The sequence below is a fragment of the Arthrobacter glacialis genome, from assembly GCF_002909445.1.
In the GTDB taxonomy this organism is placed as follows: Bacteria; Actinomycetota; Actinomycetes; order Actinomycetales; family Micrococcaceae; genus Specibacter; species Specibacter glacialis.
In genome coordinates this window covers 1-56,266 of the sequence record NZ_PPXC01000003.1, presented here as the reverse complement: position 1 = coordinate 56,266, position 56,266 = coordinate 1, and the positions used below count along the sequence as shown (strand labels likewise).

52 protein-coding genes and 2 tRNA genes (1 of these 54 cut by a window edge) are annotated in these 56,266 nt (G+C 62.8%); 39 read left to right on the top strand and 15 right to left on the bottom strand.

Translation table 11 applies throughout. The features are described 5' to 3' along the window. Together CVS27_RS04125 and CVS27_RS04120 are read right to left on the bottom strand one after the other, a co-directional pair. On the bottom strand, positions 1-2,383 hold the 5' portion of the coding sequence (locus CVS27_RS04125) for an FtsX-like permease family protein (RefSeq protein ID WP_103464480.1). It extends 107 nt beyond the left edge of the window; 2,383 of the gene's 2,490 nt are visible here — the first part of the coding sequence; it begins with the start codon at positions 2,381-2,383; the stop codon falls past the left edge of the window. A 3-nt stretch (positions 2,384-2,386) separates the two neighbouring features. Continuing rightward, entirely contained in the window at positions 2,387-3,139 is a 753-nt protein-coding gene (locus tag CVS27_RS04120) for an ABC transporter ATP-binding protein (RefSeq protein WP_103464479.1), read from the bottom strand. Between the two features lie 174 nt (positions 3,140-3,313). Between CVS27_RS04120 and CVS27_RS04115 the strand changes: the two genes are divergently transcribed. Beyond that, entirely contained in the window at positions 3,314-4,426 is a 1,113-nt protein-coding gene (locus tag CVS27_RS04115; RefSeq protein WP_103464478.1) for a class I SAM-dependent methyltransferase, read from the top strand. Between the two features lie 12 nt (positions 4,427-4,438). Here CVS27_RS04115 and CVS27_RS20720 read toward each other — a convergent pair whose 3' ends face one another. Then, on the bottom strand, positions 4,439-4,615 hold the full coding sequence (locus tag CVS27_RS20720) for a DUF8730 family Cys-rich protein (RefSeq protein WP_165788249.1): 177 nt from the start codon (positions 4,613-4,615) through the stop codon (positions 4,439-4,441). A 107-nt stretch (positions 4,616-4,722) separates the two neighbouring features. On the opposite strand from CVS27_RS20720, the gene CVS27_RS04110 reads away from it, so the two are divergent. Next, complete coding sequence (locus CVS27_RS04110; RefSeq protein ID WP_103464477.1) at positions 4,723-4,983, top strand: metal-sensitive transcriptional regulator; 261 nt, start codon at positions 4,723-4,725, stop codon at positions 4,981-4,983. 10 nt (positions 4,984-4,993) lie between these two features. Here the strand turns inward: CVS27_RS04110 and CVS27_RS04105 are convergent, their stop codons facing one another. Both CVS27_RS04105 and CVS27_RS04100 read right to left on the bottom strand, forming a co-directional pair. Then, positions 4,994-6,115, bottom strand: coding sequence for a winged helix DNA-binding domain-containing protein (locus tag CVS27_RS04105; protein WP_103464476.1), 1,122 nt, complete (start codon positions 6,113-6,115; stop codon positions 4,994-4,996). A 58-nt stretch (positions 6,116-6,173) separates the two neighbouring features. Then, a complete protein-coding gene (locus tag CVS27_RS04100) occupies positions 6,174-6,866 on the bottom strand; it encodes a FadR/GntR family transcriptional regulator (RefSeq protein ID WP_103464475.1) in 693 nt (230 codons plus the stop codon). Positions 6,867-7,103: 237 nt separating this feature from the next. Here CVS27_RS04100 and CVS27_RS04095 point away from each other — a divergent pair, with 237 nt between their 5' ends. From CVS27_RS04095 to CVS27_RS04080, 4 genes are read left to right on the top strand one after another with little or no spacing between them, the layout of a single operon-like run. Further along, complete coding sequence (locus tag CVS27_RS04095; protein WP_243400051.1) at positions 7,104-8,318, top strand: aminotransferase class V-fold PLP-dependent enzyme; 1,215 nt, start codon at positions 7,104-7,106, stop codon at positions 8,316-8,318. Positions 8,319-8,364: 46 nt separating this feature from the next. Next, positions 8,365-9,666, top strand: coding sequence for an ABC transporter substrate-binding protein (locus tag CVS27_RS04090; protein ID WP_103464474.1), 1,302 nt, complete (start codon positions 8,365-8,367; stop codon positions 9,664-9,666). A 6-nt stretch (positions 9,667-9,672) separates the two neighbouring features. Continuing rightward, positions 9,673-10,644, top strand: a complete 972-nt coding sequence (locus CVS27_RS04085) for a carbohydrate ABC transporter permease (RefSeq protein ID WP_243400050.1) — start codon at positions 9,673-9,675, stop codon at positions 10,642-10,644. Beyond that, positions 10,641-11,477 carry a carbohydrate ABC transporter permease gene (locus CVS27_RS04080; protein ID WP_103464473.1) on the top strand — a complete coding sequence of 279 codons (837 nt, stop codon included), beginning with the start codon at positions 10,641-10,643 and terminating at the stop codon, positions 11,475-11,477. Before CVS27_RS04085 ends, CVS27_RS04080 begins: the two co-directional genes overlap by 4 nt. A gap of 200 nt (positions 11,478-11,677) precedes the next feature. On the opposite strand, the gene CVS27_RS04075 is transcribed toward CVS27_RS04080, so the two are convergent. The 3 genes from CVS27_RS04075 to CVS27_RS04065 form a co-directional block, all read right to left on the bottom strand. Beyond that, complete coding sequence (locus tag CVS27_RS04075) at positions 11,678-12,382, bottom strand: response regulator (protein ID WP_103464472.1); 705 nt, start codon at positions 12,380-12,382, stop codon at positions 11,678-11,680. A gap of 1 nt (position 12,383) precedes the next feature. After that, positions 12,384-13,637 carry a sensor histidine kinase gene (locus CVS27_RS04070; RefSeq protein WP_103464734.1) on the bottom strand — a complete coding sequence of 418 codons (1,254 nt, stop codon included), beginning with the start codon at positions 13,635-13,637 and terminating at the stop codon, positions 12,384-12,386. A gap of 92 nt (positions 13,638-13,729) precedes the next feature. Continuing rightward, positions 13,730-15,214: an SDR family oxidoreductase gene (locus tag CVS27_RS04065; RefSeq protein ID WP_103464471.1), complete on the bottom strand. Its 1,485-nt coding sequence runs from the start codon at positions 15,212-15,214 to the stop codon at positions 13,730-13,732. 96 nt (positions 15,215-15,310) lie between these two features. Between CVS27_RS04065 and CVS27_RS04060 the strand changes: the two genes are divergently transcribed. The 14 genes from CVS27_RS04060 (at position 15,311) to CVS27_RS03995 (ending at position 29,905) form a co-directional block, all read left to right on the top strand. Continuing rightward, a complete protein-coding gene (locus CVS27_RS04060; RefSeq protein WP_103464470.1) occupies positions 15,311-15,829 on the top strand; it encodes a MarR family winged helix-turn-helix transcriptional regulator in 519 nt (172 codons plus the stop codon). A 5-nt stretch (positions 15,830-15,834) separates the two neighbouring features. Then, entirely contained in the window at positions 15,835-16,995 is a 1,161-nt protein-coding gene (locus CVS27_RS04055) for a polyprenyl synthetase family protein (protein ID WP_103464469.1), read from the top strand. A gap of 2 nt (positions 16,996-16,997) precedes the next feature. Further along, positions 16,998-18,011 (top strand): phytoene/squalene synthase family protein, encoded by a 1,014-nt coding sequence (locus tag CVS27_RS04050; RefSeq protein ID WP_103464468.1) that lies wholly within the window; start codon positions 16,998-17,000, stop codon positions 18,009-18,011. Further along, entirely contained in the window at positions 18,008-19,825 is a 1,818-nt protein-coding gene (gene crtI, locus CVS27_RS04045; protein WP_243400049.1) for a phytoene desaturase family protein, read from the top strand. The genes CVS27_RS04050 and crtI overlap by 4 nt, the downstream gene beginning before the upstream one ends. Then, complete coding sequence (locus tag CVS27_RS04040) at positions 19,822-20,160, top strand: lycopene cyclase domain-containing protein (protein ID WP_103464467.1); 339 nt, start codon at positions 19,822-19,824, stop codon at positions 20,158-20,160. The genes crtI and CVS27_RS04040 overlap by 4 nt, the downstream gene beginning before the upstream one ends. Continuing rightward, a complete protein-coding gene (locus tag CVS27_RS04035) occupies positions 20,157-20,474 on the top strand; it encodes a lycopene cyclase domain-containing protein (protein ID WP_103464466.1) in 318 nt (105 codons plus the stop codon). Before CVS27_RS04040 ends, CVS27_RS04035 begins: the two co-directional genes overlap by 4 nt. Positions 20,475-20,485: 11 nt before the next feature. Next, positions 20,486-21,319, top strand: a complete 834-nt coding sequence (locus CVS27_RS04030; RefSeq protein WP_103464732.1) for a prenyltransferase — start codon at positions 20,486-20,488, stop codon at positions 21,317-21,319. A gap of 22 nt (positions 21,320-21,341) precedes the next feature. Further along, a complete protein-coding gene (locus tag CVS27_RS04025; RefSeq protein ID WP_103464465.1) occupies positions 21,342-22,742 on the top strand; it encodes a cryptochrome/photolyase family protein in 1,401 nt (466 codons plus the stop codon). Positions 22,743-22,800: 58 nt separating this feature from the next. After that, complete coding sequence (locus tag CVS27_RS04020) at positions 22,801-23,853, top strand: 3-isopropylmalate dehydrogenase (RefSeq protein ID WP_103464464.1); 1,053 nt, start codon at positions 22,801-22,803, stop codon at positions 23,851-23,853. 188 nt (positions 23,854-24,041) lie between these two features. Beyond that, the gene (locus CVS27_RS04015) at positions 24,042-25,154 is read left to right on the top strand and encodes a branched-chain amino acid aminotransferase (RefSeq protein WP_103464463.1); all 1,113 of its coding nucleotides are present in this window, start codon (positions 24,042-24,044) and stop codon (positions 25,152-25,154) included. Positions 25,155-25,328: 174 nt separating this feature from the next. After that, positions 25,329-26,105, top strand: coding sequence for a fumarylacetoacetate hydrolase family protein (locus CVS27_RS04010; RefSeq protein ID WP_103464462.1), 777 nt, complete (start codon positions 25,329-25,331; stop codon positions 26,103-26,105). Positions 26,106-26,309: 204 nt separating this feature from the next. Continuing rightward, positions 26,310-27,530: a histidine kinase gene (locus tag CVS27_RS04005; protein WP_103464461.1), complete on the top strand. Its 1,221-nt coding sequence runs from the start codon at positions 26,310-26,312 to the stop codon at positions 27,528-27,530. Beyond that, the gene (locus CVS27_RS04000) at positions 27,530-28,183 is read left to right on the top strand and encodes a response regulator (protein ID WP_103464460.1); all 654 of its coding nucleotides are present in this window, start codon (positions 27,530-27,532) and stop codon (positions 28,181-28,183) included. Before CVS27_RS04005 ends, CVS27_RS04000 begins: the two co-directional genes overlap by 1 nt. A 276-nt stretch (positions 28,184-28,459) precedes the next feature. Next, positions 28,460-29,905, top strand: a complete 1,446-nt coding sequence (locus tag CVS27_RS03995; RefSeq protein ID WP_243399720.1) for an amino acid permease — start codon at positions 28,460-28,462, stop codon at positions 29,903-29,905. Positions 29,906-30,002: 97 nt separating this feature from the next. Here CVS27_RS03995 and CVS27_RS03990 read toward each other — a convergent pair whose 3' ends face one another. Further along, positions 30,003-32,162, bottom strand: coding sequence for a YhgE/Pip domain-containing protein (locus CVS27_RS03990; protein ID WP_103464459.1), 2,160 nt, complete (start codon positions 32,160-32,162; stop codon positions 30,003-30,005). A gap of 272 nt (positions 32,163-32,434) precedes the next feature. Then, on the bottom strand, positions 32,435-33,805 hold the full coding sequence (locus CVS27_RS03985) for a GAF domain-containing protein (RefSeq protein ID WP_103464458.1): 1,371 nt from the start codon (positions 33,803-33,805) through the stop codon (positions 32,435-32,437). Between the two features lie 185 nt (positions 33,806-33,990). Between CVS27_RS03985 and CVS27_RS03980 the strand changes: the two genes are divergently transcribed. Further along, complete coding sequence (locus tag CVS27_RS03980) at positions 33,991-35,793, top strand: NAD(P)/FAD-dependent oxidoreductase (RefSeq protein ID WP_103464457.1); 1,803 nt, start codon at positions 33,991-33,993, stop codon at positions 35,791-35,793. 99 nt (positions 35,794-35,892) lie between these two features. On the opposite strand, the gene CVS27_RS03975 is transcribed toward CVS27_RS03980, so the two are convergent. Both CVS27_RS03975 and CVS27_RS03970 read right to left on the bottom strand, forming a co-directional pair. Next, complete coding sequence (locus CVS27_RS03975) at positions 35,893-36,390, bottom strand: SRPBCC family protein (RefSeq protein WP_103464456.1); 498 nt, start codon at positions 36,388-36,390, stop codon at positions 35,893-35,895. A gap of 14 nt (positions 36,391-36,404) precedes the next feature. Beyond that, entirely contained in the window at positions 36,405-36,737 is a 333-nt protein-coding gene (locus CVS27_RS03970; RefSeq protein ID WP_103464455.1) for an ArsR/SmtB family transcription factor, read from the bottom strand. 144 nt (positions 36,738-36,881) lie between these two features. On the opposite strand from CVS27_RS03970, the gene gltX reads away from it, so the two are divergent. The 10 genes from gltX (at position 36,882) to CVS27_RS03930 (ending at position 44,448) form a co-directional block, all read left to right on the top strand. After that, positions 36,882-38,381: a glutamate--tRNA ligase gene (gltX, locus tag CVS27_RS03965; RefSeq protein WP_103464454.1), complete on the top strand. Its 1,500-nt coding sequence runs from the start codon at positions 36,882-36,884 to the stop codon at positions 38,379-38,381. Positions 38,382-38,386: 5 nt separating this feature from the next. Next, on the top strand, positions 38,387-39,184 hold the full coding sequence (locus tag CVS27_RS03960) for an HAD family hydrolase (protein WP_103464453.1): 798 nt from the start codon (positions 38,387-38,389) through the stop codon (positions 39,182-39,184). A 131-nt stretch (positions 39,185-39,315) separates the two neighbouring features. Next, positions 39,316-39,387 (top strand) — tRNA-Gln (locus tag CVS27_RS03955). Between the two features lie 89 nt (positions 39,388-39,476). Beyond that, positions 39,477-39,549: transfer RNA gene (locus CVS27_RS03950), tRNA-Glu, on the top strand. 120 nt (positions 39,550-39,669) lie between these two features. Then, positions 39,670-39,828 (top strand): hypothetical protein, encoded by a 159-nt coding sequence (locus CVS27_RS20715; RefSeq protein WP_165788081.1) that lies wholly within the window; start codon positions 39,670-39,672, stop codon positions 39,826-39,828. Positions 39,829-39,939: 111 nt separating this feature from the next. After that, on the top strand, positions 39,940-40,098 hold the full coding sequence (locus CVS27_RS20710; RefSeq protein ID WP_165788080.1) for a hypothetical protein: 159 nt from the start codon (positions 39,940-39,942) through the stop codon (positions 40,096-40,098). A gap of 172 nt (positions 40,099-40,270) precedes the next feature. Then, complete coding sequence (locus tag CVS27_RS03945) at positions 40,271-40,531, top strand: GlsB/YeaQ/YmgE family stress response membrane protein (RefSeq protein WP_103464452.1); 261 nt, start codon at positions 40,271-40,273, stop codon at positions 40,529-40,531. Positions 40,532-40,708: 177 nt separating this feature from the next. Continuing rightward, entirely contained in the window at positions 40,709-40,894 is a 186-nt protein-coding gene (locus CVS27_RS03940) for a CsbD family protein (protein ID WP_103464451.1), read from the top strand. Between the two features lie 90 nt (positions 40,895-40,984). Next, a complete protein-coding gene (locus tag CVS27_RS03935) occupies positions 40,985-42,838 on the top strand; it encodes a dynamin family protein (RefSeq protein ID WP_103464450.1) in 1,854 nt (617 codons plus the stop codon). Continuing rightward, positions 42,835-44,448 (top strand): GTPase, encoded by a 1,614-nt coding sequence (locus CVS27_RS03930; protein ID WP_103464449.1) that lies wholly within the window; start codon positions 42,835-42,837, stop codon positions 44,446-44,448. The genes CVS27_RS03935 and CVS27_RS03930 overlap by 4 nt, the downstream gene beginning before the upstream one ends. A gap of 195 nt (positions 44,449-44,643) precedes the next feature. On the opposite strand, the gene CVS27_RS03925 is transcribed toward CVS27_RS03930, so the two are convergent. Then, the gene (locus CVS27_RS03925; protein WP_103464448.1) at positions 44,644-45,174 is read right to left on the bottom strand and encodes a DUF1697 domain-containing protein; all 531 of its coding nucleotides are present in this window, start codon (positions 45,172-45,174) and stop codon (positions 44,644-44,646) included. 229 nt (positions 45,175-45,403) lie between these two features. On the opposite strand from CVS27_RS03925, the gene CVS27_RS03920 reads away from it, so the two are divergent. Next, complete coding sequence (locus tag CVS27_RS03920) at positions 45,404-47,230, top strand: CAP domain-containing protein (RefSeq protein ID WP_103464447.1); 1,827 nt, start codon at positions 45,404-45,406, stop codon at positions 47,228-47,230. Between the two features lie 109 nt (positions 47,231-47,339). Here CVS27_RS03920 and CVS27_RS03915 read toward each other — a convergent pair whose 3' ends face one another. Beyond that, positions 47,340-48,059, bottom strand: coding sequence for an IclR family transcriptional regulator (locus CVS27_RS03915; protein ID WP_103464446.1), 720 nt, complete (start codon positions 48,057-48,059; stop codon positions 47,340-47,342). 213 nt (positions 48,060-48,272) lie between these two features. On the opposite strand from CVS27_RS03915, the gene leuC reads away from it, so the two are divergent. Together leuC and leuD are read left to right on the top strand one after the other, a co-directional pair. Next, positions 48,273-49,745, top strand: a complete 1,473-nt coding sequence (leuC, locus tag CVS27_RS03910; RefSeq protein WP_103464730.1) for a 3-isopropylmalate dehydratase large subunit — start codon at positions 48,273-48,275, stop codon at positions 49,743-49,745. 12 nt (positions 49,746-49,757) lie between these two features. Further along, entirely contained in the window at positions 49,758-50,357 is a 600-nt protein-coding gene (gene leuD / locus CVS27_RS03905; RefSeq protein ID WP_103464445.1) for a 3-isopropylmalate dehydratase small subunit, read from the top strand. A 102-nt stretch (positions 50,358-50,459) separates the two neighbouring features. Here the strand turns inward: leuD and CVS27_RS03900 are convergent, their stop codons facing one another. Next, positions 50,460-51,419: a hypothetical protein gene (locus CVS27_RS03900; RefSeq protein WP_103464444.1), complete on the bottom strand. Its 960-nt coding sequence runs from the start codon at positions 51,417-51,419 to the stop codon at positions 50,460-50,462. Positions 51,420-51,425: 6 nt separating this feature from the next. Here CVS27_RS03900 and CVS27_RS21465 point away from each other — a divergent pair, with 6 nt between their 5' ends. The 5 genes from CVS27_RS21465 to CVS27_RS03880 all read left to right on the top strand — a co-directional run bounded on the left by CVS27_RS21465 (position 51,426) and on the right by CVS27_RS03880 (position 56,096). Next, positions 51,426-51,554: a hypothetical protein gene (locus tag CVS27_RS21465; RefSeq protein WP_279325100.1), complete on the top strand. Its 129-nt coding sequence runs from the start codon at positions 51,426-51,428 to the stop codon at positions 51,552-51,554. Between the two features lie 155 nt (positions 51,555-51,709). Beyond that, on the top strand, positions 51,710-53,047 hold the full coding sequence (gene murA, locus CVS27_RS03895) for a UDP-N-acetylglucosamine 1-carboxyvinyltransferase (protein WP_103464443.1): 1,338 nt from the start codon (positions 51,710-51,712) through the stop codon (positions 53,045-53,047). Between the two features lie 68 nt (positions 53,048-53,115). After that, positions 53,116-53,922: a lysophospholipid acyltransferase family protein gene (locus CVS27_RS03890; protein ID WP_103464729.1), complete on the top strand. Its 807-nt coding sequence runs from the start codon at positions 53,116-53,118 to the stop codon at positions 53,920-53,922. After that, on the top strand, positions 53,919-54,956 hold the full coding sequence (locus CVS27_RS03885; protein ID WP_103464442.1) for an NAD(P)H-dependent glycerol-3-phosphate dehydrogenase: 1,038 nt from the start codon (positions 53,919-53,921) through the stop codon (positions 54,954-54,956). Before CVS27_RS03890 ends, CVS27_RS03885 begins: the two co-directional genes overlap by 4 nt. A gap of 3 nt (positions 54,957-54,959) precedes the next feature. Then, positions 54,960-56,096, top strand: coding sequence for a D-alanine--D-alanine ligase family protein (locus CVS27_RS03880; protein WP_243399719.1), 1,137 nt, complete (start codon positions 54,960-54,962; stop codon positions 56,094-56,096). Positions 56,097-56,266 lie beyond the last annotated feature (170 nt).

The window sequence follows — 56,266 nt, the reverse complement described above, 5'->3', positions numbered from 1 at the left end:
TTTGGCCCCACGGGATGACAGCTGCAACATCAGCAAAGCTGCCCAGAGCTGATTGGGCACCAGCCCAGCCATACACGGCGCCCAGGACGGAGCCGATGATGGCCGCCACCCCAGCAATCAGCACCGCCTCAATGGCGAGCATGCCCCGCAACTGTCCGCGGGTCAGGCCCAGCGCCCGCAACAGCGAGTTTTCCCGGGTCCGTTCCAGCACTGACAGGGAAAGCGTGTTGGCAACGCCGATCAAGGCGATGAACACCGCCACGGCCAGCAAACCCGTGACCACGAGCAAGAGCATGTCGATCACCTGGTTGAACATGACCTTTTCCAGGACACCCCCGCTGATCTGGTTCTCGTCTAGGTGCAGTGTCTGCGCCAAGGAGGTGCGCAGGTCCATCAACGCATTCGCATCCAACGCCGGGTCAACCGTGATCCACAGCGGTGCCGTCATTTGGGTATGCAGCGGATCGTCCGCCGGCAGCGCGTGGAATGCGTCCAAGGAAACCAAAGCAGTCATGCCATAGGCCGTGGAGGAGGTTGCCGTCAGGTTCGTGGTCTGCGTCCCGGCGAGCAGGCTGCCCGCACTGCCCGGGGTGCCCTTGGGGAGTACCACGGAAGTGCGGGAGGGACGGTTTGCCGGATTTGCCAGCAAGGCGAGGGCATCGGCGTCGGAAATTCCGTAGGCCGGGAGCTGCGTGTTCCCGGCCGTCACCAGGCCCACCAGTTCAAGCCGGGCAATGTGTGTCACACCGGGAAGTGCTGAGGCGGTGGCCATATCGGCCTCCGAGATGGCGTCCCCGCCGGGGACCGTTTGTGCCGCTAGATCCACCGGGTAGGTGCCGTCGAGCTCGGAATCAAAGGCGTGCCGGGCAGTTGCTGCGCCCGTCATCATCATGGTCACCAGCGTGACGCCAATGAGCAGGGCCGACGCCGTTGCGGTGGTCCTGCGTGGATTACGCACGGCGTTGGCCGCTGCCATCTTCCCGGGCACACCGGCTGGTCGGGCCAAGGTTCCGGCGAGCGAAACCAACTTGGGCACAAAGAGCGTCGCGGCCATCAGGAATCCGATGAATGACGCCGCGCCGGAGGGGAGCGCCAGCAGCAGGTTCGCGGAGATGCCGCCGGCAATCAGTCCCACACCGCCAGCCAAGATCAGCACCACTCCAATGGTCAGGCGGATGCGGCCTCCGGTGTTGTGCATCGTCGCGTCATCAGCGGGTCGCAGTGCGGCCAGTGGCGCTACGGCGGTCGCGGCCCGAGCCGGCACCAGTGCGGCCAGGACGGTGAGCAGGGTGCCCACCACAATGCCGGCAATAATGGCCGACGGCGGCACCGCCAGGGTGGCGAAGCTGAAGTCCGGGTTTTGGCTCAGCAGGGTCAAAACGAGGGCCATGGTGCCCGTGGCGGCCAGAACGCCCAGAACGGAGGCCGTGAAGCCGACAATGAGGGCCTCCACAATCACCGAGCTCCGGACTTGGCTGCGGCTGGCGCCCACACAGCGCAGCAGTGCCAGTTCGCGGGTCCGCTGGGCCACCAAAACGGAGAAGGTGTTGGAGACAACCAAAGCGGAGACCAACAGGGCCACGCCAGCAAAGGCAAGCAGGACAATGGTCAGCTGGTCCTGGCCGCCGGTAAAGTTCGCCACCTGTTCGGTGGTCTTCTCATCCGGGGTCATGATGGTTTCGATGGGCTGGTCCAGGGCGGCAGCCAGGGACGCCTTGGCCTCTGCAATGGATGTGCCATCCTTCAGGTTTGCCGAGATGGTGCGGTAGCCGTCGTCCGGGGTGCCTAAGCTATTCACCGCCGCCGGGGTGCCGACGAATTGGGCAGTCCCCGATGACTGGGGGTCAGCGGAGGTCGCCGTGATGCCCGTGATCGTGGCCGTCAGGCTTGGTTTCTTGACGTCACCGAGTTCGCCGGTACCTTGGCCGGTCAACGTGGTCTTGCCGCCTATTGCCAGCGAGTTGCGTTCGGCAGTGACGGTGTCCACCACAACCTCTTGGTCATTTCCGGGCCATGTTCCGGACAGGAGCTTGACGGGTTCCAGGGATGGGAACGCGGACACGTTGCGGAATGAAGCACCAATGGAGGACTTGCCCAGATCAGTCTGGATGTAAAGCGTCCTCTGGGCGTACGACTCGCCAACCCCAGCGGAGGCCGCCACTGTGGCTGCCGCCGACTCCGGAAGTGGATTGTTCCCGGGCGGGGAAACCACCAGATCCGCCGAGGCGTAGGCCTGTCCAATGCTGGCCTTCAGTGAGGCCTTGGTGGAGGCGTTGACCATTAAGGTGGCAGACAGGAATGCGACGGCGAGCAGCACGGCCAAGGTGATGGCTATGAAGCGCCGGGAATGAGTCTTGAGCTGACTCAGGGCTACTTGCAGCATGGTTTACGCCCCCAGGGAGGCCAGCGAAGCCAGCACGGACTCGGCGGTGGGGTTTTCCAGCTGGCCCACCAGTTCGCCGTCGTTCATCAGGACAACGCGGTCGGCATAGGAGGCGGCAACGGGGTCGTGGGTGACCATGATGATGCTCTGGCCCATTTCACGCGAGGACCGGCGCAGCATGCCCAGCACCTCGGCGCCGGACCGCGAATCCAGATTTCCCGTGGGCTCGTCGCCAAAAATGACGTCGGGTCGGGTCAGTAACGCGCGGGCCACGGCAACGCGCTGCTGCTGGCCGCCGGAGAGCTCGTGCGGCTTGTGTTTGAGCCGGTCCGTGAGGCCCAGTGTGGTGGTGATGAAGGAGAACCACTGTGCATCCACGGTTCCCCCGGCCAGGGCCACGGGCAAGGTGATGTTGGCTTCGGCGGTGAGAGTGGGGACCAGATTGAAGGCTTGAAAGACAAAGCCGATACGGTCACGGCGCAGTTGCGTCAGCGCCTTGTCGTTCAGTGCCGTCAGCTCGGTGTCGCCCAAGTGGATGGTGCCGGAGTTCACCGAATCAAGCCCGGCCAGGCAATGCATGAGGGTGGATTTGCCGGAGCCGGAGGGGCCCATGATGGCCGTGAACTGGCCGGCCGGGAAATCCAGGTCAACCCCTTTCAGGGCGCTCACCTCGGTGTCACCCTTGCCGTACGTCTTGCGCAGACCGCGGGCCTGAACCGCCATGGTGCGCTGGGAATTCTCAGTAATGATCGTCATGGCTCCAGCCTAGGCGCGGCCCTGCGCCGGGCGGATCGGAGCCTGGGTGGATATGTGCCCCCTGCCCGACGCCGTTCCCTCCTACCACGGGCGGAGTTGCCTGCCGCCGGGGTGCCGCCATTTTCTGCCCCGTTTCCCATTCCACAGAGCGGGCCAGCGGAGGAGAATGGGCCCATGAGCGAAGCCCGGAACGAGGAGAATGGGTCTGCTGGCACGGCCGCCTACGTGGACCGGATTGTTGCTGCGGCCCTGGGGTTTGCTGAAATGGCGAGCATTGCCCTGGGCGATCGCCTGGGCTGGTACCGTGCACTCGCCGGTGCCGGGGACGCGGGACTCACCCCGGATGAGCTGGCCCAGCGCAGCAACACCCAGCCCCGTTACGCGAAGGAATGGCTGGAACAGCAGGCCGTGGCCGGTTTGCTCACCGCCGTGCTGGATGCCGAACCGCTGGGCGGGCCCAGCTACCGGTTTGCCCTGCCGGCGGGAGCCGCAGCCGTGCTGGTCGATGAGGATTCCCTGGAGTACACGGCGCCCGTGGCCCGGATGCTGGTGACAGCTGTGGGGCATTTCCCCGATTTGCTTCAGGCGTACAGGGACGGTGGGGGAGTGGCCTGGTCCGAGTTGGGCGACGACGGCCGGGAATCCCAGGCCGAGCTGAACAAGCCATGGTTCGATCAACGCCTCGGAGCAGCCCTGGCAGCGTCGGCGGAGCTGCACGCCATCCTCTCCAGGCCCGGCGCCCGGATCATGGATGTGGGCGCGGGTTTTGGCTGGTCCACGCTGGCACTGGCCGACGCCTACCCGGGTGCCGAGGTGGTGGGTGTCGACATTGATGAGCCCTCCATCCGCCGGGCCAGGGAGAACGCCGGCGAACGCGGCAGCTCCGGACGGGTCAGCTTCGCGCTCGCCGATGCCGGTGATATGGCGGCGCCGGGCAGTTGCGACGCCGTGTTCATTTTTGAGGCCCTGCATGACATGCCGTTCCCCGTCCGTGTGCTGTCCGCCATCCGCAACTTCATCAAGCCCGACGGCGCAGTGGTGGTCATGGACGAGGCCGTTGCGGACACCTTCGCCCCGGCCGGTGACGAAGTGGAACGGCTCATGTACGGTTACAGCCTCCTGGTGTGCCTGCCGGACAGCCTTTCCACGCCCGGCTCCGTGGGCACGGGGACGCCCATGCGGCAGGCAACACTTGAGCGTTACGCCGTCGAGGCCGGATTCTCGCGCGTGGAAAGGCTGCCCATCGAGGACTTCTCAGTGTTCCGCTTCTACCGGCTGCATGTGTGAGCGGGGCCTGAACTACTTCTTGGCGAAGAGCCGGCTGAACCATCCGCCGGATGCGGGTTCCCTGGGCGCGGTCCTGTCACAGTTGCAGCGGGCGGCGGCGGGGATGTGGCGCATGACGTCTTCGACGTGGTTGCCGCAACCGGCCCAGGTGGTCTTGGCGCAGGTCTTGCAGCTTGTGGCTCGACACATGGTTTTCTCCTTATCATTTGGATACCCCTAGGGGTATTGAGTGATGATCATCTTACATACCCCTGGGGGTATCGTAGAATCGAGATATACCTGCAACGAGGAGCATCATGAAGTTGTCATCGGAGAGTTCACGCCCAGTCATCAACAGGCTGCGCCGCGCCCACGGCCAACTGGCCGGGGTGATCCGCATGCTGGAGGAGGAGCAGGACTGCGAAAACGTTGTCATGCAGCTGGCTGCGGTGAGCAAGGCCCTTGACCGGGCAGGCTTCGGTTTGATCGCCGAAAGCCTGAAGGAGTGCCTGGCCAGCGGCGACTCCGAACAGCTGGACAGCGGCAAGTTGGAGAAGCTGTTTCTGTCCCTGGCCTAGGCATCCCCAACTAGGGCAGCAGCCATTGTGTGGAAGTGGGCAGTCCCAGAAAGCAGCCGTAGGCCGCAACGGAGTCTTCCACGGCGGCCACCTCGGCGGCGCTTAAGGATCGCAGCGGGGCCAGCTGGATGACCGCTGCCGCAGCCGTGAGCACATGCTTCCACGTTGCAGCCATGAGGCCGTCGATGAGAACCGGGTGGTACATCATGGCCGCCGGCTCAAGGCGCTGCCCGGCCGGGGTGAACAGGAAGTGCTTGGATTCAAAGTACGACATCACGTACTCGTCATAGCACTGGGCCAGATCCACCCGTGGCGGGGCAGGGGCAGGCGGCACGGTGCTGCGCGGCTCCCACCAGAGGGTCACGCCGTCGAGCATAAACTGTTCAAACCGCCCCGGGGAGTCCTCCGCAGCGGCGGCCACACCAGCCCGCGCGTCGGGCATGCGCAAGCCGCTCCACACGGCAAAATCCTTGACGCTGGCCGGCCCGCGAGTGCTAAGGTACCGTTCGGCCAACAGCTTCAAGGCAGCGGCCCTGTCCAGGGGAGCGCTGGCCGGAACCCGTTCGTCGAAGAGGGCGTAGCTGCGCTGTTTACCCACGGAAGCGCCACTGATGATGACTTGCTCCAGTTCTGCGTGCATCATGGCATACGTCAGCCGCAGCCCGGATGACTCCACACCGGAGTCCGCCAAAGCAGCCTGCAACTGCGTCCGGGTCCTGTGCCGGCCACCAGCCAGCTCGACCGCAAGCACCTCGTGAACCTGATTGAGGGTGGCGGCATCCAAGCTGGATTTCCGGTAATACGAGTCATTGATCCGGTGAATGGTGGGGGCGCTCAGGGCCAACAACCACCGGGCATCCGACGGCGCCACAAAGTGCCAGGTGGGGCGCAGCACGTGGGTGCGCAGGATCTCGCCACGGTCGACGGCGGCGGCCAGGTCGGCGGCCGTGTTGCCATCGGTCCCGGGTGCCCGGCGCTGCGCCGTGGCCCACAACGCATACGCGTACTCCTGCGCCTGCATGGCCACGTACTGGTGCACCACTGCGCCGGCGCTCGCAGCCAGCGGCGACCACAAACTGTGTCGGTGCATGCGCACAGTCACCGCGTCGCGAATACTCAAAGCGCTGGCCATAAATTCACCCTATCCGCAGCGTGGAGCGGGCAACAGCGACTGTTCCGGCGCGACGGCGCTAGCTGTCCAGCTGCGGTGCCGGCCGGAACTTCTTGAGCCAAAATTCCGACTGGGCAATGTGCCCCGCGGTGGCGGTGGCTGCCGAAGCGGGGTCCCTGTTGCGGATGGCCTCGAGAATGTCGCGGTGGCCCTTGTTGCTGACCTCGCGCACAGTTGCCCCTTCGGCGCTGTCAAAGATGTTGAAGTGCCGCCCGCGGGATCGGAACAGGCCCATGAGTCCGGTCAGGGTGGAATTGCCGCCGGCTTCGCAAATGGCCTCATGGAAGCGGGCATCCAGTGCGGAGATGTCGGCAGAGTTGTCGGTAGCCTCCATCTGCGCCACCAGGCCGTCCAACTCGGCCATGAGTTCCGGCGTTGACCGCGCGGCAGCCCCGGCCGCGGCGTGGGATTCCAGAGCCCGCCGGATTTCAAAGAGTTCCAGGACGCTGTCAAACGGGAAAAGGTCCACCAGAAGGGCAAAGCCCTTGAGGATCTCCGCCGGCTCGAGGGACGAGACATAGGTCCCTGAACCGTGCCGGGCCTCCATGACCCCCAGGGCGGACATGGCCCTGATGGCCTCACGCAAGGAACTTCTTGACACGCCCAGCTGGGCTGCGAGTTCACCTTCCGGGGGGCATTTCTGGCCGGGGGCGAGTTCGCCGGAGGCAATCTTCGCCCGCAGGCCGTGCATGGCGGTTTCCACTGCGCTCATTGGCACTCCTCGATCACTGTTGTCACTTTAGTCGCACACAGGCCTCACTGTACAGATTCATCATATGATTTCCCAAAGTCCTCAGATCTCTTAGTGTAATTATCTAGAAACAACGCAGAAACATCCATCAGATTGACTAAGTCATCAGATGAATTTTTTGACTCATCTCTTGTCTTGGCCTCAAATGTGAGATAGCTTACTGAACACCAACCACCTGCCGCCAACAGAAAGTACTCCGTGGCTTCTTCTCTCCTCACCGCCCCCGCTGCCTTGCTGACCCCCGAGGGGAAGCCGGCAATCTCAGATTGGAGCCTTGGCGCGGACAAAGTTCATCTCAACCACGGTTCCTACGGCGCCGTGCCCCGCGCGGCCCAGGACAAGGCGCAGCAGTTGCGGGCCCGCATGGATGAGAACCCCTGCACCTGGTTCATGGGCCAGGCCGCGGCACTGGCCGCCACCCGCCCCGACATTGCGAATTTTCTGCAGGTTCCCGCGGATGACCTGGCGCTGGTGGTCAACGCCAGTGCAGGTGTTACGGCCGTGTATAACTCACTGCCGTTCACCGACGGCGCGGAAATCGTCACCACGGACCACACCTACGGGGCTGTTCTTGAGGGTGCCCAGCGCATTGCCCGCAAGCACAACGGCCGCGTGGCCGTCGCGGAAGTTCCCCTGGACGCGGACGCGAACCTCGTCGTTGAACTTGTCATGGCCCAGGTCACCGGGCGCACTGCACTCATTGTCATTGACCAGATCACCTCGGCCACGGCACGGAGCTTCCCGGTGGTCGAAATCGCCAAGGCCGCCAAGGCTTTGGGTATTCCCCTGATGGTCGACGGCGCCCACGCACCCGGCGCTTTGGCGCAACCGGTTCCCGACTTTGAAGGTTTCTGGGTGGGCAATCTGCACAAGTTTGCCTGTGCCCCGCGCGGCACCGCGGCAGTGGTGGCGCGCGGGCCCTTGCGCAAACACCTGCACCCGTTGATCGACTCCTGGGGCTTCCCTCACCAGTTCCCCGAAAGCTTTGACCATGTGGGCACCCAGGACATCACCTCATGGATGGCCGCAAGCACATCATTTGAGACCATCGAGACCCGCTACGGCTGGGATGCGTGCCGCAACTACGCAACCGCGCTGGCCGACTATGGTCAGGGAGTTGTGGGGGAGGCCCTTACCGCCGGGACGGGCGCCGATGCGTCGGTCGACGTCGGCATGCCGGTGGGGCACTTGCGGCTGGTCCGCCTGCCCCAGGGCCTAGCCACCACGCACGAGGATTCCCACGCCGTGCGGGGCTGGATTTCAGCGAACCTTCATTTTGAAACCGCCATCACCACCTTCGGCGGAGCCGGCTACCTCAGGCTGTCCTCGCACCTGTACAACACCCCGGCCGACTACGACGGCTTTGTCGAACGGGCCGTCCCCGAACTGCTCCGGCTGGCAAAGCTCCGCTAACAGCCAGTAACTTTCTTCCCCGACTCACTGCTTTGAAAGGTCACCAATGAAATCCAAAATCACAACCATAGCCGCACTGGGTGTCGCTGCCGTCCTGGCCCTTTCGGGTTGTGGAGGAGGCGGGAATAGCAATTCTGCCGATGGCAAGGTCACCCTCAAGATGGTGGAGAGCCTGACCAACCCCACACGCACCGAAACCCTCAAGACCCTGTTGACGGGATTTGAAAAGGCCAATCCCGACATCAAGGTTGACTTGATTTCACCGCCAACGGACTCCGCCGATCAGAAGATCCAGCAGATGCTCCAGTCCGGCAAGGGCGTTGACGTGGTTGAGGCACGAGATATCACCGTGGGCTCCTTTGGTGCCAACAAGTGGCTGTACGACATGAGTGCCGATCTGAAGGGCTGGGAGGGCTGGGAAAACCTGACCGACAACGCCGTCAACTATTCCAAGCAGGACGGCAAGACCTACTACATCCCCTACGGCTTCTACGGCCTGTCCCTGTTCTACCGCACCGATTTGGTCAAGGAAGCCGGTTTCTCCGGACCTCCCGCCAGCTGGTCGGACCTGCTCAAGCAGTCGGAAAAGCTCAACCAGCCGGACGCCAACAAGTTCGGTTACGCCTTCCGTGGCGGAACTAACGCCAACTCCAACGCCGTCGCCGTGATCGAGGCCTACACGGCTGATCAGATCGACAAGGAGAATGCGTTCAAGCTGAGCAACGGGAAAACCATCTTCTCCGCCCCCGAGGCGCAGCAGGCCATGGACGACTACTTGGAGATCTTCAAGAAGGGGTCCCCGCCGTCGTCAGTTGCCTGGGGCTACCCGGAAATGGTCCAGGGTTTCAGCAACGGTTCCACAGCATTCCTGCTGCAGGATCCTGAGGTGATTGCCACCATCAAGGAATCCAAGTCCATCAAGGCCGATCAGTGGAGTGTTGCGCCGCTGCTGACAGGACCCACCGGCAAGGCCATCCAGCCGGTCGCCACGGCAGGCTGGGGCATCGCCGAGGCCAGCACTGCCAAGCCCGAGGCTATTAAGCTCATCAAGTACCTGTCCCAGGGCGAGCCCGCAACCCAGTTCAGCAAGGACAACTCCCTGGTGCCCATCCTCAAGGCCGCAGCCAAGGACCCGTTCTACAGCGAAGGCCCCTGGGCTGCCTACGTCACCATGACGGAGAACCCGGACACCTACATCTCAGCCGTCCAGCCCCGCGGCGTTGCTTGGTGGACCGAATGGATCAAGAAGTCCGACGGCGAACTGCAGCGGGTGCTGACCGGCAAGATGACCACCCAGGAGCTGCTGACCAGCTGGGACAGCTACTGGACCGAAAAGATGGCGGGCTAGTCACTCGTGGCACTCAAAACAAGGCAGGAGGTGGTGCGCGGGTCAAAACCGGCCGGCGCACCACCGGCACCGCACACGAACTATCACCGGAAGAAGCGCTTCAACGCCAGAACCGCCTTGACGTTGCTGGCGTTCATGGCACCGGCAGCCATTTTTGTAGGAATCTTCACCTACTATCCGATGATCTCCGGCAGCCAGATGGCGTTCCGCAACTGGAACCTCAACGACTTATCGGACACCTCCTGGGTGGGCTGGGGCAACTTCATTGCCCTGTTTGAAAACCCGGAGTTTGGCACCATTGTCCGCAACACTGTGGTCTGGGTGGTTGGGTCGTTGGTGCCGCAGGTGGTTATCGGCTTCGCCCTGGCACTGTTCCTCAAACGCAAGTTCAAGTTCCGTGGCGCCTACCAGGCGTTCATCTTCTTCCCGTGGGCCGTGTCAGGGTTCCTGATTGGCATGTTGTTCCGCTGGATGTTCAATGCCGAATTTGGTGTGGTCAACGACCTGCTGATGAAGGTGGGCATCATTGACACACCCATCCCGTGGCTGGCCGAACCCGGCTTTGCCATGACGGCCATCATTGTGGCCAACATTTGGTACGGCGTCACCTTCTTCGCCATCATGATCCTGGCCGCCCTGCAGTCAGTCTCGGATGAAATGTATGAGGCGGCAGCCATTGACGGCGCCGGCAAGATCCGCACGTTCTTCAGCATCACCTTGCCAGCCATCTCCGTGACACTGGGGCTGACCATCCTGCTGCGCATCATCTGGATCTTCAATTTCCCGGACATCATCTGGGCCATGACCGGCGGCGGACCTGCTGATCAGACCCACATCATCACCACTTACATGATCAAAATTACGCAGGAAGGCGATTACGGCCAGGCCTCGGCACTGGGCTTGATAGTGGTCTTCACCTTGATGCTGTTTGCCGCGTTCTACCTGATGGCCGTGCGTCCCCGAAAGGCAAACCGATGATCAACAAAGAAACGGCCCTGGCCCGCACCAGCAAGATCATCTTCTTAGGGCTCTGCCTGATTGTGACGATTTTCCCGCTGTACTGGATTGTTGTCACGTCCCTGAAAGCGCCCGGCACCATCTATTCGCTGCCCCTGGACTACTGGCCCAAGGAACTGTCCTTTGAGAACTACATTGGCCTGTTCACGAAGTCCGATTTTGGCGTGTACATGCTTAACAGCCTGCTGGTGGCAACCGTGGCAGCCACCGTGGCGACGCTCATCTCCCTGCTCTCTGCGTACGTGTTGGCGCGGTTCCAGTTTTCCGGCCGCGGCTGGGTTCTGGCGGCGTTTCTGCTGACCCAGATGATCCCGGGCTTCATCGCCCTGGGACCGCTGTACATGATGATGACCAACTTCAACCTGGTCGATTCAAAGACCGGTTTGATTCTGGTGTACATCGCCATCTGCATCCCGTTCTGCACCATCATGCTGCGCGGCTTCTTTGAAAACGTCCCCGACGCCCTTGAAGAGGCGGCCATGATCGATGGTTGCTCCCGGCTCAGCGCCCTCTTTAGGGTGCTGGTTCCGGTCATGATGCCCGGCATCGCGGCAAGTTTCATCTTCAACTTCGTCAACTGCTGGAACGAGTTGTTCCTGTCGGTGACGCTGATGAACAGTGACGAGAACAAGACCATCCCCACGGCGTTGGCAGGTTTCATCTCCAGCTTCAACATTGACTGGGGTTCCATGTCCGCCGCGGCCGTGCTGACGGTGGTGCCCACACTGGTGATCTTTGCCTTCGCCAGCAAGTTCATCGTCCAAGGCCTGACCGCAGGGGCCGTGAAAGGCTAGCACTTTTCTGGCACGACGGCGTTTCGCGCCTTCCTCGTCCACCTCACGCACGTGGACATGGCCGTCCGGTCATGTGCCGACGGCGTGCCAAACCGGTGGGGACATATGAAATTTCATGGGCCCTCACTCGTTAGGCACGCCCTCGGCGTGAAGTCGGCCAGTTTGGCACGCCGGCGAGGGCGTGCGCCCGCTGTGAAGTGCTAGCGCGGGGTGACGATGCCCGTCTCGTAGGCAATCACCACCACCTGGACCCGGTCGCGAGCGCTGAGTTTGGCCAGAATGTGGCCCACATGGGTCTTGACAGTCGCCTCGGACACAAAGAGCTCGATGGCGATTTCCGGGTTCGACAGGCCATTGGCAATGAGCACAAACACCTCATGCTCGCGGCCTGTCAGGCTGGCAACGGCCGCCGAATGGGCGTCATTGGCCGGGCTCGGCGCCGACAGCATGGGGGCCACATGGTCCAGCAGGCGGCGCGTGGTGGAGGGGGCAATCACGGCATCCCCGGCAAATACCGTACGAATCGCACCCAGGAGTTCCTCCGGCGGGGCATCCTTAAGCAGGAAACCGCTGGCACCCGCCTGAATGGCTGCCAGCGCGTACTCATCCAGGTCGAAGGTAGTGAGCACCACAATCTTCAGCTCGGCCAGCCACGAACCGGCCGGTGCGGCCTTGATGCGCTCCATGAGCCGGCGGGTGGTCTCAATCCCATCCATCCCCGGCATGCGGACATCCATGAGCACCACGTCGGCTGCTGTGGCGGAGAGGGCGCTCAAGGCCTGGATCCCGTTCCCGGCTTGGAGGACCACGTTCAGGTCAGCCTGGGAATTGATGAGCATGCCAAGGCCGGAACGGACCAGTTGCTGGTCATCGACCAGGGCGACGCGGATGGGGTTGGAAGTCATGTTAGGTCTCCGTGTAGGGGATAAAGGCTGTGATGGCGAAGCCGCCGCCGGCAACAGGCCCGGCGGTGAGGGTTCCATCGTAGAGTTTCACGCGCTCGGCCATGCCGCGCAGGCCGTTCCCGCCGCAGTCGCGAGGGTCCGCAACGGCGGAGGGCCCGCCGTCGTACACGGGGATGGGGCCGGTGTCAGCGAACGACGCCGATGCACCCCTGCCGTCGTCTGTCACCGACACGTCCAGGCCGCGGGCGCTCCACACCAGTGTCACGGTGGCCATCACCTTGGGCCCGGCATGTTTCATGACATTGGTGAGCCCCTCCTGGACCATGCGGTACGCGGTCAGCTCGGCGCCCGCCGGCAGCGGTCGCCGCGATTCGCCCTTGACCTCATAGGCCACCGGGAGGCCGGCGGCGCGGATGCCCAGCAGCAGCTCATCCAGGTCAGCCAGGCCGGGCAGGGGGCGCATGGAGGCTGCGGCATCGCCACGCAAAACGCCCAGCAGGCGGCGCATCTCCTGCAGCGAGGACCTGCCGGTCTCGGCAATCGTGGCCAGGGTGGCCGGGGCAATGTCCGGGTTGGCCACGGCAGCGTACCGGGCGCCGTCGGCCTGGGTGATGATGACGGAGAGGGAATGGGCCACAATGTCATGCATTTCGCGGGCAATGTGGGCGCGTTCATCACTGGCGGCCAGCTCGCGCTCATGCTGGGCCTCAATCTCCAGGCGGTGGGCGCGGTCCTCGAGGGCTTGTTCGCGCAGGCGCTTGGTGCGTGTCAGATCCCCGGCTGTCCAGCTGAACAGCACCAGGACCCAGACCACCAGAATGAGCACGGCCCCGTACGGCAGGTCGGCCAGGGAGGTGGAGGTGAGGTTGTAAAAGTAGCGGGTGACCAGCATGACGGCACCCACCATGGCCAGTCCGAGCCCACCCAAACTGGCCCAGCGCGGGCCAAAGGCTGCCAGGGCATAGACAATCAGCGGCACCGCAATGTCTGCTGGCATGGGCTGGACATGCAGTGCCCACTGGGTAATGGCCACCACGGCGACGATGATGCCGGCCATGACCGTGCGGGTCCGGCGCCAGGCAAGTGGCACTATGAGGGCCGTGGCGAAGATCCCGGCTACCACTACATCGCTCGTGGAGTTTGAGTATCCGCCGTCCATCACGCTGAGGGGCATCGCCACCAGCCAGAGCACTGCCATGAGGACAAAGTCCACGGCAAAGCGGTGCCGCCGGAACCAGTCGTAGATGGAATGCATAATCACTCACACCACTTTAGGCGGCTCCCGGGCCCGCGGCATCCTGCCCAGGGTGGAGACTGGCTGGGAACTCGCCGGGGACCGGCCGTCCCTCAGGGTTGTTGGCTCGCGGCGGCGGTGATCCTGTTGGCCATGTTCTTGAAGATGATGCCATGGAAGGGGAGTACCGCCAGCCAGTACAGGCGTCCGGACAGGCCGCGCGGGAAGAAGATGGCCCGCTGGCGGAACACGCTGCCCTCCTCCGTCCCGTCGGCAAACAGTGGCGTGACCTCAAATTCGAGCCAGGCTCGGCCCGGGACGATCATTTCGGCCCGCAAGCGCAGCAGCTTCCCACGTTCCAAGGTTTCCACCCGCCACCAATCCACGGCGTCGTTGAGCTGGAGACTGTTATTGCTGCGCCGCCCCCGGCTCAGACCGACGCCGCCGGCCAGCTTGTCCATCCAGCCGCGCACCGTCCAGGCGAATGGCAACGAGTAGTAGCCGTTCGCCCCGCCTATCCCTTCCATGACCTTCCAGACGGCACTGGCGGGAGCCGCAGTGGTTTTGCTGCGTTCATCGGTGAACACCGTCTGCCCCGCCCATTCGGGATCGCTGGGCAGCGGTTCTGCTGGAGCGCTCACGGCGTGGGCTGTGGCCCACGTGGTTTCCACCGTGTCCGTCTCGATCTTGTTCAGCGCCAGTTGCACGGCGCGCATATAGGGGGTCAGGCCGCCGTCGGGCTCGGGGATGTAGGTGGCAATGTCATTCTCGGTCGCCACGCAGTCATGCTGCAGGGACTCCACCAAGGGGATGGCCAGGCTGCGCGGGACAGGGGTGACAAGGTTGACCCACTGGGCGGCAAGCCACGGTGTCAGGACGGGAAGGGGGAGGACCACTGGCTGGCGAAAATCAGCCGCGACGGCGTACGTGCGCATCATCTGCGCGTACGTGAGAACCTCCGGTCCGCCAATGTCGAAGGTCCTGTTGACTTCTGCCGGTAGTTGGCTGGCGCCCATCAGATAGTGCAGCGCGTCCCTGACGGCAATGGGTTGGATCTTGTTCAGTACCCATTGGGGGGCGGGCATGACCGGCAGGACATCTGTCAGGTGCCTCACCATCTCGAAACTGGCCGAGCCGGAGCCAATGACCAACCCCGCCTGCAGAACAGCGGTGGGCGTTCCCGAGGACAAAAGAATCTCGCCCACCTCCGTGCGGGAGGCCAAGTGGCGGCTTAGCTGTCCCTGCGGGTGCAGGCCCGAGAGATAAATGAGCCGGTGGATTCCTGCATCCCGGGCAGCCTGGCTGAGATTGCGTGCACACAGCCTTTCCACGCGCTCAAAGTTGGCGGCCGCGTGCCTGTCGCCGGACATGGAGTGCACTAGGTAGTACACAATGTCTGCTCCGTCGCACAGATTTCGAGCAATGACCGGATCCTCCATGGAGCCCACTGTGACCTCCACCTGTCCTCGCCACGGCACATCTCGGAGCTTTTCCTGATCACGGGTCAAAACCCGCACCTGGTGGCCGGCCTCCAAGAGCAAGGGAACAAGCCTCCCGCCAATGTATCCGGTGGCTCCGGCAACGGCTATCACGCTCATGTTGCAAACTCCTTGCTGGACTGGTGCTGTACAAAACCTCTTCCTTCCACCATTATGTAATTAGATTTTCTGATTATCAAGAGATGGAGGTGTTTCATGCAGAACTCTCACGGCGGCCGCCCCCCAATGCAGATGCATCCGGCCTCGGTGCTGGTTCGGCAAATTCTTGTCCTGAATGAGGTCATGGAATTCATCATGCGCCGGGAAATGGACCTGAATGAAACAGATTTCCAGGCCATGCAACACCTCATGAAGCAGCGGTCCATGTCCCCAGGTGAACTGGCCAAGGTGCTGCACCTGACGGCGGCGGCCACCACCACTGTCATCGATCGGTTGGCGCGGAAGGGTCACATCACCAGGACCCCCCACCCCACTGACAGGCGTCGCTGGCTCATCAGCCCCAGCGAACAATCCGTACGCGCAGCCATGGAAAATCTCATGCCGATGATCCTAGATGTGGACAACAAGGTACGCAGCTACAACGACCGCGACCAGGCTGTCATCGTCGATTTCTTGAACAGTGTGGTGGCCTCCATGGGCAGCCGAGTCGCCGCGTTGGAAAATGGCCCAGCACCGATTCCCCCAACCGTTCACACTGATAGCCGAAAGGTGTAAAGATCATGCCAGCGAAGAAAGAAAGCCAGCTCGCCCAGCCCAGGGCCAGGGAGTCCGGGCCGCAAGGTGAAACGCTTCTGGCGTACAGGGGTCACTTCTCCGAGGTGGCCACTGCCTCGGAGCCCTTGGACTGGGAGGCATTCCAAGGAAGCGTCAAGGATGTACTGGACCAATACTTTGACTCTCAGCGTCTGCGTGCCGGTGGCTACTCGCCAGCATTTGGCGAGTTATGGGACCGCATGGCAGCCACAACCACCGGCGGCAAGTGGATGCGCCCCAAACTGGTCTACCTGACGTATGAGGCCTTCGGTGGGAAGGGCTGGCGGGCGTGCAGCGAACTGGCCGCCGCCTTTGAAATGCTCCATGCCGCGCTGCTGGTGCACGACGACGTCATCGACAGGGACTTTGTCCGCCGCGGGGTGCAAACCCTCGGCGCCAGCTACCGGGACCTGGCACTACGTGGCGGCCACAGCAGCGCCGACGCCGACCACGCAGGGTTCTCCGCGGCCATCATAGCAGGGGACCTGCTCCTGACCGGATCCCTGCGGCTGGCAACCTCTGCAGCAACAGGGCACGGCCAAAGCGCCGCAATTCTTTCAACCATCCACGAGGCCATCTTTGCCGCCGCTGCCGGCGAGCTGGATGATTTGCTGTTCTCGCTGGGGCGCAGCGATCCCGGTCTGCTCGATGTGCTGAACATGGAACGGCTAAAAACTGCCGTGTACTCCTTTGAAATGCCCCTTCGTGCCGGCGCTCTGCTGGCGGGTGAATCTTCAGCCACGGCCGATGCGCTCGCAGCCGTGGGGCGTGACATTGGCGTTGCCTACCAAGTGGTGGATGACGTCTTGGGCACCTTTGGCCAACAGTCCGTCACCGGCAAGTCAGTCGACTCGGACCTGCGTGAAGGCAAGCGCACCATTCTGACGTCCTTTGCCGAGGGCTCGGAGGAATTTGTGTCCGCAGCGGCCGCCTTCCGCGCAGGGGACGGCGACGCCGAGGTTGTCCGCACCGTGTTGCGCCAACTGGGTGCGCAGGAGCAGGCCTTGGCATTAGCCAAGAACCTGGTGGCGGATGCCATGGGCAAGGCCGCTGAGCTGGCCTTGCCGGAGTCCCTGTTTCTGGAACTGACGCAAATCTGCGACTACGTGCTGAGCCGGAGGAGCTAGCCATGGGAATCGATCCTTTGAGCCACTATTCCGAGACAGCCGCGCGAAGTGCCGCGGTGGTGATCAAAAGCTATTCGACGTCGTTCGGCATGGCCTGCTGGCTCCTGGGGGCCAAGACGCGCCGGGACATTGGGAACATCTATGCACTGGTGCGGGTGGCCGATGAGGTGGTGGACGGCGCGGCAGCGGCCGCCGGCCTGGACACGGTGGCGGTGTGCGCCCAGCTTGACGCCTTGGAGCGGGAAACCGAGCAAGCCCTGAGCAGTGGCTACAGCACCAACATGGTGGTTCATGCCTTTGCCGGCACCGCCCGGCGTGCAGGCATTGACGCCGCGTTGACCAAGCCGTTTTTCGCCTCGATGCGCACGGACGTTTCGCGCAGCACCCATTCGCCGAGCACCTTGGCGGAGTACATCTACGGATCCGCCGAAGTGGTGGGCCTGATGTGCCTGAAAGTTTTCCGGGCCATGGAAGGCGCGCCGGCCGGACACGAGCAGCAGTTGCTGGATTCGGCCCGCAGCTTGGGCGCCGCCTTCCAAAAAGTAAACTTCTTGCGCGATCTGGGGGCCGACAGTGCTGAGTTGGGGCGCCTGTACTTCCCGGGATTGGACCCGGCGGCTTTCAACGACCGGCACAAGGATGCGCTCCTTGCCGAGATTCGCCACGACCTGGCAGTTGCCCGGACCGGTATGCCCTTCCTTGCCCCGCCGGCCCGTCGGGCCGTGCATTTGGCGCACGATCTCTTTGCCGCCCTGGTCACAAAGCTGGCACGCATCCCCGCAGCCCGGCTCACCCAGCAAAGGGTTCGGGTGCCAGGCTGGCACAAGGCGTTCATCGCCGTGAGGGTGTGCCTGCGCGGACACCGAGTCCTCAGCAGGGAGAGTTCCCCGGTGCAGCCGAGTCCGCAGGTTCCGGCATGGACGCCTTCGGGCTCAACAAACCCCGAAACAACCGTGTCCGAGCTGAAAGTGCCCGAAACAAGCGTGCCCGAAACAAGCATGGAGGTGTCCTCATGAATGGCATGCGACGGCCGGCCATGCACCTGGCAGGGCTCATTTCCGCCCTTACCGGAAAAGCGGGCTCCAAACATGCCGGCACCAAACATGCCGGCACCGCACCCAGGCAGTGCGTGGTCATTGGGGGAGGCATCTCCGGCCTGGCCACTGCGGGCCTGTTGGCCAAAGATGGTCACAGCGTGACGGTGCTGGAAAAGCAGGAGCAACTCGGCGGCCGTGCAGGTCGCTGGGAACGCGATGGCTTCACGTTTGACACCGGCCCCAGCTGGTACCTCATGCCCGAGGTCATTGACCATTGGTTCAAGATGATGGGCACCAGCGCCGCCGCCGAGCTGACACTGACCCGCCTGGACCCTGCCTACAAGCTGTGGACGTCCCGCGGAACGGAGCCTGCGAGCGCCGCGGACACGCAGCCGGGGGCTGAGTCCACGGTGGTCCGCACGGGCCGTGCCGAAGCCGTAGACTTGTTCGAATCCCAGCAACCGGGCTCCGGCGCCCAACTGGCCAGGTACCTGGATTCCGCCGAGCTGGCCTACACCCTGGCCAAGCGGCATTTCCTCTACGACCCCTTCGGCTCGCTGCGGGGATTGGCCACGCCGGCTGTGCTGCGCCATGCCCCGAGGCTGGCCCAACTCCTGACCCTGTCCCTGCACCGTTTTGTGTCGGGGAGGTTTACACATCCGCTGCAACAAAAGATCCTGGGCTATCCCGCAGTATTTTTGGGCACCAGCCCCTACAAGGCGCCCTCGATCTATCACCTCATGAGCCATCTGGACCTCCAAGACGGCGTGCTGTACCCGCAGGGCGGCTTTGCCGCGGTGGTCGACGCCATGGAACGGGTCATCCGCAGGGCGGGTGTCCACATCGTCACCGGGGCCACAGCAACCCAAATTGTCACGGGCCCGGCGGATGGCGGAACCCGGTGCGAGGCCGTCGCCTGGCGTGACCGCGACGGCGTCGATCATCGCAGCGGCGCCAAACTAGTGGTGGGCGCCGCGGATCTGCACCACATTGAAACGGCGCTGCTGCCGGAGCAGCTCCGCACGCGGTCTGTGAAAAAGTGGGCCAAGACTGATCCCGGCATCAGTGCAGTGCTGGTGTGCCTGGGCATCAGGGGCGAAGTGCCGGACCTGGCCCATCACAACCTCCTGTTCACCGACGACTGGCAGGACAACTTCGCCCGGATCGTTGAGGGAAAGGCGCTCGCGGACACCACCTCCATCTACGTTTGCCGCCCCACCGCCACCGACTCCGCCGTGGCCCCGGCCGGAGCTGAGAACTTGTTCCTGCTCATCCCCGCTCCCGCCCTGCCCCAGTGGGGCAAAGGAGGGTTCGACGGCGGCGGCTCGCCCCAGGTGGAACAGGTTGCCGACGCCGCGATCGCCCAGCTGGCGCTGTGGAGCAACACGCCGGATCTTACCGAGCGCATCATGGTGCGGCGCAGCTATGGCCCCGCGGACTTTGCTGACAATGTCAATGCCTGGCAGGGAAGCGCCTTGGGTCTGGCGCACACCCTGGAACAAAGCGCCTTTCTCCGCCCGTCAAACACCAACAGTAAAGTGGCTGGCCTGTTCTACGCCGGAAGCTCGGTGCGCCCCGGCATTGGGGTGCCGCTGTGCATGATCAGTGCCGAGATTGTGCTCAAGTCTGTGCGCGGAGACAAGACCGGGGGCCCGCTGGCCGAGCCCGCCCCGGATGAGCGAGCATCGGGTGAGGGTCACGTAGCCGACGGCGCTTCAGTTGACCCCGCTTCAGTTGACGCTGGCTTGGGTGCAACCGAGCCGGATCATGCTGTGACGGTGGTTGCCCCTTGATCTACCTCATCATCTTGCTGCTCCTGCTGGGCTGCATGGCCCTGTTGGATGCGCGCTGGAAACTGTTCCTCTTTGCCCATCCGTGGGCGGCGGCCTCCGTGCTGGCGATCGGCACAGCCTACTTCTTGGTGTGGGACGTGGCGGCGATTGCCGCTGGCATCTTCTTGCACCGAGACTCCCACCTCATGACAGGCATCATGATTGGCCCGCAGCTTCCCCTGGAAGAAGCGTTCTTCCTCTTGTTCCTGTGCTACCAAACCATGATCTTGTTCACCGGAGCGCTGCACATCTGGCACCGCCGGGGGCGCCTGCGCCGGGCAGGGGAACAATCATGACCTTTTCCCAGCTCAATGCGATCTTTGTGGCTGTAGCCGTGCTGGTCATGGTGGTGGCACTGGCCCGGCAGCCAGGGGCGGCTGCCAAGCGCACCTTGATGGCCGCCGTCGTCGCAAGCATTGCCGTACTAGTGGTTCTGACGGCCATTTTTGACAACGTCATGATTGCCTCCGGCCTGTTCGACTACGCCGGGCACACCCTCAACGGCCTCCGGGTTGGCTTGGCGCCCATCGAAGATTTTGCCTACCCCATTGCGGCTGGATTGCTGCTGCCGGGATTGTGGCTGCTGTTCACGAGGGGACGGCGCCCGTGAAGAACTTGTTCATGACGTCCAGGCCGGTGTCGTGGGTCAACACGGCCTACCCCTTTGCTGCCGCCTACTTCCTGGCAACAGGGCGCCTCGATTGGGTCTTCGTGCTGGGGACCTTATTCTTCCTGATTCCCTACAACCTGTTGATGTACGGCATCAACGATGTCTTCGACTACGAATCGGACCTGCTCAATGCGCGCAAGGGGGGCGTGGAGGGCGCGGTACTGGACCGCAGGCACCACCGCTTCATACTGTGGGCGGCCATCGTGTCAACCGTGCCCTTTCTGGTGGTGCTTGCCTTGGTGGGGGACACCGTGGCGAACATCGTCCTGGCCGTGTCCATCTTTGCCGTGGTGGCCTACAGTGCGCCCGGGCTGCGCTTCAAGGAGCGCCCATTTCTGGACTCCATCACCTCCAGCACGCACTTTGTCTCACCGGCGGTCTATGGCCTGGCACTGGCCCAGGCGCCCTTCACCGGCGGCATCGCGGCGTTCCTGGCAGCCTTCTTCCTGTGGGGTGTGGCAAGCCATGCCTTTGGGGCAGTGCAGGACATCGTCCCGGACCGTGAGGGGTCAATAGCCTCCATTGGCACCGTGCTGGGGGCGAGGTTCACCGTCCGGTTTGCCTTTGCCGCCTATGCCGGTGCCGGTGTGCTGATGCTGTGGACGGCTGTGCCGTTTGCTGCGCTGCTCGTGGTGCCCTACCTGCTCAACGTGGCACCCTACCTGCGGGTCACCGACGCCACCTCGGCAACCGCGAATGCCGCCTGGAAGCGCTTTTTGTGGCTGAACTACCTCACCGGATTCCTGGTGACCCTGACATTGATCTGGCTGATCCTGAACCGCTAATGCGGAACGAAAGGTGCATGAGATGAACGTATCCCTAGTCTGGTTCCGGGATGATCTGCGCGTGGCAGACAACCCCGCCTTGCTGGCGGCCGCCGCCGATGGCGACGTTGCGGCACTCTACGTCCTGGATGAGGAATCGGCTGGCATCCGGCCCCTGGGCGGTGCCGCAAAATGGTGGCTGCACCATGCACTTTCGGATCTAAAGCTCGAACTGGCGCAGCTGGGCATTCCCCTGCTCCTGCGCAGGGGTGCCGGGGCTGACATTGTCGCGGATGTTGCTACGGAGCTGGGCGCCGGATCGTTGTCTTGGAACCGCCGCTACGGGGGTCCGGAACGGGACGTGGATACCGCCGTCAAGGAATGGGCGGGCGAGCACGAAGTTCGCGCCGAAAGCTTCCATGCCTCGCTCCTGCACGAACCGTGGACTGTGCGCACGGGGGCCGGGAACCCCTACCAGGTGTTCACCCCCTTCTGGCGGTCCCTGTCGGAACAAGACTTCCGGGCGCCCCTGGGCCTGCCCAGCGCCGACCACGGATTCCGCGGGTCCCTGCCGGAGAGCGAATCGCTGGACGCGTGGGCCTTGCTGCCCACCAAACCCGACTGGGCCGGGGGTCTGCGCGAGACGTGGACTGCCACCGCTGCAGCGGGCGCTGAAGCTTTGGCGGAATTCCTTGAGCAACGAGTCGGTGACTACACCGAAGCCCGCGACCGCCCGGACCAGCCGGGCACCAGTCGCCTGTCTCCCTACCTGCGGTGGGGCCAGCTCAGCCCCTTCCAAGTCTGGGCCGCGCTCGCCGAGCGTCGCCGCGACGGCGCCGCGGGCTCTGCGGGTCCAGCCGTGTTTGCCTCGGAACTTGGCTGGCGCGAGTTTTGCTGGCACCAGCTCTACCACCACCCGGATCTGGCCACGGTAAACCTGCGCCGGCAGTTTGATGACTTTCCGTGGCGAAATCCGGAGCTGGCACAAACCCCGGCAGGAGCGCCCGGCGAGGACTCCGGCGTCGAACATCTGCGCGCCTGGCAACAAGGGCGAACGGGCATCCCCCTGGTGGATGCGGGGCAGCGGGAGCTGTGGCACACTGGCTTCATGCACAACCGGGTCCGCATGGTTGCGGCCAGTTTCCTGATCAAGAACCTGGGGATTGACTGGCGGGTGGGGGAGCGGTGGTTTTGGGACACGCTGGTGGATGCCGACGCCGCCTCCAACCCGGCCAACTGGCAGTGGGTGGCCGGATCCGGGGCCGACGCCTCGCCGTTCTTTAGGATCTTCAATCCGTTGACGCAGGCCAAGAAGTTTGATCCGGCGGGCAAGTACGTGGGCCGCTGGGTGCCGGAACTTCTGACCCCGGACTATCTTGAGCCCGTGGTGGATCTGGCGAAATCTCGCCTGGACGCGTTGGAGGGTTACGCCTCCATCAAATGATGTCTCATATTCTGAGATCGTTTGACCATCATGTGGATGGTTTCGCTAGGCTAAATTCATGAGCGCATCGATTGACATTGCAGTTATTGCCGGCGACGGCATCGGTCCCGAGGTCACAGCTGAGGCCGTCAAGGTCCTGAAGAAAGTTACGGCATCCGAGGGTGTCGAACTGACGCTGACGGACTACGCCCTGGGCGCAGAGCACTGGCTCGCCACGGGTGAGACGCTGCCCGAGGAAACCATCGAGGCCCTGCGCGGCCACGACGCCATCTTGTTCGGCGCTGTTGGTGCGGCCCCCGGCGACACCCGCATCCCCTCCGGCTTGATCGAGCGCGAGATGCTGCTCAAACTGCGATTCAGCCTTGACCACTATGTGAATCTGCGCCCCTCCTTCCTGTACGACGGCGTCGCCTCGCCTTTGGCGAACCCCGGCACCATTGATTTTGTTGTAGTTCGTGAAGGCACCGAAGGCCCGTATGTGGGCAACGGTGGCGTGCTGCGCAAGGGCACCCCGCATGAGGTAGCCACCGAGGTTTCCGTTAACACGGCCTTCGGCGTGGAGCGTCTGGTCCGTGATGGCTTCCGCCGCGCCAACGAACGCCCCCGCAAGAAGCTGACATATGTGCACAAGCACAACGTGCTGGTCTACGCCGGCCACCTGTGGAAGCGCACAGTTGAGGCAGTTGCCGTGGAATTCCCGGACGTCAGCGTGGACTACCTGCACGTGGATGCCGCCATGATTTTCCTGGTCACCGACCCTGCACGCTTTGATGTCATTGTGACCGACAACCTCTTCGGTGACATCGTCACCGACCTGGCCGCAGCCGTCACCGGCGGCATTGGCTTGGCCGCTTCCGGCAACATCAACATGGACAGGACAGCGCCGTCCATGTTTGAGCCGGTCCACGGCTCGGCCCCCGACATTGCCGGCCAGCAAAAAGCAGATCCCACGGCAGCGATCCTGTCCGCGGCACTGCTGCTGAACCATGTGGGCTACCCGGACGCGGCCGCCAAGGTGGAGGCCGCCGTGGCCGCCGACATCGCCGGCCGCAGCACACAAGCAGCCCGTTCCACGCAGGCCGTTGGCGACGCCATAACGGCAGCCCTTTAGGCGCTGCATGTCGGGCGCGGCTGACCGGCCGCGACGCACCGGCGGGCAGGAGTAGGCTTAACCCATTAGGTGAATGATCCGTAACTCAAATGTGCGGCGCACCACCACGAGAATCTTGATAAATTCCCGGCACCGAACTCCGCCCCAGGCTGGTCTCAGCACGGGGCGAACAACCCTGTGGAGGAAGCATGACCCAGAACGCCAATGAGCTGAGCTTTTCGCAGACGCTTAGTGAGAACCCCAAGAGCAGTGCAGAGCGTGAGGCCATTTTGGCCAACCCCGGCTTTGGCGACTACTTTACGGATCACACGGCCGTTGTGGATTTCAAGGTTGACGCCAGCGGTGCAGGTGGCTGGTCCAACGCACGCGTGGAGCCCTACGGTCCCATCGCCATGGACCCGGCCGCCGCCGTGCTTCACTATGGCCAGGAAATTTTCGAGGGCATGAAGGCCTACCGCCACGCCGACGGTTCGGTGTGGACGTTCCGGGCCGAGGCCAACGCCGCCCGTCTGAACACCTCCGCGCGTCGGCTGGCCCTGCCGGAACTGCCGCCGGAAACATTCATTGAATCGCTGCGCCAGCTTGTTGCCGTGGATCAGGAATGGGTGCCCAGCGGCGACGGCGAGGCCCTGTACCTGCGCCCGTTCATGATCGCCACCGAGGCGTTCCTGGGTGTCCGCCCGGCCCGCGAAGTCTCTTACCGGGTCATCGCCTCCCCGGCCGGCAACTACTTTGGCGGCGAGCTGAAGCCCGTTTCGATCTGGCTCACCACCACCTATGCCCGCGCCGGCGAAGGCGGCACGGGCGAGGCCAAATGCGGCGGCAACTATGCCGCATCGCTGGCAGCGCAGATGGAAGCTGAGGCCCAGGGTTGCAAGCAGGTATTGTTCCTTGACCCGTTCAACGACAACGCCGTTGAAGAGCTCGGCGGCATGAACGTCTTCTTCGTGTTCAAGGACGGGACGCTTGTCACCCCAGCACTTAACGGGCACATTCTGCACGGCATCACCCGCTCCTCAGTCATGCAGTTGGCGGCGGACCGAGGCATGAAAGTTGAAGAACGCAAGATCACCATCGATGAATGGCGTGACGGCGTAGCCAACGGCGAGATCACCGAGGTGTTCGCCTGCGGTACGGCCGCAGTCATCACCCCCATCGGCGAGCTGAAGACGGCTGAAGGTACCATCTCATCCCCGGCTGACGGCATCGGCGAAGTCACCGCCGCCATCCGCGAACAGCTGCTGGGCATCCAGACGGGCGCCGTAGAGGACCTGCACGGCTGGCTGACCCGCCTGGCCTAGCCTTCTCCAACTGGCCCGCAGAAAACGGCGAAAAATCACGATTTTGACGTGTTTTTCGGCGTTTTCTGCGGGTCAGTTGGGGTTTAAGCCCGACGGCGGGATGCACCGTGCGCTGCCGTCCGGCCACCGCGCCACGGACCACGTCGCCAGCACTTTGCCGATACACTAAAACACATGCGTATAGCCCGTTTTGTTGTTGATAATGACCCGATGTACGGCATTGTGGAAGGGGAGGTCGGCAGTGAGATTGTCACCGTCATCAAGGGCGATCCTTTCTTCAATGGCGTCGAACTCACCACCATCAAGTACCCGTTGATCGATGTGCGCCTGGTAGCCCCGATCATTCCGCGCAGCAAGGTCATCGGGGTGGGCCGCAACTTCGCCGACCACGCCCGCGAATTGGGCAACGAGGTGCCTGAGAGTCCGCTGCTGTTCCTCAAACCCAACACCTCCGTGATTGGCCCCAACGAGCCCATCGTTTTGCCTGAATTCTCCGAGGAGGTCTCCTACGAGGCCGAGCTGTGCGTTGTCATTGGCCGCATCTGCAAGGACGTCCCGGAGTCACGGGTGGATGAGGTCATCTTCGGCTACACCTGCGGCAACGACCTCACGGCCCGCGACGTCCAGGCTGGCGACGGCCAGTGGGCCCGCGCCAAGGGCTTTGACACGTCCGCCCCGCTTGGCCCGTGGATCGAAACCGAGCTGGACCCCGATGACGTGTCCATCAAGGGCTGGCTCAACGGCGAATTGCGCCAGGACGGCAGCAGCAACCAGATGGTCCGCAGCGTCCGCGAACTCGTCTCGATCGTCTCGCACGCCTTCACCCTCCTGCCGGGCGACGTCATCATGACAGGAACCCCGGCCGGTGTTGACCTGCTCAACGACGGCGACCGCTATGACGTCGAGATCGAGGGCATCGGCCGCCTCTCCAACCCCGTGGTCCGCCGCTAGTCCCCAGCCGCTCCCAGAACTCGCAAGCTCGTTCCGGGGCCCTCGCGGCCGTGGGCCCAAGCCGCTCCTGTGTGCCGCCGTCGTGGACTCACGACGGCGGCACACAGTTTTAGGGGAAATGTGAGTTTGTTGGGGGATGGGTTGTGCGGGAGTGACAACTTTAGTTGGATGCGTCGGCCGTGGCGGGACTTTTAGGCTCGAAGTATGAATACAAAAAAATTGCTTGATGGCAGCGTGTGGCGAACGGTGCTGCTGGTCATCGTCGTGGCCGCAGCCGATGTGCTGCTCTCCGTCATCTCGATCGGATTGGGCATGGACAGTGGATCTGTTCCCGACCCGGAGCATGCTGGCATTGAATGGGCCCGATTCGGATTCGCTCCCCTCTTAGCCCCGGTGGCTGCCGTTGCCCTCATCTGGCGGCACCGCTTCCCAAAATCCGTGGCCGCATTAACTGCAGTCCTTGGTGCGCTGTCCTTCAGCGGCATCGCGTTCTTTGTGGCCTTGTTCCTGCTGGCCAAGCGCCAACTGTCGTGGTGGGTCGCGGTCATAGTTGCCCTATCCATCGGAGCCGAAGCGCTGCTGGGCATGGGGCCATGGGGCTGGGATGTTGCGCTGGTTGGGGTGGTCCTGCTGGTGGCCATTGCCGGTTGGGGGGCCTATCGCGGCCAGAGGGCCAGGTTACGGCAATCGCGGCTGGTCTCCCTCAAGGAAAGGGCAGGGCGAGTCGAAGCGGAACGAATTGCTGACATTGAAACGAGTAAGTTGGCCGAGCGCCACCGGATCGCCCGCGAAATGCGCGACACCCTGGCCCACAGGATGTCGCTGGTGGCTGTTCAGGCCGCGGCCTTGCAGGTTGACGCCCCCGACGCCGAAACAGCCGAAGCTGCCACGTTGATCCGCGAAACTGCCCATGCCGCGCTCGGCGAACTGCGCGATGTGCTGGGTGTTTTGCGCGAATCCGGAGCGTCGCACGCCGCATTGGCCCGCACAGCGCCGTCGGGGATCGAAGAGATCGCAGGACTCGTGGCCGAATGGCGGCAGGCCGGTCTGAACGTTGGCTACACGCCCAACCCAACCTTGGGCAACGGCATTCCTGACGCGCCCAGTCGGGCAGCCTACCGGGTGGTGCAGGAGGGTATGACCAATGTGGCCCGTCACGCCCCCGAGGCAGCCGCAGCCGTGACGCTTGAGCGGCGCAGTACTGAATCCGGCGGCTCGGTCCTCCATATCTCAGTTGTGAACGGTCCCAGCGGTCCTGGCGCACCGGCACTGGGGGCCGGCCTGGGCTTGATCGGGCTTGCCGAACGGGTCCAACTCCTGGGCGGCACCGTGGACCACCGGCCAACGGAATCCGGCTTTGAATTGCGTGCAGTCATTCCGCTCCAGCAGCAGGGCAAGCAGGAATTTACCGGAGATGCGCTGTGATGGATAAAATCCGGGTGATTGTTGCCGACGACGAGCAGCTGGTCCGTGCTGCCCTGGTAAAAATGGTCAACTCCCGCCTCGACATGACGGTGGTTGGCGAGGCAGCCAGCGGACCGCAGGCGGTGAGGTGCGCGCAGACCCAGCGCTCCGACGTCGTACTGATGGACGTTCGGATGCCCGACGGCGACGGCATCACCGCAACAGCCCAAGTGCGCGCGCTGCAACAGGCTCCGCAGGTTCTGGTGCTCACCACCTTTGACCTTGACGACCACGTTTTTGCCGCCCTGGAAGCTGGGGCTGCGGGCTTCATGCTCAAGGACACCGAACCGGAACGGCTCTTTCACGCTATAAGGGCGGTCGCGGCGGGGGAGGGCATGCTTGCTCCCACGGTGACGAAACGTCTGATCGAGCGGACCCGCATGCGTGCCGCGGCGACAAAGGCGAACGCGGCGCTGGCCCGGCTGGACCGCTTGACGGCGCGCGAGGCCGAGGTGCTCCACGCCATGGCGCAGGGGATGAGCAATGACGGGATAGGGCAGAATTTGTGCCTCAGTGAGGCCACGGTGAAGACCCATGTCTCGCGGATCCTGGCCAAGTTGGAACTGGACAACAGGGTTCAGGCTGCGCTCCTTTTTCGCGACGCCCAGCACTGAACCGCCTGTACTTGTCCCTGACCGACCCGATTCATGAAAACTTTTTTGCCGAATTTATGACTGGTCGCTCCGCGCCGAAAATTCGCGGGTATTGATGTATTTTCATGCGTCAGTTCTGTCATCCCAGACAATTTAAGGGCAGATTTGGCTGTGATTGGCATCACGCACTTATTTCGTCGTAGTACGCTTGTGTAGCCCTTTGAGCCTGTGTTTGTGATAAAACCACGAATATTAGACTTCTGCTAGTGGGGCGAACCTCGACTAAAAGGACCTTGCGTGAGCACCGAAGCAACTGACACAGCAACACCTCTGGCCGGCTCGGACGACATCACAGCCGAGGGATACCAAAAAACTCTCAACCGTCGCCAGGTCACCATGATCGCGATGGGTGGCGCCATTGGTGTGGGCTTGTTCATGGGAGCCGGTGGCCGGCTCGCGTCAACCGGTCCGTCCCTGATCTTCTCCTATGCCATTGCCGGCGTCATTGCCTATCTGCTGATGCGGGCCTTGGGCGAACTCATCATGTACCGCCAGACCTCGGGATCCTTTGTTTCCTACGCTGGTGAACTGTTCGGCAAAAAGGGCGCGTTCCTCTCCGGCTGGATGTACTTCATCAACTGGGCCATGACGGGCGTGGCTGAGCTCATCGCCATCGGCCTATATTTCCAATACTTCTTCCCAGGTGTTCCCGTTGAAGTGAGCGCCTTCTGTGCCTTGATCCTGCTGGTGGCGGTGAACCTGCTCAGCGTGAAGGCCTTCGGTGAATTTGAGTTCTGGGCCTCCTGCCTGAAGGTCGGCGCCATCTTGATCTTCCTCGCCGTGGGAACGTACATGGTAATCACCAACGCCTCCGTGGGCGCCGGGCAGGCCAGCGTTGGCAACCTGTTCCACGAACAAGGCGGCATGTTCCCCAAGGGCGGCCTGGTGATGATCCTGGTTTTGAACGCAGTGATTTTTGCCTACAACGCCATTGAACTGGTGGGCATTACGGCCGGCGAAATGAAGAATCCTGAACGCGAAGTACCCAAGGCCATCCGCGCAGTGGTGGTTCGTATTGTGGTGTTCTACGTTGGCTCGGTCACGCTGCTGGCCATGATCATGCCCTCGGACCAGTACAAGTCCGGTGAGAGCCCGTTTGTCACTGTCTTCACCGCCATGGGCCTTGACTGGGTGGGCTCGGTCATGAACTTTGTGGTCATCACCGCAGCCCTGTCCTCTTGCAACTCCGGGCTGTACTCGATCGGACGCATCTTCCGCACCATGGCCAACAACGGCCACGCACCCAGCTGGCTGACCAAGATGTCCTCACGCCACGTGCCGTACGCAGCCATCCTGAGCATCGCCGGAGTTTACGTGGTGGGCGTGCTGGCCAACATTTGGCTCGGTGGCTCGCACGCCTTCGACCTGGCGCTGAACACCGCCTCGATCGGTGTGATCTTTACCTGGGGCTCCATCTTCGCCAGCCAGATCATGCTGCGCAAGAAGAAGGGGCAAGTCTCATCCCTGCCCATGCCCGGTTCGCCCTGGACCAGCTGGGTTGGCCTGATTGCCCTGCTCATCATCACGGTACTGATCGGTTTCGACACCATGACGGCCCCGGATGGCAGCGTATTCATGCTGGGCCTGTGGACGCTGTGCACCATCCCGTTCTTTGCCGTGGTCCTGTGGATTGGCTGGCAGTTCGTGAAGAACAACGAGCCCAAGAGCCAACTGTTCAGCTGACATCAGCCAAAAATGCCGCCGCTCCCGCAAAATGCCACCCATATACCTGTGGCAAAAAGCGGGAACGGCGGCATTTTTCGTTGACACCTGTTGGGCGTTAGTCCCGCCGCGTTGAAGCTCGACGGCGGAGCATGAGCGTCAGGGCAATGGCCACCAGAAGTGCGCCGACGATTGCCAGGATGGGAGCCGGTGATGAGACTGCTCCGGCCGGGGTTACGGCCGAAACGCCGGAATACAGATCCGAAGTGCCGTCGGCTACTTCGCTGTTGCCAGCAGCCAGTGCATCCGCCCCGTCAGCCATGAGGCTGGCTCCGTTGGCCAGGGCTGAGGAGCCGGCGGCAAGTTTCGAGTTTCCATCTGCCAGCGCCGTGTTGCCGGCAGCAAGTTTTCCAGCACCTTCGGCCAGCGTCTTGCTTCCGGCCAGCAGGCCCGATCCGGCCTGATCCGGCGTCCCCGCGACGCCCTCATTGAGTGCCTCGGTGCCGGCGGCGAGCTTCTCCGTGCCCGATTCCAGGTTCTTGGTCGCGTACAGCAGGCCGGGGCGCTCGGGATCTCCGGGTGTTCCATCCATGCCGAAAACCAGCTGCTGGGTGCCAGCGGAGAGCTTTTCCGTGCCCGCAGAGAGCTTCGAGCTGCCGGCGGCCAGTTCAGCAGTGCCGTCAATGAGACCCGGAGTGCCAGCTGAGCCTGTCAGGCCGGAGGCGATTTGCCCGGTGCCGGCGGAGAGCTTGCCGGTGCCAGTGGAGAGGGTGGTGGATCCGGCTGCCAGAGACTGCACCGCGTTGAGCAGGCCTGGCTGGGAGGGATCATTGGGCATGCCATGGACGCCCACCATCAGTTGCCGGGTACCCGCGTGCAGTGCCGTGGTCCCGTCCGCGAGTTGCTTGGTTCCCTCGGAAACCGCAGCGGCGCCAACCGCGAGTTTACGGGTGCCGGCAACAAGTCCTGGTTGGGTGGCATCGTTGGGCACGCCATTGAGCCCTGCGGACAGTTGTGTTGTTCCCTCGGCCAGTTGTTTGGCTCCGGCCGATAGGTGCTGCGCACCGGCCACAAGGCCTGGATTGCCGGGATCGGTGCTGTTGAGTTTTTGGCCCAACACGCCAAAGCCGGCCTTGAGCTGCTGGCTCCCGGCGGCAAGATCCGAGCTTCCTGCGGCAGCCTGCTGGGCGCCTGCCTCCAACGCGGCCAATTTATCCAGAAGTGCGCCCACAGGTGTGGCCGGGTTGGCTTTGGAATAGGCAAGCAGCTGTGACATTCCCTCGCTCAAGGCCGCGATGCCCCCGGCCGGAGCACCCGCAGCGGAACCCTGACCAGCCAACTGTGTTGCCCCGGCTGCCAATTGGTTCACGCCGTCAGCCAGGTTTTGCGGTTCTGCACCGGTGGACGAGGCGGAAAGACCTGCCGAGAGCTGCGAGACACCGGCGGCCAGCCCTTGCGCCCCGGTGCTCACTTGCTGGGCCCCGGCGTTGGCCTGTGCGGCGCCGGCACCGAGAGCTGCAGCGCCGGTGGAGGCTGTGGCTGCCCCTGCACTCAGCTGCTGCGCTCCGGCGTTAATTGTGGCTGCACCAGCCGCCGCATCGCCAGCGCCCTTGTTCACTGCCCCAATGCCGGGTGCCAGCTTGGTGGCAACGCCGTCTGCCAGGGATGCGGCGCCGGACTGGAGCGCCTTGGACCCGGCGAACAGTTCCTGAGCGCCGGCGTTGGCGGCAATTACGCCAGGGGCAAGCTGGTTCTTGACGCCGTCGGCGATGGTTGAGGCACCGGTCAACAGGTCCGTCCCGCCGGCAGCCAGCTGATTGGCGCCATCGGCAACGGAGTAAACGCCCGGGGCGAGCTTGTTGCGGACGTCGGCCGCCGTTTTGGCTGCTCCGGCTGACAAGGCGTGGGCGCCGTCATTGGCGCCCGCGAGTCCGGGCAGCAGCTTGTCTTCAACGCCCTCGCTGAGCGCCGTTGCTCCGCTGGAGAGTTTGCTGGCGCCGTTGCTTGCGTCTGTGGCGCCCTCAGCCGCTGTGGCCGCACCCTTTGACAAGGCGGCCGCGCCCTCGTCCAGATCGGTGGCGCCCTGCTGGAGCTTGTTGGCGCCGGCCGAGGTGAGCTTGGTGCCATCGTTGAGCTGTGAAGCGCCGGTGGCAATCTTGGTTGTGGTCAGGGCGAAGAACACGATCAGCCCCAGGACCAGCAGGGCAAGAACGGCGTGGGCAATGTAATGGTTTCTGACGGTCCTGTGCTGCGGCACGCCTGTATTGCTGCGGGTCATGGGCAGTTCCTCACGAAAGTTGGAAGTATGTGATGTAGCTAACAACTTAAGCTACTGCCGAGTAACATACATGAGGAGGTGGCACTTAAGTCAACCGTTATGAAACCGTGACCCAAGGAGAGGTGAATGTGATTGCGTTGGGCCTCACGCTCTGACTGTCATCCGCGCCCGCAGGAAGGGAATGCCAGCAGACTCGGGCAGCCGCTAATTGGCCTACAAATTTGTCCATGAACAGCAGACGGTTGGTGATGTTAGGTCCCCACCGATGGGATCTAAAGCAGCTCGTTTTCCAGCCGCTGTGCACGGGCGGCGAAAACTGCCGCGCGCGGATCGGAGCCAGGCACCAGCTGCGCCAGTGCCGCCACTGCGGCGCAGTCCCCGGCGCCCATGTCTGTTTCCAGCCACCTCGAAAGCACCGGCACCGATGCACCCGAATGCACGGCGTTGCGCACCGAATCATCCAGCTCCTGCCGCAGCAACTCCACGGCCAGCGCTGTTGACCGCGTCAGCAGCGGCGCCGTGTAACCTGCTAAACCGGCATGTATATCCCCGCCACGCAGCGCTGTCCACACAGTGCAGGCATCCACCTGGGCACGGACGGACTCGGCCAAACGGTACGGATTTGATGCGATCACGGGCCCCAGCGCAGCCTTGAGTCGATGCATCTCGATGCGCACCGTCGCCGCGGTTCCCTGCTCCCCAAGCAACTCATAGGCGAGCTCGTCGGCGCTCCACCCCTGCTGCCGCGAACACAGCAGCGCCACAATTTCCGCCCGCCGCAGCGCCAATGGCACGCGGCGCCCATCAGCGTGCACCACGGTTGGTTTCTCACCTAAAAGTTCAATGGCGGCAATGCCATGGCCTGTATGTTCGACGCCGGGCCCGTCACCTTGGGCTGACATCGCGCCGGTAGTAGTTCTGGAACCGGCAGTACCCCCACGAGCTCGGCCCAGGGAATGCCCGCGGCCGATGATTTCCTCGGCCGCCCGGACCGCGCACCGCACCATCCGCAGGGAGTCTGCAGTCAACGTCGCCAGCGGGCCCGAGACATCCAGCACGCCGAGTAAGTCTCCGCTGACGGGGTGGCGGATCGGGGCAGCCGTGCACGCCCAGTCATGGTGGGTGCGCACCAGATGTTCAGCGGAAAACAACTGACCGGGTAAACCCGTGCGCAACACCTCACTAATGGCGTTGGTGCCAGTTCCGGATTCGGACCAGTCGGCGCCCTCCACAAATTCCAACGATTCGCCCAGCGTCAGCGCGTCCTTGCTGCCGATCCGCCACAGCACCTCACCCATGGCGTCCGTAACGATCAGCAATTGCCGGCCGTCAGGGGAGTCGTCGCCCAGCAGCTCTGTCAAGGCGGGCACGGCGGCAGCCAACGGGTGGCTGGAACGTAGGCTGACGGCGTCCAACGGCTCCCGCACGTGCTTGGGGCTGTGCTGGTCAGGGCTTATCCCCAAAGCCAGCGATCTGCGCCAGGATTCTTGGATGCCTGCCGAAATTTCCGGCCGGTGTGCACCCGATATGACGTCGTCGTGAGCAGTCCGTAACAGCCGCGCATAGTTGACCGGATCGGAGAAGCGCAGGGCCGCGATGGCCGGAGACGGCCTTGACCCGGAGCTTGGCAGCAGCTGGAACATGCACTCTCCCTTGAGTTGAGGACCTGGGCCGTGCGCGGAGAATCTTGGGGTGTAACGCCCATGCAACCCCCGCAGGGCTTTACTTGTGAGATCAATCACGTTTGACAAGCCTACGCTCCCGGCCTTCCGGGTGAAACCGCAGGAATCCCGCAGTCAAATTTCCTGATGTACACAAAGGAGTGAACATGTCACACACCCCGGATCCAACCCCCGCGAGCATCGTCGCGGACTGGCTCGCCAACCTCAACTCGGCGCTCCAGGCCAAAGATGTTGCCGCGGCCACTGAACTATTTACCGAAGACAGTTACTGGCGCGACTTCGTTGCCTTCACTTGGAACCTGAAAACGTTTGAAGGGAAGGGGCAGATCGCTCAGATGCTCGCGGATCGGCTGGAGCATGTGGCTCCGAGCCAGTGGGCCATGGCCGAGGACGCCACCGGTGACACTGAAAACACCGAAGCGTGGATCACCTTCGAGACCGGCGCCGCCAATGGTTACGGCCACCTGCGGCTCAAGGACGGCAAGTGCTGGACGCTGCTGACCACCATGCAGGAACTGAAGGGTTTTGAGGAGAAGAAGGGCGTGCGTCGGGAGCGGGGTGTTGCCCATGAGATCACTCGCGGCCGCAAGTCCTGGCTGGAACGCAAGGAGGAAGATCAGGCACGGCTGGGTTATGAGGAGCAGCCGAACACTCTGATCATCGGCGGCGGTCAGGGTGGCATTGGCCTTGCTGCCCGCCTGCGCCGTCAGGGCGTGCCCACCATCGTGGTGGAGAAGAACGACCGCGCCGGTGACTCTTGGCGCAATCGCTACAAGTCCCTGCACCTGCACGATCCCGTTTGGTATGACCACCTGCCGTACCTGAACTTCCCCGATGACTGGCCCGTTTTTGCCGCCAAGGACAAGATCGGCGACTGGCTGGAGCACTACACGGCCATCATGGAGCTGAACTATTGGGCCAGTACGGAGGCCACCAAGGCCGCCTATGATGAGGCCGCCGGTGAATGGGTGGTGGAAGTGAAGCGCGACGGCGTTCCCGTCACCTTGCGCCCCAAGCAACTCGTGTTTGCGCTCGGCGTCTCCGGGTACCCCAATGTCCCCGACTTTGACGGCAAGGAGAGTTTCCTGGGGGCGCAATACCATTCCTCCAAGCATCCGGGCGGCGGTGACTGGACGGGCAAGAAGGCCGTTGTTATCGGCTCCAACAATTCAGCCCACGACATCTGTGCCGACCTCTGGGAACACGGAGCCGATGTCACCATGGTGCAACGTTCCTCCACGCACATCTCCCGCAGCGAATCGCTCATGGATCTGGGTTTGGGGAACTTGTATTCCGAGAAGGCCCTGGCCAATGGGGTCACCACTGACAAGGCTGATCTGCTTTTTGCCTCGCTGCCCTACCGGATCCTGCCTGACGCCCAGAAGCCCGTCTATGCCGAGATGGCCAGCAGGGATGCAGAGTTCTATGACAGCTTGGCCGCGGCCGGTTTCGACCTGGACTTCGGAGAGGACGGCTCCGGATTGTTCGTGAAGTACCTGAGGCGCGGCTCCGGCTACTACATCGATGTGGGCGCCTCGCAGCTGATCATCGACGGCCGGGTCAACCTCGCCACCGGTCAGGTCACCAAGATCACCGGCAATGCCGTGGTGATGGAGGATGGCTCGGAACTCGAAGCCGATGTGATCGTGTACGCCACCGGGTACGGCTCCATGAACGGCTGGCTCTCGGACCTCGTCTCACCCGAGGTGGCCGACTCCGTGGGTAAATGTTGGGGCTACGGTTCCGACACCACACGGGACCCCGGCCCTTGGGAGGGCGAGTTGCGCAATATGTGGAAGCCCACCAACGTCGAGAACCTGTGGATCCACGGCGGCAACCTGCACCAGAGCCGGCACTACTCCAAGTACCTGGCCCTGCAGCTAAAGGCGCGGATGGAGGGACTGGACACGCCCGTCTACCAACGGCAAGCCTCGCACCACACCCACTGATCCGGATGAGGTTGGGGAAAATGCCGCCGCTCCCGCAAAATGCCACCGATATACCTGTGGCAAAAAGCGGGAACGGCGGCATTTTTCGTTCAGGGACTCCTAGCTGACGGACTGCCCGGCAAGGATTGCATCGATCTGGCCCAAGGCCTGGCCCATGCCCTCTTCCATGCCCATGGCGATCATCTGCTCCATCTGTTCGGCCGTTTCAAAAACACTTGACACGGTCATGCGCGTGCTGTCGCCAAAGTCCTCCAGGGTGACAGTCATGCGGGTCACGCCCATGGCGTCCACATGATCCCCGTTCTCGTCGGCAAAACCGTCGTCCAACTCCAGCATGTGCGGCGCGGCGACGGCGGTGATGTGCCACCAGCCCCGGGCCTTTTCGCCGTCGGGCCCGGTCATGAAGTAGGCGATCTTCCCGCCTCGTTTGAAGTCGAAGTGTTCAAAGGTGGCCGGCCACGTGGGCGGGCCCCACCAGCGTTCCAGCTGGCGTGGATCCGCCCAGATCTGCCAGACCCGTTCGACGCCGGCGGCGAACTCGCTCACGATGGTGAAGCTCAGTGCCTCGGGGTTTTTGGTGGAACTAACAACAGTCATGGCGATGCCTTTCGTTATCCTTGTGCCAGAATGTCTGCGATCCGGGCGGCCCGCTGGTGCCAGATCGCTTCGTATTCACTTAGCAGCTGCCGGGCCTTGTGCAATCCTTCATGGTTTGCCCGCACCAGTTGCTCCCTGCCGTGCTTTTCCTTGCTGACAAGGGCCGCGCGTTCCAATACGGCCACATGTTTCTGGACCGCCGCGAAACTCATGTCATAGAGGGCCGCCAATCCCGACACCGAATAGCTCTCCACAGTGACCCTGCGGACAATGTCACGGCGGGTGGAATCTGCGAACGCCTGAAACAGGCGGTCAATGTCGGGTTCACTTAGCTCATCTACAACCATTTGGTTGTACGTTACGCCGTTGCGGGAAGGGCTGTCAATGGTTTCGCAACTATTCCCTTGAGGAAGCCGCGGTCGTGTGCCGGCACATCAGCGGCGCTGGGTTCGTCGGCAGGGCTGCAGGGGGCGGCTAAACTAGATCTCATCATGACTAATGCTGCCTCGATCCCCACTGTCACCGCCGAAACTCCTGTACGGGTACGGTTTTGCCCCTCGCCCACCGGAACGCCCCACGTCGGGTTGATCCGCACGGCCCTGTTCAACTGGGCCTACGCCCGGCACACCGGCGGGAAGATGATCTTCCGCATCGAGGACACCGACGCCAAGCGTGACAGCGAGGAAAGCTACCTCCAGCTTCTGGATGCCCTCAAGTGGCTCGGGATCACCTGGGATGAGGGTGTTGAGGTTGGTGGCCCGCACGAACCCTACCGCCAGTCGCAGCGCGGGGAGATCTACACCGACGTCATTGCCAAGCTCGTTGCCGGCGGGCACGCCTATGAGTCGTATTCCACACCCGAAGAGGTGGAAGTTCGCCACAAGGCGGCCGGCCGGGACGTTAAGCTTGGATACGACAACTTTGACCGTGACCTCACGCCTGAGCAGATTGCCGCCTACAAGGCGGAGGGACGCCAGCCGGCACTGCGCCTGCGCATGCCGGACGCTGACATCACGTTTACAGATTTGGTCCGGGGCGAGATCACCTTTAAGGCAGGATCAGTCCCGGACTACGCAATTGTCCGCCCCAATGGCGCGCCGTTGTACACGCTGGTTAACCCCGTCGATGATGCCCTGATGGGTGTCACCCACGTGCTGCGCGGCGAGGACCTGCTCTCCTCCACGCCCCGCCAGATTGCCCTGTACTACGCGTTGTACGAGGTTGGCGTGGCGGAATACATGCCGCTGTTTGGCCACATGCCCTACGTCATGGGCGCCGGCAACAAGAAGCTGTCCAAGCGTGACCCCGAGTCCAACTTGTTCCTGCACCGAGACCGTGGCTTCATCCCCGAAGGACTGTTGAACTACCTGTCCCTGCTGGGTTGGTCGCTCTCCGCCGATGAGGATATTTTCACCGTGGCCCAGCTCGTGGAAAACTTTGACATCCACGACGTCCTGGGCAACCCGGCGCGCTTTGACATCAAAAAGGCCGAGGCCATCAACGGAACCCACGTGCGCCTGCTTGATGCCACAGATTTCCGCAACCGCCTGGTCCCTTACCTGCAGGCTGAGGGAGTCGTGGGGGAGACCCTGAGCGCCCGCGAGGAGGAAATCCTCACCGAGGCCGCCCCGCTGGTCCAGGAACGCATCACCTTGCTGGGTGAGGCTCCCGAGATGCTGGCGTTCCTTTTCAAGAAGGACGACGCCGTTGACGTCGCCGAGGATGCACTCAAGGGCATGCCCGAGAACCTCACAGAGGTCCTGGATGCTGCGCTGGCGGCGTTGGAGCCGTTGGAGGAGTGGACTGCCGAGTCGATCCAGACAGCCCTCAAGACGGCCCTGGTGGAAGGCCTTGGCGTCAAGCCGCGCCTGGCCTTTGGCCCCGTCCGTACGGCCTTGTCCGGCCGCAAGATTTCGCCGCCGCTCTTTGAATCCATGGTGATCCTTGGCAAGGATTCCTCGCTGACCCGCCTCAAAGCGTTTAGGGGCTAAACACCTTGACGCTGAACGCTTCACAAAACACCCTTGAATCCGCTGCTTGTGCAGGGCGAATCAAGGGTGTTTTGTTTGATATTGATGAAACCATCGTTGACCTGTACCGGGCCATGGCCGATGCCATGGTCTTTGCCTCACAGCGGCTGCTGCCCAACGCCACCGCTGCGGACTGGGACAGCTTTGCGGCCCTGTACATGGCGGATCCGCACAAATACTACGATCGCTACGTCCAGGGCGAATTCAGTTTTGCCCAGCAGCGCGGCCTGCGCGCCCGCGTCGTCTTTGACCACTTGGGTTTCACCGGCTTTGACGGCGCGGTGGAGCAGCGCTGGATTGCTGAGTTCGAGGAAGCCCAGCCACCCTCCATCCGGGCCTTTGCCGACGTCGTGCCGCTCCTTGACGCCCTCGACGCGGCGGGCATCCCCTATGGTGCCGTGAGCAACAACGTTTACGACTACCAGCGTGCCAAGCTGGATGCGGCCGGCCTGGCGCGCATCCAGGTCCTGGTGGGCATCGACACCGTGAACGTGGGCAAGCCCGCGCCGGAGATCTTCCTCGAAGGCTGCCGCCAGCTGGGCACCGCACCGTCGGAAACCCTGTACGTGGGGGACAACTTCATGATCGACGGCGTCGGCTCAGTCAGGGCGGGACTGCTCGGTGTATGGCTGAGCCGGGAAGGCAAGGCAGCGCCGGGTGTTGCTGACAACGACGCGCAGGCTGCGGCGCGCATTGTGAGCGTGGCAAACCTCGCTGAATTGCTCGCCATTGTGGGGATTCAGGCACCCGCCGATTGGCTGTGACGCACAACTCAGCCAAAAACAGCATTCTCGTTTTGGTGTTCGGCAAACTCTCGGGTATAGTTTTATCCCGGCGCGAGAGCCGCTGAAAGACCGGGGAAACCCGCGGATTTCAAGGCAAATCGCGTAGCCATTGGGATATGGTGTAATTGGCAACACATCGGTTTCTGGTACCGACATTCTAGGTTCGAGTCCTGGTATCCCAGCGCTTTTACAAGCTGCCTTCCAATTGGCATGTGGAACGAAGGTCAGGTAATATTCTTGAAGTTCAATCGCAAAAAATTGAATGTATTAGGGCCCCATCGTATAGCGGCCTAGTACGCTGCCCTCTCACGGCGGTAACGCGGGTTCGAATCCCGCTGGGGTCACAAGCAAGCCCGGGAAGCTGAAAAGCTTCCCGGGCTTTTGCGTTAAACAAGCAGGCTCATGGTCGGGGCCAAGCGGCTGCTGAACTTCCATCAGCGTGGCTGGGGTAGTAGGTTTGTTCGATGGTTCAAATAATTTCTGTTCTTCTTATCATCTGGCTGGTCCTCGCGATCCTTGGTTTTGTGGTCAAGGGATTGCTGTGGCTGGCCGTTATTGCTGCTGTCTTGTTTGTGGGTACGGCTGCGATTGGTTGGGTGCGGCGCAACGCGCTGAACAAGTAATTTGGATGAGGTCGGTCGCGTCATGCGGCCGGCCTTTTTCATGCTCGCTGCGGCTTCGATTGCTTCGGGACAGATATTCCATTCATCCGAGGTCAGGCGTATGCTCTGCGCATGGCTACTCTCGTGATTGTTTTGCTGGCGGTTTGGTTGATCGTTGCTGTGGTCGGGTTCGTCTTCGAGGGCTTGATGTGGCTGGCAGTTGTAGCCCTCATTCTTTTCGTGGCCACGGCCGCTGTCGGTTGGGTCCGGCGGAAGGCGGTCGAGCGGTAAGTCTCGCGTCGCGGCTTCATCTGCCTCCATGACTTACCTGCTCATTGCGTCCTTATGTTCTCGTCGATTGGGCTGTTCTCAATTTGATGTTCGCGTTACTGCTCAGTAAGGTTGCTGGGTGCATCGTGATTTGATGCTGGGACTAAAACCTTCATCCGAACGGAGTAAAGACATGGGTTTCATTGGTTGGATTATTTTGGGTCTGATTGCTGGTGCCATCGCGAAAGCGATCAAACCGGGTGAGCAGGGTGGCGGCTGGCTCGCGACTCTGGTGCTTGGTGTTGTTGGTGCCATTTTGGGCGGCTGGATTGGTAGTGCCTTGTTCAACGTTGGTATCAACGAGTTCTGGTCAGTATCGACGTGGTTGCTCGCGATTGGCGGCTCGTTGGTTGTCCTGGTTGTCTGGGGATTGTTGACGCGCAAGAAAGCCTGATTGCTGCACACGAGGGAGGTTCCGAGCTGAAATGGTTGGAGCCTCCCTTTGCTTTGCCCCAAGCCCTCATGGCGTCCCAACGGACCATGCCTGAGTCGCCAGACACTCAGGCAACGTCCAGACTCCTTTCCTAGGGTGGAAAGTGTTCTAGTTGGATTCGAGTTGAAGGAGGACCTCATGGGTCTCGGAGATAAGATCAGCAACAAAGCCCAGGAAGTAGCCGGCAAGGCGAAGGAAGCCCTGGGCGACGCAACGAACAATGAGAAGCTTCAGGCCGAGGGTGCCGGCGAACAGGCCGCAGCCAAGGCCAAGCAGGCTGGCGAGCATGTCAAGGACGCCGCGAAGGACACCTTCGGCAAGTAGCTGACACGGCCCGTCCATTGGATTGCAATGAAGCCCCGCCGTACCCACGGCGGGGCTTCTTTGTTGTCTTTTCGCAGATTTGCGCCAGCAATGGCTTTCTCTCATGCATTGTGCTGGCATGATGAAGCTGTGAACCCCACCGACGCACGGCCGCCACGGTCCAATCCGCCACAGGATGACAACGCAGCCTCCTTGGCACAAATCTCTGCCGTGTCCCTGGTGGAGAGCGTGCGGGCCGAACTGGCCGCCCTGGATTTTCCGCTGGGGCTGCCCGGGGTGGAGAACGCCCGGTCCACAGCAGCAGCCGCTCTTGGCCAGCTTGATGACTACATCTTGCCGCGGTGGAAAAGCTTGGATGCTCCGCTGCTGGCAGTGGTGGGAGGGTCCACAGGGGCGGGGAAGTCAACACTGGTCAACGCCTTGGTGGGCCATCCCGTGACCCGATCCGGGGCCATCAGGCCCACCACGCGCCAACCAATTCTGCTCCACAACCCGCAGGACGCCGTCTGGTTCACCTCGGTGCGCGTGCTGCCCACCTTGCACCGGGTCCACGGGGAACTGGTTAAGGCCAACACTCCGGCATCACGGGCGGGCGTGGCCCCGGATGCTTCGGCCATGACTTCCTTGGTACTAGTTGCCGATCCGGCGGTGCCGCCGGGTGTGGCACTTTTGGATGCACCGGATGTGGACTCCGTCTCCGATGACAACAGGCACCTGGCCGGGCAGCTGCTGGCGGCCGCTGATTTGTGGCTCTTTGTCACCACAGCCAACAGGTACGCGGACGCCGTGCCGTGGAAACTTCTGCTCGATGCCGCCTCCCGGGACATCACCGTCGCCATCATTTTGGACCGTGTTCCGCCAGGAGCCGAGCAGGAGGTAGCTGCCGACCTCCAGGGCATGTTGGTGCGTGAGGGCTTGGCCGGCGCGCAGCTGTTTGTGGTCCCGGAAATGGCATTGGATGAATGGGGCATGCTGCCGCCGGCAGCAGTTGCCCCCATCAGCACCTGGCTGGCCACCATCAGCGAAGACTCCTCCGGCCGGGCAGAAATTGTGCGAAGGACCCTCAATGGGACTGTTCGCTCACTTGCCGGGCGCCTGGAAATTCTGTCCGGGGCAGTGGTGGACCAGCAAATGGCCGGCCAGCAACTGGCCCAAGACGTGCGGGCAGCCTTCGCCGACGCCGCAGCGCGCATCAGCAAGGCCACCAGTGACGGGACCTTGCTGCGCGGGGAGGTGCTGGCCAGATGGCAGGACTTTGTGGGCACAGGTGACTTCTTCAGGGCCCTGGAAAATGGCATTGGCCGCATGCGGGACAGGATCGGCGCCTTCTTCAAGGGCCAGCCTCCGCCCGCCGTCAAGGTGGAAGTGGCCATTGAGTCTGGCTTGCAGGCGGTCATCGTGGATCAGGCGGCCCGTGCTGCCGAGGACGCCGATCAGCGCTGGCGCTCTGATCCAGCCGGCAGGCAGCTGCTGGGCATGGATGATTTGTCGGCCCTCAGCCCAGATTTTCCGGCCGAGGTGGCTGGCGAAATCCGTGCGTGGCAGGGCGAGGTCGTGGCGTTGATCCGGGCCGAGGGTGCCACGAAGCGTTCACAGGCCAGGTGGCTGTCTTTTGGTGTCAACGGTTTGGGTGTGGTCCTGATGGTGGTGGTCTTTTCGTTCACAGGGGGACTGACGGGGGCCGAGGTGGGCATCGCTGGAGGCACCGCCGTCGTGGGCCAAAAGGTTTTGGAGGCGATTTTTGGCGAGGATGCCGTGCGGCGCCTGGCCAGGGACGCCAAGCGCTCCCTGGATGCCCGTTGCGCGAGCCTGTTGGAGCGCCAGCAGGACCGGTTCCTGAGCAGGCTGGGTCCTGTTTCGGGCGCCGCGGATCCACAGGTGGGACGCCTGGACGCATTGGTGAAGGAACTGGCTGTTCTGGGCGGGATGGGGGAGCACGCATGAGCCGGCATCGTCAGGTGAGAGCCGAATCCACGCTGGCCCGCCAGCTCGCTGCGCTCAACGAGGCCATGGAGTTGGGTGAGGGTCGTGTGGACGATGCCGCGCTGGAGCAGGTTTTTGGGGTGTTGGAGCGGGCCAGCTCGCGCCGTTCCTTGAGCGCCGATCACACCGTGGTGGGATTCTTTGGCGCCACCGGCAGCGGGAAGTCCTCGCTGTTCAACGCCGTGGCCGGCACGGATGCCGCGCGGGTTGCCGTGCGCAGGCCCACCACCAGCGAGCCGCTGGCCATGGTGTGGGGCATGGCGGGCAGTTCGCCCCTGCTTGATTGGCTGGAGGTTGCCGAGCGCCGTGAGGGTGCCCCCGTGCCTTCCTTGGTGGACGACGCCGGAGGGCTGGTGCTGCTGGATTTGCCGGATTTCGATTCGGTCCAGTTGCGCAACCGCGAGATTGTGCAGCGCCTGGCGGGCCAGGTGGATGTTTTGGTGTGGGTGGTGGATCCGCAGAAGTACGCCGATGCGGCCATTCACAATGAGTTCATCAAACCGTTCTCGGCCCACGCGGCGGTGACGCTTGTGGTGTTGAACCAGGTGGACAAGTTGGCCCCGCATGAGGTCAAGCCCGTGCTGGAATCGCTCTCCGCCATCCTTGACCGGGACGGGTTGGGCAGCGTGAAAGTACTGGCTGTATCCGCCCTGACGGGCGACGGAGTGCCCGAGCTTCGCCAACGCATCGCAGCCGTGGTGAAGGCCAAAGCGGCCCAGGGCGCCCGGCTGGCCGCGGATGTGACGGTGGCGGCAGAACGGCTGGCCCAGGCTGCAGGTGACGGTGATGCCGCCGGCGTGCACCAGCAGGACCGGAAACAGCTGGCTGCCGGTCTGGCCGAGGCCGTGCACGTTGAGAGCATAGCCGCCGCCGTGCGCACCTCCTTCAGGCTGGAGGCGAGCAAACGAACCGGCTGGCCCGCCACGCGCTGGCTGACCCGGTTCCGCAGGGACCCGCTGCGCCGCATGAGTTTGCGCCGCGACGACGCCCCCGAGTTGAACAGGACCTCCCTGCCCCCGGCAGGCGCCGCAGAGCTGGCCCGGATGGATTCCTTTATGCGGGACTTCTCCGATGCCGCCAGTGCCGGATCGTCAGGCCCGTGGCGGTCGTCGATTCGTGCCGCTGCCCGCAGTAACCGTGACGGCTTGCCCGACGCCCTCGATCAAGCTGTGGCAAGCACCGATTTGAAGGCCAATTCCCGGGCATGGTGGTGGCCGGTGTTTTCCGTGATCCAGTGGGTGGCGCTGGTGTGGGCGGTGGGCGGGTTGCTGTGGCTGGGAGTCTTGGCCGCGCTGGGGTATTTTCAGCTGCCAGTTCCGGAAACCCCCAAGGTTGAGGGCTGGCCGCTGCCCACCTTGATGGTTCTCACCGGCGTGGTGGTGGGCATTTTCCTGGCCATCACCAGCAAGTTCCTGGCCCTGGCCGGGGGCAAGGGGCGTGCTGCCTTGGCCCGACGGCGCCTGCGCGAAAGTGTTGCCGGCGTTTCCCAAACATTGGTGGAGGAACCCACAGAGGCCGAGATTGGGCGCTACCGGGCGTTCCAGGAAGCCCTGGCTGCCGCGCGCCACTAGAACTGACCCGCAGGAAACGGCGAAATGTGCGCTTTAGCGCCATTTTGCGCACGACGGCTTTGGTTATGCGTCGCGCCAGGAGCCAGTGCGGCGCAGCTGTGACACTGGCGCCATTCCCGGTACTAGTAACGCGCGTGCCCAAAGCGGCCTCAGTATCCAAGCTGCCAACCCACCCTATTTACGTATCAGCTCTTGTTACGCCATCGCGTCGCGGCACTTGAGCAGGGTGCGCAAGTTGCGGGTCGTCGTCGTACTTTTATAGCGCGGCTTGGCTGTGAGTTTGCTAAAGGGGCTGTTGAGGGTGCCGCCGGATTCGGCCAGCCACGCAAGCGCCTCGGGGATGAGCCTGGCCAGTTCGACGTCGGGCAACTCGCTGCCGTGGGCGGCGAGTTCGTCCAGGACGGCGGGGTCGCTGGAGAGTGTTACGTAGCTGTGCTGGGAGGCGTCATCGGCCGGGTAGGGGCAGACATCAACAATTTCCTGAACTTGTTCCTGATCCAGCACCACCACCCAGGCGTCGTAGCCAAATGAGTCGCGCAGGAGCGTTTCTACACTCGTTTTCAATTCCGCTGCGTCCATGTCCGTGGAACACACAACGTTGCCCGAGGCCAGCAGGGTTTTCACCTTGGTCAGGGGAAGTGTGGCCAGGGCCGTGCGCAGATCAGCCATTTTGACGTTGATGCCGCCAACATTGATCCCGCGCAGGAACACAGCGTAGTTGCTCATGCTAGAACAATACTCCGGGACGGATCGCGGCCGTCAACGCATGACTGCCCGCGCCATATTGTTGCCGGGCAGGGAGTCAACTACCCAAAGCAGCGGCGGTGATGCGTGGCGGGTCCATTGCCACATACTCTTGGTGCTGCCCAGAATGACGGTGGACTTTGTCGACCGGAAAGTATCGCAGACAGCTAGGGTATAGGAAGTCACATTTACCTTTTCTGGGGGAGAACACATGCGCGCACTCGTGCGGAAGCGACTGCTGGTAATACCCGTCCTGGCAGCGCTGCTGTTCGGGTTGCTGGGCCTGACTCCGGCTGTGGCCGCCGGAGCCTTGCTGGCACCGGTGCCGGGTATTTCCGGGACCGCAGGGCTTGGAACGCAATTGGTCGCAGTGCCCGGGGTGTGGACGCCTGAGGCAGTGTTGACGTATCAGTGGTTGCGTTCGGGTGTGGCGGTTTCTGGTGCGACGGATTCCTCGCTGCTGTTGGGTTATGCGGATTTGGGCCAGGCGATATCGGTGACGGTGACAGGGAACAAGGCTGGCTATGCCAGCGTTTCACGGACCAGCGCCGCCGTTGTAGCAGCAGCACTGGTGGCCCCGGTGCCGAGTATTTCCGGTACCGCTTCAGTGGGTTCAACAGTGGTAGCCGTTGCCGGGGCATGGACCGCGGGGGTGGCGTTGACGTATCAGTGGTGGCGTTCGGGTGTTCCGGTTCCCGGTGCCACGGGCCCATCCCTGCTGTTGGGTTCGACTGATGTGGGCAAGAACGTCTCTGTGACGGTGACAGGATCCAAGACGGGTTTCTCCACCGCTTCGCGGAACAGTGCCTCCGTCGTTCCCGGCGCCGGGCTTACCCCGGTGCCGAGTATTTCGGGGACTGCCGCGGTTGGTTCAACATTGGTAGCCGTTGCGGGGGTGTGGCCTGGCGGGGCGACCTTGACGTATCAGTGGTTGCGTTCGGGGACAGCCGTTCCTGGTGCCACCGGATCGTCGTTGCTGGTGGGTTCAGCGGATTTGGGCAACACCATGTCGGTGCGGGTCACGGGGTATCAGGCGGGCACTGCGTTCGCCTCCATGACGAGCAAGGCCAGTGCCGTGGTTATTGCCGGGGCCTTGCTTGCGCCGGTGCCGGGTATTTCCGGGACTGCCAGGGTTGCTGCGACGCTGGCGGCCATTCCTGGGACATGGACTGCGGGGACTGCGTTGAAGTACCAGTGGTTGCGTTCGGGCGTGGCGATTCCCGGGGCCACCGGCTCGAGCCTGGCGCTGGGTCCGGATGACCTGGGCAAGGCCATGACCGTGACGGTGACAGGAGTCTTGGCCGGCTACACCACGGCATCCAGGACGAGCCAGGCAAGTGCCGTGGTGGTTGCCGGCACTTTGTTGGCGCCCGGGCCGGTGGTGTCTGGTACTGCCGCGGTTGGTTCAACACTCACCGCCATTCCGGGGGCGTGGACTGCTGGCACGGCATTGAAATACCAGTGGTTGCGGTCCGGGGCGCCGGTTTCGGGGGCGACAACCTCAACCTTGCTGCTGACGCAGGCTGATTTGGGCAAAACAATGTCGGTGACGGTGACGGGGTCCCTGTCCGGCTACACGACTCAATCCAGGACGAGTGCGGGCAGTGCGACGGTGACTGCGGCCAGGCCCACAGCTCCCTCGCTGAACGATCCGTTGGTGGCTGAGTCGTTCAAGCTGGTGAATGATTACCGCATCCAGAACAAACTCCAGCCCCTGAAATGGAACCCCGGTGTGGCCACATGGTCGCAGAAATGGGCTGACCATCTCTTGCTCGACTTTGCTTCGCCGAATTGGAATGGGACCTGGCACAGCTGGAACTTTTACACGAACTACCCCGCCGGGTGGACTGGTGCCGGGGAGAACGTGGCACTGAACACCAGTGCCAAAACAATGTTTGACTGGTGGGTCAATTCACCCGGGCACAGGGCAAATTTGCTCAACCCCAAGTTCACGGACTTTGGTTTTGGCTACGCCAAGTACACCAGCGGACCCTACGCTGGACTGGCCATGGGCGTACAGAATTTCGCCATCTACTAGATCCCGGTAAGGGTGCTGACAGCAGGCCAACCGGCGCAAGCAAGGTGCCCACAGTCGCAGAGACTGTGGGCACTGTGCATACATTGAGTTTGCAGTGTTCTCGGTTGGTTTAGGAAGCGCTCTTGCGCAGTGCTTCTGTCAGGATGCGGGATGCGTTGCAGACAATTTCCGCGTGCAAACGGCCGGGCTGGCGGGTCAGGCGTTCGATGGGTCCGGAGATGGATACTGCCGCAATAACGCGACCGGAAGGACCACGAACCGGAGCCGACACCGAGGCGACCCCGGGCTCACGTTCGCCCAGGCTCTGACCCCAGCCGCGCCGTCGAACGCCGGCCAAGACGGTGGGGGTGAAACGGGCGTTGTGCAGGCCCTCGAGCAACCGCTCGTGATCTTCCCACGCCAGCAACACCTGGGCCGCGGAACCGGCCTTCATGGTGAGCTGGGTGCCCACGGGAATGGTGTCGCGCAGTCCGATGGGGCGCTCGGCCGAGGCAACGCAAACGCGCGAATCGCCCTGGCGGCGGAAAATTTGGGCGCTCTCACCGGTGGAGTCGCGCAATTGCAGCAAAACAGGTCCCGCCGCGGCTATGAGCCTGTCCTCGCCGGCAGCCGAAGCCAGTTCAACGAGCCTGCTGCCGAGCACAAACCTGCCCTGCATGTCCCGGCTCACGAGCCGGTGATGTACCAAGGCTAGTGCCAACCTATGCACTGTGGGCCGGGCCAAACCGGTGGCAGCAACGAGCTGAGCCAGGGTTGTGGGGCCGGCTTCCAATGCATCAAGCACAAGAGCCGCTTTATCGATGACGCCAACGCCACTTGAATTGTCCATGTAATGATATTGACGTCTCATTATGTGAGATGCAAATCGAAGGATTGGCTTCTCCCCGGATCCGGCTGGAACAGTAGAGGTATACAAACCAAAGAACACCCTTGGAAGCCAAACAAATTCTATGCGAATGCGATGGTTGCCAGGGGCTTCAACAGATGAAGGGAGCTGACCGTGACCGAGGCAACCGCGCCCGTTGCGCACGACTCAGCACAGGTGCCGAGCGTTTCGACAACGACTCCGCGAAAGACCGCGAAGACGCTGGCTGAAAAAGTATGGCGAGATCACGTTGTCACGCAAGGCGAAGGCGACGGCGATGCCGCACAGCCCGACCTTCTCTACATCGACCTTCACCTGATCCACGAGGTAACCTCGCCGCAGGCTTTCGAGGGCCTGCGCCTGGCTGGCCGGCCGCTGCGCCGCCCGGATTTGACCATCGCCACGGAGGATCACAACACCCCCACGCTGGCCATCGACAAGCCGATCGCTGATCTGACCAGCCGCACCCAGATCCAGACTCTGCGCAATAACTGCGCCGAATTTGGTGTGCGCCTGCACTCCCTGGGCGACGCCGAACAGGGCATCGTTCACGTGGTGGGCCCGCAGCTGGGACTCACCCAGCCCGGCATGACTGTGGTTTGCGGTGACTCGCACACCTCCACCCACGGTGCCGTAGGTGCCCTGGCGTTCGGCATCGGCACCTCCGAGGTGGAGCACGTCATGGCTACCCAGACGCTTCCCCTGAAGCCGTTCAAGACCATGGCCATCAACGTTGAAGGCACCTTGCGCCCCGGCGTAACCTCCAAGGACATCATCTTGGCCATCATCGCCAAGATCGGCACCGGCGGCGGCCAGGGCTACGTGCTCGAATACCGCGGCTCAGCCATCCGGGCCCTGTCCATGGACGCCCGCATGACAGTGTGCAACATGTCCATCGAAGCTGGAGCCCGCGCAGGCATGATCGCCCCGGATGAGATCACCTTCGAGTACCTCAAGGGCCGTGCCCACGCTCCCGTTGGTGCTGATTGGGACGCGGCCGTTGAATACTGGAAGTCACTGACCACAGAGGACGACGCCGAATTTGACGCCGAGGTCTTCCTCGACGCCAACACCTTGGACCCGTTCGTCACCTGGGGCACCAACCCGGGCCAGGGCGTGTCCCTGAGCGACAACGTACCCAACCCCGAGGACTTCGCTGATGAAAACGCCAAGGCTGCAGCCGAACGCGCACTGACGTACATGGATTTGGTTGCCGGCACTCCCATGAAGGACATCCGTGTTGACACGGTGTTCCTGGGCTCCTGCACCAACTCCCGCATTGAGGACCTGCGCGCGGCGGCAGACATCATTCGTGGCCGCGAAAAGGACCCCAACATTCGCATGCTGGTGGTGCCCGGCTCCGCCCGTGTCCGTTTGGAAGCCGAGGCCGAAGGTCTGGACCAGGTGTTCAAGGACTTTGGTGCTGAATGGCGTTTTGCCGGTTGCTCCATGTGCCTGGGCATGAACCCGGACCAGCTCGAACCGGGGGAGCGTTGTGCATCCACCTCCAACCGCAACTTCGAGGGACGCCAGGGCAAGGGCGGCCGAACCCACCTGGTCTCGCCAGTGGTGGCAGCCGCCACCGCCATCCGCGGAACTCTCAGTTCGCCGTCGGATCTGGCCCCCGTCCCCGCCAACACCGTAGCGTAAGGAGCTAACACCATGGAAAAGTTCTCCACCCACACTGGCATTGGCGTCCCGCTGCGTCAAAGCAATGTTGACACGGACCAGATCATCCCCGCCGTCTACCTGAAGCGGATCACCCGCACCGGCTTTGAGGACGCCCTGTTCTCCAGCTGGCGCAAGGACCCCGAATTCCTCCTGAACCAGGAACCGTACAAGTCCGGCTCGGTGCTGGTTGCTGGCGCCGATTTTGGTACCGGATCCTCCCGCGAACACGCAGTATGGGCGCTGAAGGACTACGGCTTCAAAGCTGTTTTGTCCTCCCGCTTTGCCGATATTTTCCGCGGCAACTCAGGCAAGCAGGGACTGGTGGCCGCCGAGGTTGCCCAGGATGACATCGAGCTGATCTGGAAGGTCCTGGAAAACGCCCCGGGCACCGAGATCACCGTTGATCTGGTATCCAAGATGGTCACCGCTGGCACAGTGGTGGCTCCGTTCCAGATCGACGACTACACCCGCTGGCGCTTGCTCGAAGGCCTCGATGATATTGGCCTGACGCTGCGCGACGAGCCGGCCATCACGGCATTCGAGGCCACCCGCCCGTCCATCAAGCCAACCACGCTGCCGGCGAAGTTCTAACTTCCGCACGACGCCGCACTGGCATGCTGTCGACACGGTCCTTCGCTGTTGATATATCAACAGCGAAGGACCGTTTCGCTGTCCGGAGTCAATGAGGGCCGGCTATTTTGACGGCAGGCCTGCCTCGCGCAGCAATCGAATGAGCCGCTGGGGATTGCGTAAGTCCTGCCATTCCCACCGCACCACGTTGTAGCCAAGCGCCCGCAAACGGTTCTCTCGGTTCTTCTCCTCAATGACTGTTTGGGCAGGTGACTTCCCGTTGAGGTAGCGCTGGGCGGAATACTTCTCGTGTCCATCGAACTCGCCGAGAGTCTTGAACTCCTCCCAATCAAAGTCCGGGAATCCAATCCGTCCCAACCCATCCCGGAACTCCCGCTGCAGGGAAGGTTGCGGGAAGCCATGCTCAATCATGATGGCCCGGCTCAATGACTCCCCGGCTGACTGGGACTTGCCGTCAGCGACTGCAAGGACGCGTTGTGCCCGGGTTCGCGCGGTGGCGTTGGGCAGCAATTCAATGGCTGCCCGGACATGCTCCCTTTGAAACGTCAAGGGAACGTTCACGGGTGATCCTGGAAGTATCTGTTGTGCCAGTACTCTGTCCATGGCTGGCAATGAGTGGCTCAGGGGCAGGCGGACGGCCAGGTCCCGGGCCGTTTGTACAGGCGGTGTCAGCAACAAGCCATACATTTCCCACGGTTCCGGATCCCCTGCCAACGCCTCCATTCGCTGGACCCCGTTGCTGCTGCGACACCCACCCTGCCCGGGCGGCACAAGTGTCTGCACCCGGTTGGGTATGGAGATCAGCGGCAATCCCATAATCTGGGCTGCTGATTCGTGCGCGAAAATGGGGCTCCTGAGCGCCAATTCGTGCACTGCCTGGATTTCGATCCGGTACTTGTGCCAACGTGGCAAGGCGTCCCAGGCATCTGCCAGCAGGTACAGTCCGTGACGCACTCGAACGAGCTCACCGGCAGCAGCCCGTTTGGAGAGTTGCCGGGAAGCTGTTTCGCTCACAAACTTGTTCGGTGCCGAGATAAAGTGCGGAACCTCGAATTCTGACATGTCTCCATGGTGCGGCAACTTTTCCGCCCAGGATGCGTCACCGCCGTCGAACGTGGACAAGTGCAGACGTTGCTGGGCCTGTGGAGGAAGCAACCGGCAGGCGAGGTGCCCGGCATGGTGGCAGCCAAGAGCTGACGACGTCGGTATGGTGATCCGCTGGTGATAGAGCGACAGCGTGGCGCGGGCACAGCGGGCACGGTGCATTTCAGCATCTTGAGCGGGAGAAACTATGCTTGACGCAGGCCCAAGCAGGTACAGGGTGCGTAGGTGGAACAAAGGATTAGGTGACGATGAGCAGAATTCTGACGGTACGTGGTGGTGTCCCGCTCAAGGGACGGGTCCAGGTGCGCGGCGCTAAGAACTTGGTTCCCAAGGCGATGGTGGCAGCACTTTTGGGTAGCACCCCATCGACTTTGCGCAACGTCCCCGAGATCAAGGACGTTGAAGTCGTCACGTCCCTGCTGCAGTTGCACGGCGTCACAGTGGAGAAGGACGCCGTCACGGGTGACCTGACCATGGACCCGGCCAATACGAAAATGGCCAACAGCGCCGAGATCAACACCCATGCCGGTGATTCACGCATCCCCATCTTGTTGTGCGGACCGCTGATTCACTCCATTGGCCATGCCTTCATTCCGGATCTGGGCGGCTGCAAGATCGGTGACCGCCCCATCGACTACCACCTGGAAGTGCTGCGCAAGTTCGGCGCCGTGGTGGAAAAGACCGGCGGTGGAATCTCCATCACAGCCCCGCTGGGCCTCAAGGGCACCAAGATCAGCTTGCCGTACCCCAGCGTGGGTGCCACGGAGCAGGTTCTGCTCTCCGCCACGCGTGCAGAGGGCATCACAGAGCTCACCGGCGCAGCCACGGAGCCGGAAATCATTGACCTCATTGCGATCCTGCAGAAAATGGGCGCCATCATTTCGGTGCAGACTGACAGGACCATCCGCATTGAAGGCGTTGAGGAGCTGACAGGCTACGACCACACAGCGCTGCCTGACCGCAACGAGTCGGCGTCTTGGGCGTCGGCGGCCCTGGTCACCGGCGGCGACATTTACGTTGCAGGCGCCAGCCAGCGGGACATGATGACGTTCGTGAACACCTACCGCAAGATCGGTGGCGGTATGGACATCCACGACGACGGAATCCGCTTCTTCCACAAGGGCGGCAGCTTGAAGCCGCTCATCATGGAAACGGACGTCCATCCAGGCTTCATGACGGATTGGCAGCAGCCACTGGTGGTTGCCCTGACCCAGGCCGAAGGCGTCTCCATTGTGCACGAGACAGTGTACGAAAACCGCTTTGGGTTCACCGAGGCGCTGACCCGGATGGGCGCCAACATCCAGCTGCACCGCGAATGCCTGGGCAGCATCCCGTGCCGCTTTGGGCAGCGCAACTTCATTCATTCGGCCGTCATTTCAGGCCCCACACCCCTGAAGGGTGCGCACATCAATGTTCCGGACCTGCGCGGCGGGTTCAGCCACATGATCGCCGCCTTGGCCGCTGAGGGAACGTCCACGGTGACGGGCATTGACGTCATCAGCCGCGGCTATGAGCACTTCACCGCCAAGCTGGACGGCTTGGGCGCCGATTTTGATGTGCACGATTCCCCGCGGATTTCGAGGTAGGACCAGTGAGCACTGACCTTCCCAGCAAGGGCAAGCCGGCACACAAGCGCCCCTTCAAGCCACGCGGCATGAAGCTGAGTACCCGGATGTTCTTTGCCACGGTTGCTGGCATTGCCAGGAGCGCCATCAACGTGCTCATGGGCAAGGAATGGTACGGCCTGGACCGCCTGCCGGTGGATGAGGGATTCATTGTGGTGCCCAATCACTGCACCGAAATTGACCCCATCGTGGTGGGTCACCTGCTGTACAACCAGCGGATCATGCCGCACTTCCTGGCCAAGGATGGCTTGTTCAACACTCCCATTCTTGGCACTGCCCTGCGCGGCGCACGCCAGATTCCGGTGGAGCGCAGCGGCGCCGGTGCAGGAAAGTCCCTCGTCGTCGCCCGGGAGGTGCTCGACGCTGGCAATGCAGTTGTCATCTACCCCGAAGGAACCCTCACCAGGGACCCCGAGCTGTGGCCCATGAAGGGCCGCACGGGGGCGGCCCGCCTGGCCCTGGCCACCGGCGCCAAGGTGGTTCCCGTGGTGCATTGGGGTGCGCAGGAAGTGTTCCCTCGCTACGGCAAGGGCGTGAAGATCTTCCCGCGCAAAAAGGTCAAGGTGGTGGTGGGTCACCCCGTGGACCTGAGCGCATTTGCCGGCAAGAGCGCTGACAAGGCAACCCTGGAGGCCATGACTGATGTCATCATGAGAGACATCACGGCACTGTTGGAGACGCTGCGTGGCGAAAAGGCCCCGGCGCAGCGCTGGGATCCGTCCGCACACCAGCAGTCAAGCCACGGCCGCTTTGAAGAGCGTGGTTCCGCTGCCGATCGGGCGGGCAAGAAGACCAAGAACGACGCTGGAACAACAGAAAAAGGGGACCTGACGTGAGTTACGTGGATGGAATTGCGCCGGTCAAGACTGCTGTTTTGGGTGCCGGCAGCTGGGGGACCACCTTTGCCAAGATCCTCGGCGATGCCGCCGAAGGCACCGATCGCAAGATTGTGCTGTGGGGCCGCCGCCAGGAAGTGGTCGACCAGATCAATGACCACCACAGGAATCCGCGCTACCTCTCCACCACCGAGCTGCCTGCCAACATCAGCGCCTCGATCGACGTGGAAGAAGTGCTCAAGGATGCCCAGCTGGTTGTCTTGGCGGTGCCAGCACAAACGTTGCGTGAGCAGTTGCGCGGCTGGGCCGGACACCTGGCCAAGGACGCCGTCGTGGTCAGTCTGATGAAGGGGCTGGAGCTGGGCACCGACCAGCGCATGTCCCAGGTTATTGAGACGGAACTGGGGCTCAGCCCAGACCGGATTGTTGTGGTCTCCGGGCCCAATCTGGCCATGGAAATTGCGCGCCAGGAGCCCACCGCCTCGGTGGTGGCGTGTTCGGATGAAAACACGGCCAAATGGGTGGCAAACGTGTGCAAGCCCCGATATTTCCGCCCCTACACGGTTGATGATGTGGTGGGCGTGGAGATTGGCGGGATCGTCAAAAACGTCATTGCCCTGTGCGTGGGCATTTGCGAGGGCCAAAAAGTTGGCGACAACACCAAGGCCTCCGTCATCACTCGCGGCCTGGCAGAGACCACGCGGCTGGCGCTGGCGCTGGGCGGCAAGGCCGAGACCCTGTCCGGTCTGGCCGGTCTGGGCGACCTCGTTGCGACCTGTTCGTCCTCGCTGAGCCGCAACCACACCGCCGGGCGCATGCTCGGGGAGGGGCTCACCCTTGATGAGGTCAACAACCGCATGACGCAGACGGCTGAGGGCATCAAGTCCGGCCGGGCCGTGTCTGATCTGGCCGCGAAGATGGGTGTTGATATGCCCATCACCAACGCCGTGGTGGGCGTGCTGGAGGGTAAACTTACTGTCGATGAACTGGGCCCGCTGCTGTTGGCCCGCCAATTGAAATCCGAAGGCGACTGAAGCGTGACTACTGATTCCCCCGCAACAACTGCGCCCATCCGCGTGGCCATCCTGTTTGGCGGCCGCTCCAGCGAGCATGCCGTCAGCTGTGTCACTGCCGCCGGCGTCCTGGGCGCCATCGACCGTGGGAAGTACGACGTCGTTCCCATCGGTATTGCGAAAAACGGCCAGTGGGTCTTGGCCGGGGATGACCTCTCGGCGTGGTCGCTGAAGAACGCCTCCCTGCCCGAGGTGGTGGCGGGGGACAAGACCGTTTCGCTCACCCAGTTCGGTGATGCCCGCCAGCTGGTGGTGACCGAAGCAGCCAAGGTTCCGCAGGTTCTCGGCTCGGTGGATGTTGTTTTCCCGTTGCTGCACGGTCCGTGGGGAGAAGACGGCACTGTTCAGGGGCTGCTTGAACTCAGTGACACCCGCTATGTGGGCGCAGGCGTGTTGGCCTCCGCCCTCGGCATGGACAAGCACTTCATGAAGGTGGTGTTTGAGGCTGCCGGGCTGACGGTTGGTCCCTACGTTGCCGTCACTGACCGGGAATGGACTGTTGACCCGGCCAAGGTTCGCACCCGGGTGGAGGTCTTGGGTTTCCCGGTTTTTGTGAAGCCTGCGCGCGCCGGTTCCTCCATGGGAATCTCCAAGGTTGATTCGCTGGATCAGCTTGATGCTGCCATCGCTGAAGCCCGCGAGCACGACCTCAAACTGGTCATTGAGGCCGGCATCGTGGGCCGGGAAATTGAATGTGCCGTCTTGGAAGGCCGGGGCAGCGATGCGCCGCGCGTTTCCCAGCCGGGTGAGATTGCCATGGTGGATGGCGAACATCACGCGTTTTACGACTTCGAGGCCAAGTACGTGCAGGGCGACGCCGTCAGCCTCAGCTGCCCGGCCGACATGCCGGAGGATGACATTGCCCGGGTCCGGGAACAGGCAGCCCTGGCGTTCGACGCAGTGGGTGCTGAAGGGCTCTCCCGCGTGGACTTCTTCTACACCCAGGCCGGTGAGCTGATCATCAACGAGATTAACACGATGCCCGGCTTCACCCCGAGTTCCATGTACCCGCAAATGTGGGCCGCCTCCGGCCTGGACTACCCGGAACTCATTGACGAGCTGCTGCAGCTGGCGTTGAACCGCAAGGTGGGCCTGCGCTAACCCCCAATATCCGGGGGTCGAGCCTGTCGAGACCCCAACGCTCCTTCACATAAGGGGCCATTTTCCCGAACGCTCCTTCACCTGTGAACTGGTCCCCGAAAGTTGGACTCGGTAAATTAGAGTCTACGCAGCCAGTGCCTGAGCCCGATATTCCATTGGGCTCAGGCACT

What these genes read in the sequence shown, in the direction of transcription:
- CVS27_RS04115 (WP_103464478.1), top strand. Translation starts at nt 3,314, where the DNA reads ATGAGCGAAGCCCGGAACGAGGAGAATGGGTCTGCTGGCACGGCCGCC.
- leuD (WP_103464445.1), top strand. Translation starts at nt 49,758, where the DNA reads ATGGAAAAGTTCTCCACCCACACTGGCATTGGCGTCCCGCTGCGTCAA.
- CVS27_RS03980 (WP_103464457.1), top strand. Translation starts at nt 33,991, where the DNA reads ATGTCACACACCCCGGATCCAACCCCCGCGAGCATCGTCGCGGACTGG.
- CVS27_RS03930 (WP_103464449.1), top strand. Translation starts at nt 42,835, where the DNA reads ATGAGCCGGCATCGTCAGGTGAGAGCCGAATCCACGCTGGCCCGCCAG.
- gltX (WP_103464454.1), top strand. Translation starts at nt 36,882, where the DNA reads ATGACTAATGCTGCCTCGATCCCCACTGTCACCGCCGAAACTCCTGTA.
- CVS27_RS03970 (WP_103464455.1), bottom strand. Translation starts at nt 36,737, where the DNA reads ATGGTTGTAGATGAGCTAAGTGAACCCGACATTGACCGCCTGTTTCAG.
- CVS27_RS03915 (WP_103464446.1), bottom strand. Translation starts at nt 48,059, where the DNA reads ATGGACAATTCAAGTGGCGTTGGCGTCATCGATAAAGCGGCTCTTGTG.
- CVS27_RS03920 (WP_103464447.1), top strand. Translation starts at nt 45,404, where the DNA reads ATGCGCGCACTCGTGCGGAAGCGACTGCTGGTAATACCCGTCCTGGCA.
- CVS27_RS04000 (WP_103464460.1), top strand. Translation starts at nt 27,530, where the DNA reads ATGGATAAAATCCGGGTGATTGTTGCCGACGACGAGCAGCTGGTCCGT.
- CVS27_RS20720 (WP_165788249.1), bottom strand. Translation starts at nt 4,615, where the DNA reads ATGTGTCGAGCCACAAGCTGCAAGACCTGCGCCAAGACCACCTGGGCC.
- CVS27_RS03945 (WP_103464452.1), top strand. Translation starts at nt 40,271, where the DNA reads ATGGGTTTCATTGGTTGGATTATTTTGGGTCTGATTGCTGGTGCCATC.
- CVS27_RS04110 (WP_103464477.1), top strand. Translation starts at nt 4,723, where the DNA reads ATGAAGTTGTCATCGGAGAGTTCACGCCCAGTCATCAACAGGCTGCGC.
- CVS27_RS04005 (WP_103464461.1), top strand. Translation starts at nt 26,310, where the DNA reads ATGAATACAAAAAAATTGCTTGATGGCAGCGTGTGGCGAACGGTGCTG.
- CVS27_RS04020 (WP_103464464.1), top strand. Translation starts at nt 22,801, where the DNA reads ATGAGCGCATCGATTGACATTGCAGTTATTGCCGGCGACGGCATCGGT.
- CVS27_RS04100 (WP_103464475.1), bottom strand. Translation starts at nt 6,866, where the DNA reads ATGAGCGCAGTGGAAACCGCCATGCACGGCCTGCGGGCGAAGATTGCC.
- CVS27_RS04035 (WP_103464466.1), top strand. Translation starts at nt 20,157, where the DNA reads ATGACCTTTTCCCAGCTCAATGCGATCTTTGTGGCTGTAGCCGTGCTG.
- CVS27_RS04080 (WP_103464473.1), top strand. Translation starts at nt 10,641, where the DNA reads ATGATCAACAAAGAAACGGCCCTGGCCCGCACCAGCAAGATCATCTTC.
- CVS27_RS04105 (WP_103464476.1), bottom strand. Translation starts at nt 6,115, where the DNA reads ATGGCCAGCGCTTTGAGTATTCGCGACGCGGTGACTGTGCGCATGCAC.
- CVS27_RS03940 (WP_103464451.1), top strand. Translation starts at nt 40,709, where the DNA reads ATGGGTCTCGGAGATAAGATCAGCAACAAAGCCCAGGAAGTAGCCGGC.
- CVS27_RS04065 (WP_103464471.1), bottom strand. Translation starts at nt 15,214, where the DNA reads ATGAGCGTGATAGCCGTTGCCGGAGCCACCGGATACATTGGCGGGAGG.
- CVS27_RS20715 (WP_165788081.1), top strand. Translation starts at nt 39,670, where the DNA reads ATGGTTCAAATAATTTCTGTTCTTCTTATCATCTGGCTGGTCCTCGCG.
- crtI (WP_243400049.1), top strand. Translation starts at nt 18,008, where the DNA reads ATGAATGGCATGCGACGGCCGGCCATGCACCTGGCAGGGCTCATTTCC.
- CVS27_RS04015 (WP_103464463.1), top strand. Translation starts at nt 24,042, where the DNA reads ATGACCCAGAACGCCAATGAGCTGAGCTTTTCGCAGACGCTTAGTGAG.
- CVS27_RS04075 (WP_103464472.1), bottom strand. Translation starts at nt 12,382, where the DNA reads ATGACTTCCAACCCCATCCGCGTCGCCCTGGTCGATGACCAGCAACTG.
- CVS27_RS03925 (WP_103464448.1), bottom strand. Translation starts at nt 45,174, where the DNA reads ATGAGCAACTACGCTGTGTTCCTGCGCGGGATCAATGTTGGCGGCATC.
- CVS27_RS04055 (WP_103464469.1), top strand. Translation starts at nt 15,835, where the DNA reads ATGCCAGCGAAGAAAGAAAGCCAGCTCGCCCAGCCCAGGGCCAGGGAG.
- CVS27_RS03935 (WP_103464450.1), top strand. Translation starts at nt 40,985, where the DNA reads ATGGCTTTCTCTCATGCATTGTGCTGGCATGATGAAGCTGTGAACCCC.
- CVS27_RS20710 (WP_165788080.1), top strand. Translation starts at nt 39,940, where the DNA reads ATGGCTACTCTCGTGATTGTTTTGCTGGCGGTTTGGTTGATCGTTGCT.
- CVS27_RS04090 (WP_103464474.1), top strand. Translation starts at nt 8,365, where the DNA reads ATGAAATCCAAAATCACAACCATAGCCGCACTGGGTGTCGCTGCCGTC.
- CVS27_RS03900 (WP_103464444.1), bottom strand. Translation starts at nt 51,419, where the DNA reads ATGTCAGAATTCGAGGTTCCGCACTTTATCTCGGCACCGAACAAGTTT.
- murA (WP_103464443.1), top strand. Translation starts at nt 51,710, where the DNA reads ATGAGCAGAATTCTGACGGTACGTGGTGGTGTCCCGCTCAAGGGACGG.
- CVS27_RS03890 (WP_103464729.1), top strand. Translation starts at nt 53,116, where the DNA reads ATGAAGCTGAGTACCCGGATGTTCTTTGCCACGGTTGCTGGCATTGCC.
- CVS27_RS04030 (WP_103464732.1), top strand. Translation starts at nt 20,486, where the DNA reads ATGACGTCCAGGCCGGTGTCGTGGGTCAACACGGCCTACCCCTTTGCT.
- CVS27_RS04070 (WP_103464734.1), bottom strand. Translation starts at nt 13,637, where the DNA reads ATGCATTCCATCTACGACTGGTTCCGGCGGCACCGCTTTGCCGTGGAC.
- CVS27_RS03975 (WP_103464456.1), bottom strand. Translation starts at nt 36,390, where the DNA reads ATGACTGTTGTTAGTTCCACCAAAAACCCCGAGGCACTGAGCTTCACC.
- CVS27_RS03990 (WP_103464459.1), bottom strand. Translation starts at nt 32,162, where the DNA reads ATGACCCGCAGCAATACAGGCGTGCCGCAGCACAGGACCGTCAGAAAC.
- CVS27_RS04060 (WP_103464470.1), top strand. Translation starts at nt 15,311, where the DNA reads ATGCAGAACTCTCACGGCGGCCGCCCCCCAATGCAGATGCATCCGGCC.
- CVS27_RS21465 (WP_279325100.1), top strand. Translation starts at nt 51,426, where the DNA reads ATGGTGCGGCAACTTTTCCGCCCAGGATGCGTCACCGCCGTCGAACGT.
- CVS27_RS04010 (WP_103464462.1), top strand. Translation starts at nt 25,329, where the DNA reads ATGCGTATAGCCCGTTTTGTTGTTGATAATGACCCGATGTACGGCATT.
- CVS27_RS04120 (WP_103464479.1), bottom strand. Translation starts at nt 3,139, where the DNA reads ATGACGATCATTACTGAGAATTCCCAGCGCACCATGGCGGTTCAGGCC.
- CVS27_RS04025 (WP_103464465.1), top strand. Translation starts at nt 21,342, where the DNA reads ATGAACGTATCCCTAGTCTGGTTCCGGGATGATCTGCGCGTGGCAGAC.
- CVS27_RS03985 (WP_103464458.1), bottom strand. Translation starts at nt 33,805, where the DNA reads ATGTTCCAGCTGCTGCCAAGCTCCGGGTCAAGGCCGTCTCCGGCCATC.
- CVS27_RS04050 (WP_103464468.1), top strand. Translation starts at nt 16,998, where the DNA reads ATGGGAATCGATCCTTTGAGCCACTATTCCGAGACAGCCGCGCGAAGT.